At 63.4% G+C, this 56848-nt stretch carries 50 protein-coding genes, 2 tRNA genes and 1 pseudogene (1 of these 53 cut by a window edge); 21 read left to right on the forward strand and 32 right to left on the reverse strand.

Annotated elements, in window-relative coordinates; all coding sequences use genetic code 11:
* On the forward strand, positions 1 to 404 hold a 404-nt coding region (locus BMW76_RS18665; RefSeq protein ID WP_143062281.1), incomplete at its 5' end, for an ABC transporter ATP-binding protein.
* A complete protein-coding gene (locus tag BMW76_RS18670) occupies positions 404 to 1120 on the forward strand; it encodes an ABC transporter ATP-binding protein (RefSeq protein WP_090867686.1) in 717 nt (238 codons plus the stop codon). The genes BMW76_RS18665 and BMW76_RS18670, both read left to right, overlap by 1 nt.
* 118 nt (positions 1121 to 1238) lie before the next feature.
* Here BMW76_RS18670 and BMW76_RS18675 read toward each other — a convergent pair whose 3' ends face one another.
* The 3 genes from BMW76_RS18675 to BMW76_RS18685 all read right to left on the reverse strand — a co-directional run bounded on the left by BMW76_RS18675 (position 1239) and on the right by BMW76_RS18685 (position 4288).
* The gene (locus BMW76_RS18675; protein WP_090867689.1) at positions 1239 to 1691 is read right to left on the reverse strand and encodes a GNAT family acetyltransferase; all 453 of its coding nucleotides are present in this window, start codon (positions 1689 to 1691) and stop codon (positions 1239 to 1241) included.
* Positions 1688 to 2872 carry an acetylornithine transaminase gene (locus tag BMW76_RS18680; RefSeq protein ID WP_090867691.1) on the reverse strand — a complete coding sequence of 395 codons (1185 nt, stop codon included), beginning with the start codon at positions 2870 to 2872 and terminating at the stop codon, positions 1688 to 1690. The genes BMW76_RS18675 and BMW76_RS18680 overlap by 4 nt, the downstream gene beginning before the upstream one ends.
* A 384-nt stretch (positions 2873 to 3256) precedes the next feature.
* Positions 3257 to 4288: a CDP-6-deoxy-delta-3,4-glucoseen reductase gene (locus BMW76_RS18685; protein WP_090867693.1), complete on the reverse strand. Its 1032-nt coding sequence runs from the start codon at positions 4286 to 4288 to the stop codon at positions 3257 to 3259.
* A 74-nt stretch (positions 4289 to 4362) separates the two neighbouring features.
* Between BMW76_RS18685 and BMW76_RS18690 the strand changes: the two genes are divergently transcribed.
* Positions 4363 to 5397: an NAD-dependent epimerase/dehydratase family protein gene (locus BMW76_RS18690; protein WP_090867984.1), complete on the forward strand. Its 1035-nt coding sequence runs from the start codon at positions 4363 to 4365 to the stop codon at positions 5395 to 5397.
* A 74-nt stretch (positions 5398 to 5471) separates the two neighbouring features.
* Here BMW76_RS18690 and BMW76_RS18695 read toward each other — a convergent pair whose 3' ends face one another.
* Both BMW76_RS18695 and BMW76_RS18700 read right to left on the reverse strand, forming a co-directional pair.
* Positions 5472 to 5660: a hypothetical protein gene (locus BMW76_RS18695; protein ID WP_090867695.1), complete on the reverse strand. Its 189-nt coding sequence runs from the start codon at positions 5658 to 5660 to the stop codon at positions 5472 to 5474.
* Positions 5661 to 5823: 163 nt separating this feature from the next.
* Positions 5824 to 6528 (reverse strand): pseudouridine synthase, encoded by a 705-nt coding sequence (locus BMW76_RS18700; RefSeq protein WP_090867697.1) that lies wholly within the window; start codon positions 6526 to 6528, stop codon positions 5824 to 5826.
* A gap of 379 nt (positions 6529 to 6907) precedes the next feature.
* Between BMW76_RS18700 and BMW76_RS18705 the strand changes: the two genes are divergently transcribed.
* Complete coding sequence (locus tag BMW76_RS18705) at positions 6908 to 8176, forward strand: MFS transporter (RefSeq protein WP_090867699.1); 1269 nt, start codon at positions 6908 to 6910, stop codon at positions 8174 to 8176.
* A gap of 31 nt (positions 8177 to 8207) precedes the next feature.
* Here BMW76_RS18705 and BMW76_RS18710 read toward each other — a convergent pair whose 3' ends face one another.
* The gene (locus BMW76_RS18710; protein ID WP_090867701.1) at positions 8208 to 9170 is read right to left on the reverse strand and encodes an alpha/beta hydrolase; all 963 of its coding nucleotides are present in this window, start codon (positions 9168 to 9170) and stop codon (positions 8208 to 8210) included.
* 277 nt (positions 9171 to 9447) lie between these two features.
* Here BMW76_RS18710 and BMW76_RS18715 point away from each other — a divergent pair, with 277 nt between their 5' ends.
* Entirely contained in the window at positions 9448 to 10836 is a 1389-nt protein-coding gene (locus BMW76_RS18715; RefSeq protein ID WP_090867703.1) for an amino acid permease, read from the forward strand.
* 244 nt (positions 10837 to 11080) lie between these two features.
* Here the strand turns inward: BMW76_RS18715 and BMW76_RS18720 are convergent.
* A tRNA-Leu gene (locus tag BMW76_RS18720) sits at positions 11081 to 11165 on the reverse strand.
* Between the two features lie 139 nt (positions 11166 to 11304).
* Positions 11305 to 12699 carry an oxygen-independent coproporphyrinogen III oxidase gene (gene hemN / locus BMW76_RS18725; protein WP_090867986.1) on the reverse strand — a complete coding sequence of 465 codons (1395 nt, stop codon included), beginning with the start codon at positions 12697 to 12699 and terminating at the stop codon, positions 11305 to 11307.
* Between the two features lie 273 nt (positions 12700 to 12972).
* Here hemN and BMW76_RS18730 point away from each other — a divergent pair, with 273 nt between their 5' ends.
* The 3 genes from BMW76_RS18730 to BMW76_RS18740 all read left to right on the forward strand — a co-directional run bounded on the left by BMW76_RS18730 (position 12973) and on the right by BMW76_RS18740 (position 14919).
* Positions 12973 to 13269, forward strand: coding sequence for a YkgJ family cysteine cluster protein (locus tag BMW76_RS18730; RefSeq protein WP_090867705.1), 297 nt, complete (start codon positions 12973 to 12975; stop codon positions 13267 to 13269).
* Positions 13270 to 13409: 140 nt separating this feature from the next.
* Positions 13410 to 14003 carry a DUF1439 domain-containing protein gene (locus BMW76_RS18735; protein ID WP_090867707.1) on the forward strand — a complete coding sequence of 198 codons (594 nt, stop codon included), beginning with the start codon at positions 13410 to 13412 and terminating at the stop codon, positions 14001 to 14003.
* A gap of 79 nt (positions 14004 to 14082) precedes the next feature.
* A complete protein-coding gene (locus BMW76_RS18740; protein ID WP_090867709.1) occupies positions 14083 to 14919 on the forward strand; it encodes an undecaprenyl-diphosphate phosphatase in 837 nt (278 codons plus the stop codon).
* 90 nt (positions 14920 to 15009) lie between these two features.
* Here the strand turns inward: BMW76_RS18740 and trmB are convergent, their stop codons facing one another.
* From trmB to BMW76_RS18765, 5 genes and pseudogenes are all read right to left on the reverse strand, one after another.
* The gene (trmB, locus tag BMW76_RS18745) at positions 15010 to 15807 is read right to left on the reverse strand and encodes a tRNA (guanosine(46)-N7)-methyltransferase TrmB (protein ID WP_090867711.1); all 798 of its coding nucleotides are present in this window, start codon (positions 15805 to 15807) and stop codon (positions 15010 to 15012) included.
* A gap of 173 nt (positions 15808 to 15980) precedes the next feature.
* Positions 15981 to 16055, reverse strand: a tRNA-Gly gene (locus BMW76_RS18750).
* A gap of 82 nt (positions 16056 to 16137) precedes the next feature.
* Positions 16138 to 16701, reverse strand: coding sequence for a YggT family protein (locus BMW76_RS18755; RefSeq protein ID WP_090867713.1), 564 nt, complete (start codon positions 16699 to 16701; stop codon positions 16138 to 16140).
* Between the two features lie 159 nt (positions 16702 to 16860).
* On the reverse strand, positions 16861 to 17181 hold the full coding sequence (locus tag BMW76_RS18760) for an EthD family reductase (RefSeq protein ID WP_090867715.1): 321 nt from the start codon (positions 17179 to 17181) through the stop codon (positions 16861 to 16863).
* A gap of 180 nt (positions 17182 to 17361) precedes the next feature.
* Positions 17362 to 18299: pseudogene (locus BMW76_RS18765) on the reverse strand (DUF2520 domain-containing protein).
* An 819-nt stretch (positions 18300 to 19118) separates the two neighbouring features.
* Between BMW76_RS18765 and BMW76_RS18775 the strand changes: the two are divergent.
* Both BMW76_RS18775 and BMW76_RS18780 read left to right on the forward strand, forming a co-directional pair.
* Positions 19119 to 19400, forward strand: a complete 282-nt coding sequence (locus BMW76_RS18775; protein WP_090867988.1) for a hypothetical protein — start codon at positions 19119 to 19121, stop codon at positions 19398 to 19400.
* Between the two features lie 238 nt (positions 19401 to 19638).
* A complete protein-coding gene (locus BMW76_RS18780; RefSeq protein WP_090867716.1) occupies positions 19639 to 20604 on the forward strand; it encodes a threo-3-hydroxy-L-aspartate ammonia-lyase in 966 nt (321 codons plus the stop codon).
* Between the two features lie 72 nt (positions 20605 to 20676).
* Here the strand turns inward: BMW76_RS18780 and BMW76_RS18785 are convergent, their stop codons facing one another.
* Together BMW76_RS18785 and BMW76_RS18790 are read right to left on the reverse strand one after the other, a co-directional pair.
* Complete coding sequence (locus tag BMW76_RS18785; protein WP_090867717.1) at positions 20677 to 21354, reverse strand: LysE family translocator; 678 nt, start codon at positions 21352 to 21354, stop codon at positions 20677 to 20679.
* Positions 21355 to 21487: 133 nt separating this feature from the next.
* On the reverse strand, positions 21488 to 23065 hold the full coding sequence (locus BMW76_RS18790; protein ID WP_090867719.1) for a UbiD family decarboxylase: 1578 nt from the start codon (positions 23063 to 23065) through the stop codon (positions 21488 to 21490).
* A 605-nt stretch (positions 23066 to 23670) separates the two neighbouring features.
* On the opposite strand from BMW76_RS18790, the gene BMW76_RS18795 reads away from it, so the two are divergent.
* Positions 23671 to 24861 carry a transglycosylase SLT domain-containing protein gene (locus BMW76_RS18795; RefSeq protein ID WP_090867721.1) on the forward strand — a complete coding sequence of 397 codons (1191 nt, stop codon included), beginning with the start codon at positions 23671 to 23673 and terminating at the stop codon, positions 24859 to 24861.
* 170 nt (positions 24862 to 25031) lie between these two features.
* Here the strand turns inward: BMW76_RS18795 and BMW76_RS18800 are convergent, their stop codons facing one another.
* The 8 genes from BMW76_RS18800 to BMW76_RS18835 all read right to left on the reverse strand — a co-directional run bounded on the left by BMW76_RS18800 (position 25032) and on the right by BMW76_RS18835 (position 32599).
* Positions 25032 to 26225 (reverse strand): pyridoxal phosphate-dependent aminotransferase, encoded by a 1194-nt coding sequence (locus tag BMW76_RS18800; RefSeq protein ID WP_090867723.1) that lies wholly within the window; start codon positions 26223 to 26225, stop codon positions 25032 to 25034.
* Positions 26226 to 26334: 109 nt separating this feature from the next.
* The gene (nusB, locus tag BMW76_RS18805; protein ID WP_087733836.1) at positions 26335 to 26772 is read right to left on the reverse strand and encodes a transcription antitermination factor NusB; all 438 of its coding nucleotides are present in this window, start codon (positions 26770 to 26772) and stop codon (positions 26335 to 26337) included.
* Positions 26769 to 27287, reverse strand: coding sequence for a 6,7-dimethyl-8-ribityllumazine synthase (gene ribH / locus BMW76_RS18810; RefSeq protein WP_087733837.1), 519 nt, complete (start codon positions 27285 to 27287; stop codon positions 26769 to 26771). Before ribH ends, nusB begins: the two co-directional genes overlap by 4 nt.
* Positions 27288 to 27376: 89 nt before the next feature.
* Complete coding sequence (gene ribBA, locus BMW76_RS18815; protein ID WP_090867724.1) at positions 27377 to 28513, reverse strand: bifunctional 3,4-dihydroxy-2-butanone-4-phosphate synthase/GTP cyclohydrolase II; 1137 nt, start codon at positions 28511 to 28513, stop codon at positions 27377 to 27379.
* Between the two features lie 127 nt (positions 28514 to 28640).
* Positions 28641 to 29255: a riboflavin synthase gene (locus tag BMW76_RS18820; RefSeq protein WP_090867726.1), complete on the reverse strand. Its 615-nt coding sequence runs from the start codon at positions 29253 to 29255 to the stop codon at positions 28641 to 28643.
* A gap of 24 nt (positions 29256 to 29279) precedes the next feature.
* On the reverse strand, positions 29280 to 30401 hold the full coding sequence (ribD, locus tag BMW76_RS18825) for a bifunctional diaminohydroxyphosphoribosylaminopyrimidine deaminase/5-amino-6-(5-phosphoribosylamino)uracil reductase RibD (RefSeq protein ID WP_090867728.1): 1122 nt from the start codon (positions 30399 to 30401) through the stop codon (positions 29280 to 29282).
* 39 nt (positions 30402 to 30440) lie between these two features.
* Positions 30441 to 31721 (reverse strand): glutamate-1-semialdehyde 2,1-aminomutase, encoded by a 1281-nt coding sequence (gene hemL / locus BMW76_RS18830; RefSeq protein ID WP_090867730.1) that lies wholly within the window; start codon positions 31719 to 31721, stop codon positions 30441 to 30443.
* A 209-nt stretch (positions 31722 to 31930) separates the two neighbouring features.
* Positions 31931 to 32599 carry a hypothetical protein gene (locus BMW76_RS18835; RefSeq protein WP_090867731.1) on the reverse strand — a complete coding sequence of 223 codons (669 nt, stop codon included), beginning with the start codon at positions 32597 to 32599 and terminating at the stop codon, positions 31931 to 31933.
* Between the two features lie 217 nt (positions 32600 to 32816).
* On the opposite strand from BMW76_RS18835, the gene BMW76_RS18840 reads away from it, so the two are divergent.
* A complete protein-coding gene (locus BMW76_RS18840; protein WP_090867734.1) occupies positions 32817 to 34040 on the forward strand; it encodes a Bcr/CflA family multidrug efflux MFS transporter in 1224 nt (407 codons plus the stop codon).
* A 214-nt stretch (positions 34041 to 34254) separates the two neighbouring features.
* On the opposite strand, the gene BMW76_RS18845 is transcribed toward BMW76_RS18840, so the two are convergent.
* The 3 genes from BMW76_RS18845 to zwf all read right to left on the reverse strand — a co-directional run bounded on the left by BMW76_RS18845 (position 34255) and on the right by zwf (position 38563).
* Positions 34255 to 36171, reverse strand: coding sequence for a bifunctional transcriptional regulator/glucokinase (locus tag BMW76_RS18845; protein WP_090867736.1), 1917 nt, complete (start codon positions 36169 to 36171; stop codon positions 34255 to 34257).
* Entirely contained in the window at positions 36149 to 36856 is a 708-nt protein-coding gene (gene pgl / locus BMW76_RS18850) for a 6-phosphogluconolactonase (RefSeq protein ID WP_090867738.1), read from the reverse strand. Before pgl ends, BMW76_RS18845 begins: the two co-directional genes overlap by 23 nt.
* A gap of 249 nt (positions 36857 to 37105) precedes the next feature.
* Positions 37106 to 38563 carry a glucose-6-phosphate dehydrogenase gene (gene zwf, locus BMW76_RS18855; protein WP_090867740.1) on the reverse strand — a complete coding sequence of 486 codons (1458 nt, stop codon included), beginning with the start codon at positions 38561 to 38563 and terminating at the stop codon, positions 37106 to 37108.
* A gap of 529 nt (positions 38564 to 39092) precedes the next feature.
* Here zwf and BMW76_RS18860 point away from each other — a divergent pair.
* The 4 genes from BMW76_RS18860 to BMW76_RS18875 all read left to right on the forward strand — a co-directional run bounded on the left by BMW76_RS18860 (position 39093) and on the right by BMW76_RS18875 (position 43535).
* Positions 39093 to 40340, forward strand: coding sequence for an ABC transporter substrate-binding protein (locus tag BMW76_RS18860; RefSeq protein ID WP_090867742.1), 1248 nt, complete (start codon positions 39093 to 39095; stop codon positions 40338 to 40340).
* Positions 40341 to 40515: 175 nt separating this feature from the next.
* Positions 40516 to 41457 carry a carbohydrate ABC transporter permease gene (locus BMW76_RS18865; protein WP_090867744.1) on the forward strand — a complete coding sequence of 314 codons (942 nt, stop codon included), beginning with the start codon at positions 40516 to 40518 and terminating at the stop codon, positions 41455 to 41457.
* A complete protein-coding gene (locus tag BMW76_RS18870; protein ID WP_087733849.1) occupies positions 41447 to 42304 on the forward strand; it encodes a carbohydrate ABC transporter permease in 858 nt (285 codons plus the stop codon). Before BMW76_RS18865 ends, BMW76_RS18870 begins: the two co-directional genes overlap by 11 nt.
* Before the next feature lie 115 nt (positions 42305 to 42419).
* Positions 42420 to 43535, forward strand: coding sequence for an ABC transporter ATP-binding protein (locus BMW76_RS18875; protein WP_090867746.1), 1116 nt, complete (start codon positions 42420 to 42422; stop codon positions 43533 to 43535).
* On the opposite strand, the gene BMW76_RS18880 is transcribed toward BMW76_RS18875, so the two are convergent.
* The 4 genes from BMW76_RS18880 to trxB all read right to left on the reverse strand — a co-directional run bounded on the left by BMW76_RS18880 (position 43532) and on the right by trxB (position 46932).
* Positions 43532 to 44218: a hypothetical protein gene (locus BMW76_RS18880; protein WP_143062282.1), complete on the reverse strand. Its 687-nt coding sequence runs from the start codon at positions 44216 to 44218 to the stop codon at positions 43532 to 43534. The genes BMW76_RS18875 and BMW76_RS18880 overlap by 4 nt on opposite strands.
* Before the next feature lie 68 nt (positions 44219 to 44286).
* Positions 44287 to 44907 carry a trimeric intracellular cation channel family protein gene (locus BMW76_RS18885; RefSeq protein ID WP_090867750.1) on the reverse strand — a complete coding sequence of 207 codons (621 nt, stop codon included), beginning with the start codon at positions 44905 to 44907 and terminating at the stop codon, positions 44287 to 44289.
* Between the two features lie 15 nt (positions 44908 to 44922).
* Positions 44923 to 45765 (reverse strand): Smr/MutS family protein, encoded by an 843-nt coding sequence (locus tag BMW76_RS18890; RefSeq protein ID WP_090867990.1) that lies wholly within the window; start codon positions 45763 to 45765, stop codon positions 44923 to 44925.
* A gap of 159 nt (positions 45766 to 45924) precedes the next feature.
* Positions 45925 to 46932, reverse strand: a complete 1008-nt coding sequence (trxB, locus tag BMW76_RS18895) for a thioredoxin-disulfide reductase (RefSeq protein WP_090867753.1) — start codon at positions 46930 to 46932, stop codon at positions 45925 to 45927.
* Positions 46933 to 47381: 449 nt separating this feature from the next.
* On the opposite strand from trxB, the gene BMW76_RS18900 reads away from it, so the two are divergent.
* Positions 47382 to 49697, forward strand: a complete 2316-nt coding sequence (locus BMW76_RS18900; protein ID WP_090867755.1) for a DNA translocase FtsK — start codon at positions 47382 to 47384, stop codon at positions 49695 to 49697.
* A 137-nt stretch (positions 49698 to 49834) separates the two neighbouring features.
* The gene (lolA, locus tag BMW76_RS18905) at positions 49835 to 50530 is read left to right on the forward strand and encodes an outer membrane lipoprotein chaperone LolA (RefSeq protein ID WP_090867992.1); all 696 of its coding nucleotides are present in this window, start codon (positions 49835 to 49837) and stop codon (positions 50528 to 50530) included.
* A 19-nt stretch (positions 50531 to 50549) separates the two neighbouring features.
* Here lolA and BMW76_RS18910 read toward each other — a convergent pair whose 3' ends face one another.
* Entirely contained in the window at positions 50550 to 51464 is a 915-nt protein-coding gene (locus BMW76_RS18910) for a LysR family transcriptional regulator (RefSeq protein ID WP_090867757.1), read from the reverse strand.
* A 162-nt stretch (positions 51465 to 51626) separates the two neighbouring features.
* Between BMW76_RS18910 and speB the strand changes: the two genes are divergently transcribed.
* Entirely contained in the window at positions 51627 to 52619 is a 993-nt protein-coding gene (speB, locus tag BMW76_RS18915) for an agmatinase (protein ID WP_090867759.1), read from the forward strand.
* 116 nt (positions 52620 to 52735) lie between these two features.
* On the opposite strand, the gene cytX is transcribed toward speB, so the two are convergent.
* A complete protein-coding gene (gene cytX, locus BMW76_RS18920; protein ID WP_090867761.1) occupies positions 52736 to 54052 on the reverse strand; it encodes a putative hydroxymethylpyrimidine transporter CytX in 1317 nt (438 codons plus the stop codon).
* A 293-nt stretch (positions 54053 to 54345) separates the two neighbouring features.
* Between cytX and BMW76_RS18925 the strand changes: the two genes are divergently transcribed.
* Together BMW76_RS18925 and serS are read left to right on the forward strand one after the other, a co-directional pair.
* Positions 54346 to 55656, forward strand: coding sequence for a replication-associated recombination protein A (locus tag BMW76_RS18925; protein WP_090867763.1), 1311 nt, complete (start codon positions 54346 to 54348; stop codon positions 55654 to 55656).
* Between the two features lie 96 nt (positions 55657 to 55752).
* A protein-coding gene (gene serS, locus BMW76_RS18930; RefSeq protein WP_090867765.1) for a serine--tRNA ligase crosses the window boundary here: on the forward strand, positions 55753 to 56848 show its 5' portion. 203 nt of this gene lie beyond the right edge of the window; 1096 of the gene's 1299 nt are visible here — the first part of the coding sequence; the start codon lies at positions 55753 to 55755; its stop codon lies beyond the right edge, outside the window.

The following is a 56848-nucleotide window of genomic DNA, read 5'->3' on the forward strand; positions in this document are numbered from 1 at the left end:
AGCGTCAGGAAGAGCGCGAGATCAAGGAACGCGCGCTGGAACTGCTCGAGTACGTCGGTGTGCTGCAATACGCGGACTACACGTCACGTAACCTGTCGTACGGCCACCAGCGGCGTCTGGAAATTGCACGCGCGCTCGCGACCGATCCGAAGCTGCTCGCGCTCGACGAACCGGCTGCCGGCATGAACGCAACCGAAAAGGTCGAGCTGACGAAGCTGCTCGACAAGATCCGCAGCGACGGCAAGACGATCCTGCTGATCGAGCACGACGTGAAACTGGTGATGGGCCTGTGCAACCGGATGACAGTGCTCGACTATGGCAAGGTGATCGCCGAAGGTCTGCCGCATGACGTGCAGAAGGACCCGAAGGTGATCGAGGCTTATCTGGGTGCGGGGGTCCACTGATGGCTACGGCAATGTTGAAAATCAAGGGCCTGCAGGTCAACTACGGCGGCATTCAGGCCGTCAAGGGTGTCGACCTGGAGATCGCGCAGGGCGAACTCGTCACGCTGATCGGCGCGAACGGCGCGGGCAAGACGACGACGATGAAGGCAATCACGGGCCTCAAGCCGTACTCGGCCGGCGACATCGAGTACATGGGCCAGTCGATCAAGGGCGTGCCGCCGCACGAGTTGCTCAAGCGCGGTCTCGCGATGGTGCCGGAAGGCCGGGGCATCTTCGCGCGCATGTCGATCGTCGAGAACATGCAGATGGGCGCGTATCTGCGCAACGATACGGAAGGAATCAAGAAGGACGTCGAGCGCATGTTCGGCTTCTTCCCGCGCCTGAAGGAACGCGCGACACAGCTCGCGGGCACGCTCTCGGGCGGCGAACAGCAGATGCTCGCGATGGCGCGTGCCGTCATCTCGAAGCCGAAGCTGCTGCTGCTCGACGAGCCGTCGATGGGTCTGTCGCCGATCATGGTCGAGAAGATCTTCGAAGTGGTGCGCGAGATCTCGAAGGAAGGCATCACGGTGATGCTGGTCGAGCAGAACGCGCGTCTCGCGCTGCAGGCTGCGGATCGTGGCTACGTGATGGACTCGGGCACGGTCACGATGTCGGGCGACGCGAAGCAGATGCTCGATGATCCGAAGGTGCGGGCCGCGTATCTCGGCGAGTAAAGCTCTGCAAGATCACGTGCCGGTTCTCACGACTGGCAACGCGTAATGAAAAAGGCCGCATGCGTCAGGCATGCGGCCTTTGTGTTTTCAGCGATTCAACGCGCGGCGACGCAACCGCTCAAGCCAACGCGCCGAGCCGCTTGCCGAGGCTGATGACATCATCGGCGTGATAGCCGAGCGATTCGTAGAAAGCGCGCACATCGGCCTTTGCGCTCAGCACCTGAAGATTGACCTTCGGACAGCCGCGCGCTGTCAGTGCCGCTTCCGCGTGACGCACCAGCCGCGTGCCGATGCCCCGGCGACGTTGCGTCGGATCGACCGCGAGCGAGTACAGCCAGCCGCGATGCCCGTCGTAGCCGGCCATCACCGTGCCGACGATGGACGCATCCTTCACGGCGACAAAGAACAGCTCGGGCTGCGTCGCGAGCTTGTTCGCGATCGACAGATGCGGATTGCGCTGCGGCTTGCCCGCGTCCTTGTACTCCGGGAACGCGTCGAGCCACAGCGCGACGACGGCATCGGTGTCGGCCGCTTCGAAGCAGCGGATCGACAGTGATGAAGCAGCCGTCACAGCGTGTCCAGGATCGAGCGCAGCATCGACATCATCTGGTCGATCTCTTCCGTCGTCACGTTGAGCGCGGGCATGAAGCGCAGCAGATTCGGACGCGCGGCGTTGAGCAGCAGGCCGTCCGGCTGCATCAGGCGCGCCTTCTCGACGATCTGGTTGCCGATATCCTTGCCGAGCAGCAGCGCGCGCAACATGCCTTCGCCGCGCTCGCCCGCAAAGCCGCGCTCTTCCGACAGCTCGAGCAGCTTCGCGCGCAGATATTCGCCGCGTGCCTTCACGCCATCGAGGAAGCCGGGCGCCGTCAGTTGCGAGATCACCGAATAGCCGACCGCCGTCATCAGCGGATTGCCGTTGTACGTGCCGCCCTGTTCGCCCGCTTCGAACACCTCGACTTCCTTCTTGCACAGCAACGCGCCGAGCGGCACACCGCCGCCAACGCCCTTCGCAAGCGTCATCACGTCGGGCTCGATACCCGAGAGCTCATACGCGAACAGCGCCCCCGCGCGGCCACAGCCGCTTTGCACTTCATCGACGATGAGGAGCAGGTTGTGCTTCTTCGTCAGTTCGCGCAGTTGCTGCATGAATTCGCGCGTTGCGGGAATCACGCCGCCTTCACCCTGGATCGGTTCGAGCATCACGGCGACCGTCTTGTCGCCGATCAGCTTCTCGACGGACGCGATATCGTTCAGATCTGCTTTCGGGAAGCCCGGCACCTGCGGTGCGTAGATCGTGTCCCAGCCCGGCTTGCCGCTCGCCGACATCGTTGCCAGCGTGCGTCCGTGAAAGCTGTGATCGAACGTGATGATTTCATACGCGCCATTCTTGAACTTCTTGCCCCACTTGCGCGCGAGCTTGATCGCGCCTTCGTTCGCCTCGGCGCCGCTGTTCGTGAAGAACACCTTGTCGAAGCAGCTGTGCTGCGTGAGCAGGCTCGCGAGCTTCGCCATCGGCTCGTTGTAGAACGCGGGCGACGGATTGATCAGCGTGCGCGCCTGCTGCGTGAGCGCTTCGATCATGCCTTCGTTGCAGTGGCCAAGGGAGTTCACCGCCCAGCCCTGGATGAAGTCCAGATAGCGCTTGCCGTTGTTGTCGTAGAGCCACGAGCCTTTGCCGTGCGTGAAAACGATTTCGGGCCGGTTCGTGATGTACATCAGCGAATCGATCGGGTACTCATTGAAGTTCATGGCTACAGGCTCCAGGCAAACAGGGATAAGAAACCGCCTCGGACAAAATGGCCCAGCAACGGAAAGAAAACGCCGACAACTACATGTGTTTAACAGCACATCGTCGACAGCACGTCAAAGCAGCGACGGAAAACAAAAAAGCCACGGCATGCCGTGGCTTTCGCGATTTGAACTGCGTGCGCGTGATACTGAACACCGATACGCGCAAACCGTGACGAAGCCAGCGGCGCCCCTATGGGAGCGGCGAGCGGCGACGTCGAAGTTCGGACAGGATGCGGTTCATGCGCGAAAGAATACGACAATGCCGGCGCCCGTGTAAACCAGCAATTTGCATGTCTTCACGCATTGCCAGCCGATTCGTCATGCAGGATGACGACGCAACGATCACACTGGGTTCGCGAGATCGGCTGCGCTCGTGAACGAATCCGCGTAGAACTCGTCTTCCGGCAGGCGATGATGCTGCGTGAAATCGCGCTGCGCGGATTCGACCATCACAGGCGCGCCGCACGCATACACCTGATATGCCGACAAGTCTGGCAGATCTTCGATGACGGCGCGATGAACGAAGCCGGTGCGGCCCGTCCATGCATCGTCCGCGTCCGGCTCGGAGAGCACGGGCACGAACCTGAAGTTCGGCACTTCGCGCGCCCATTGCTCGGCGAGATCCATCATGTACAGGTCTTTCTTGCGGCGCGCGCCCCAGTACAGCGTCATCGGGCGCGTGATGTTCTTGAAGACGGCATGCTCGACGATCGCCTTCAGCGGCGCAAAGCCCGTACCCGATGCGAGCAGGATGATCGGCTTGTCCGATTCCTCGCGCAGGAAGAACGTGCCGAGCGGGGCCTCGAAGCGCAGGATGTCGCGCTCCTTCATCGTGTTGAATACGTGATCGGTGAATGCGCCGCCCGGCATGTGGCGGATATGCAGCTCGACGGGGCCCTCCGTATGCGGCGCGTTCGCCATCGAGTAGCTGCGGCGCTTGCCGTCCTTCAGGATGAACTCGAGGTACTGGCCGGCCATGTATTGCAGGCGCTCGTTCGCGGGCAGTTGCAGCTTCAGCACGACGACATCGTCGGCGTTGCGCTCGATCGAATTCACGCGGCACGGCAGCTTCTTGATCTGCACGTCGCCGATGCCCGTCACTTCGCGGATGTCGACCTCGAGGTCCGTGCAGGCCGTCGCGCAGCAGAAGAGGGCCATGCCGCGCGTCTTTTCGTCGTTCGACAGCGCCGACGACGAGTGCGCGCGCTGTTCGATTTCGCCGGCGACGACCGTGCCCTTGCACGAGCCGCATGCGCCGTTCTTGCAGCCGTACGGCAGGCCGATGCCCTGGCGAAGGGCGGCCGTCAGCACGGGCTCGTCGGGTTCCACCTGAAACTGCCGGCCGCTTTGCCGGAGCGTTACGTTAAATGCCATAGGTCGTTCGAAGTTTGAGTATAGGGAGTCGGTAACCAGTGCGTATCTTTGATCGCGGCTACAATGCGTCCACGATGAAAGCGACACGTACCTTGCGCAGACCGCGCGTGCTGATCGTCGGTTGCGGCGATGTCGGCATGCGCTGCGTGCGGCAACTGCAACGGCGCGCGCGCCTTTATGCGCTCACGCATCACGCAGAGCGCCGCGACGAACTGCGCGCGGCGGGCGTGACGCCGATCGTCGGCGATCTCGACGCGCGCAAGAGCCTCTGGCGTCTCGCGGGCCTTGCGCCAACCGTGCTGCATCTCGCGCCGCCGCAAAAGACGGGCGACATCGACATGCGCACGCGCTCGCTGATCGCCACGCTGACTGCACCGCGCATCAGGCATGCCCGCCATGTCGAGGCACAGCCGACGGGGCGGCTGAGGTCCGCGCGGCAAGGCATTCGTGCTCGCAAAACATCCGTTATTGTACCCGACGGGGGTATCGCGGCCGCTGCGGCGGGGCACTACGCCGGCGTGCGTCCGCGCATCGTCTACGCGAGCACGACGGGTGTCTATGGCGATTGCGGCGGCGCGTGGCTCGACGAAACGCGGCCCATCGCGCCCGCGAACGAGCGCGCGAAGCGCCGCGTGTCGGCGGAGACGCAGTTGCGGCGCGCAGCCGCGCGGCGTGCGATTGCGGCGAGCATCGCGCGCATTCCGGGCATCTATGCGGGCAACCGGCTGCCGCTTGCGCGGCTCGAGAGGCGCACGCCCGCGCTCGTCGATGCCGACGACGTCTACACGAATCATATCCACGCCGACGACCTCGCCGCGATCCTGCTGCGCATGGCGACGCATGGTCGTCCATCGCGCGTGATCCATGCATCCGATGACACGACGCTCAAGATGGGCGAGTACTTCGACCGGGTCGCGGACGCGTTCGGCGTCGAACGGCCGCCGCGCATCACGCGCGACGAAGCGGAGCGGCAACTCGAACCGATGATGCTGTCGTTCATGCGCGAGTCGCGGCGCCTTGTCAACGGCCGGCTCAAGCGGGAGTTGCGCGTGCAGTTGCGCTATCCGAGTGTCGATGATTTCTTGCGTACGGCAGCACGTCGCGCGTGAATGCTGTCACGCGCGGGGCTACACGCAGCGACGCTGCGAAGAAAAGCGAACGCGTTCGTGAGACCGCGACGCCGTCAGGTGAGGGCAGGCAGCGCTTCCAGCAGCACGAAACAGCAGATTGCGCCGATCAGCGCTGCGATCAGATTGGGCGCGTACTTGTGCCGGATGTGCATGACGGCCAGCAAGCCGCCGACAAGCAGTATCGCGAAGCAGATGATCGCGACCATCCCGTACGAAATCGCCAGGTTGCCGTAGATGACCATGGCGCCTCCTTGCCCGCTTTGTAATGTTTGTTAGGACGAGTATAGGACGGGCGTTCGTGGCAAGCATGCTGCGTCGCAGCGTTGCGAAAGGCTTTTATCGCCGCTTTGTTCGGAATCCAACGCAGTATGGGGGCGTCTGAAAAGCAGGCGGCGTGGAACGCGCTTATACGACACGCAGCGATTCGAGGTTGGCTTCATCGAGCCATTGCCACGCGCCTTCAGCAAGCGAAGCGGGCAGCGCGAGCCCGCCGATCCGTTCGCGATGCAGCGCTTCCACGCGATTGCCCGCTGCTGCAACCATCCGCTTGACCTGGTGGTACTTGCCTTCCAGCACGGTCAGTTCGAGTTCGTGCGCGCCGCGCGCATGCGCCGCGATGGCAGCAACTGGCTTCGCTTCGCCATGCAGCAGCACGCCTTCGCGCAGCGCGGCGAGCTGCGCGTCGTCGAGGGGATGACGGGTCGTTGCCAGATAGACCTTCGGCACCTTGCGTTTCGGCGACGTGTACGCATGGACGAACTGGCCATCGTCGGACAGCAGCAGAAGCCCCGTGGTGTCCTGATCGAGCCGTCCGACGCACTGCACGCCGCGCGTCGCGAACTGCGCGGGCAGCAGATTGAAGACGCTCAGATGATGTTGCGGATCGCGAGAGCATTCATAACCCGCCGGCTTGTTGAGTATGAGATACGCGCGTTCGCGATACGGCCACGGCGCGCCGTCGACTTCGAACGTGAGCGCGTCGGTTGCGACATCGGCGTCGGGATCGTCGATCGTCGAGCCGCCGATCGACACGCGGCCGTCCGCGATCAATGCGCGGCACTGGCGGCGCGAGCCGAAACCTTGGGAAAAGAGAACGCTTTCGAGATTCATTGGAACGGGCAGAGGGGCGGGCACGAGCCGCGATGCATCAGACGATGACCTTGCCCTTAAGCATCGAAGGACACCGTCATCGCGTGCATTCTACCCGCCGCCTTTGCTTGCCTTGCGCCGCTCGCTTCAACACACGCGACGCGTCACGCCTACGCCCACGATTCGCTCGCCCGCGGACTCTCGGCGATCCGCACGACGCTCGAGCATGGGGCTCGAAAGCGGGATGGCGTCGCCGTCTGCGCCTTGATCGCCTTGTGTGCTTCCCTCGCCGGCGAATCGCTGGATCGTCAGGAAGGAATCACACAGCAAGAACCGGAGCGCACGGACGGGCCGAAATCGCGACGATGGGCTTCTCGTCATCGCGTCATGGAGCCCTCCGATGCGTTCCCGCCTTCCCCGCTTTCGCTTTCCCGTTGCCGACGCCAGCCTGTCCGCGTCGTTCCAGCAGCTCGCGTGGTCGAACCTGATCGCGCAATCCGCCGAACAGATCAGTCTCGCCGCCGCGCCCCTCGTTGCCGTGTTCACGCTCGGCGCGACGGCCCGCGATACGGGGCTTCTGCAAACGGCGCAGACGCTGCCGTTCCTGTTGCTGTCGATACCCCTCGGCGTCGTCGCCGACCGCCGCTCGCGCCGCATGTTGATGGCCGTCTCGGAGAGCGTGCGCGCGCTGGCGATGGCGAGCGTGCTGCTGCTCGTGCTGTCGCATGGACTGACGCTGCCGCTGCTCGCCGTGCTCGGCTTTCTCGGCGCGACGGGCACGGTTGCGTATAGCGTCGCCGCGCCCGCATTGGTCCCCGCGCTCGTCACGCGCGACGCGCTGCCCGCCGCGAACGGACGCATCGAACTGGCGCGCAGCGTCGCGTATTCGGCGGGGCCGGCGATGGGAGGGCTGCTGGTCGGCTGGATCGGTGCGGGCTGGGCGTATGGCTGCGCGGCCGCGCTGTCGGCGCTCGCGGCCGCGTTGCTCGCGGGTTTGCGCGAGCCGCCGCGCGTCGTCGGCGCCGCGCGTCACTTCATGGCCGAGTTGCGCGAAGGCGCGCGTTTCGTGATCGGCGACGAGTTGCTGCGGCCGATGCTCGCGACAGCCGTGTTCTTCAACATCGGCTTCTTCACGCTGCAAGCGGTGTATGTGCCGTATGCGGTGCATCGGCTCGGGCTGAGCGCGTCGGCGATCGGCGTGACGCTCGGCGCGTATGGCGTTGGCATGGTGTGCGGCGCGCTGGCCGCGCCGTCTGTCGCGCGGCGGGTGGCGTTCGGGCGCACGCTGATCATCGGGCCGTTTTGCGGGCTGGCTGCTTCTCTGACGATGGTCGCGACGCTCGCCGTGCCGTCGTTCTGGCTCGCGGCAGCGAGCTTCTTCCTGCTCGGCGCGGGGCCGATCCTGTGGACGGTCGGCTCGACGACGCTGCGTCAGGCGATCACGCCGGCGAACATGATGGGCCGCGTGTCGGCGCTCAACAGCACGGCGACGTACGGCGCGCGGCCGCTCGGCGCGCTGCTGGGCGCGGCCGTCAGCGCGCGCTTCGGAATGGACGCGTGTCTCGTCGTCGCAGCACTCGGCTTCGTCGCGCAGGCGTGGATCATCGTGATGTCGCCGGTTGCGCGGCTCGCGCGGATTCCGGACGACGCGGCGGTGTTGTCATCGTGACCTGCGCCGTACGAATGCTTTCCGCGAGCCGTCACTCCTTGCCGAACTCCTTCGCCGCGCGGGCAATCGCATCGGCCGTCGCACCCGCGTGCGCGACGGACACGAGGTGGCTCGACGGCGTCTCGACGATGGTCGCGCCGATCCGGTGCGCCATCCAGCGTTGGATTTCCGGCGACACGGCGCGGTCGCGGGTCGTCACGATGTACCACGACGGCTTGTAGCGCCACGCGGCCTGCGTCACGCGCTCCTCGAACGCCTTGCCCGCGATCGGCTGCTGCGCGGCGACGAGCACGCGGGTGAGGCTTTCGGGCACGTCGGCGGCGAAATCGCTGTGGTACTTCGCCGGATCGAGCCACAGAAAGCCGGCGGCGTCCTTATTCATCGCCGAGCCGATCGGCATCTGCGGGCCGCGCTTGAGCACGTCACCCGTCGATTCGCCGACGTCCGGCGCGATCGCCGCCACATAGACGAGGCCGACCACCTTCGATGCGTCCGGTCCCGAACCCGCCTCCGTGATCACGACGCCGCCCCACGAATGACCGACCAGCACGGTCGGCCCGGATAGCCGGGCGAGCGCGCGTCGGGTTGCGGCGACATCGTCGGCGAGCGACGTCAGCGGAATCTGCACGGACACGACGCGATAGCCCTTCTTCTGCAGCCGCTCGATCACGCCGTTCCAGCTCGATCCGTCGACGAACGCGCCGTGCACGAGCACGATGTTCTGCACCGGGCCGGGCGGCGGCGCGGAATAGGCGGCGGCGGGTCGCGGCGCGGAAGCAGGGGCGGGGGCAGAAGCCTGGTCGGTGGAAGGCGCCGCGGCAGAAGGCGCGGCGGCGGGTGCCGGCGATGTATCGGCGTCCGGGGCGGCGGGGGCTGGCGCGGCCGACGTATCGGGTGCGGGCTGCGGCGCGGGTTGTCCGGTCTGGGCGTGTACGCCGGAGGCGACGACGCAGACGCTAAGGAGAACGGCATAGAGCAGACGTTTCGGCGACATGGCGACTCCATCATCGGCTGGACCGGATTCTCGGAACATACCGACCGGCAAGCGGGGTGACAACCGCTATCTAGAGGCAATTTCGGACACGTTGGACGGTGCTTTGGCGGCTGGGCGGCGCGTGGCTGCGGCGGCATAGGCCGCGCAATGCGAATTCCATGAAACGCGGTTGCTCGCGCCCGTTCTGTGGGCACTTCGCAGGAGGGTACAATTTACGGTTTTTCCGGACGCGTTCTGTGCGTACCGCGTGGATTTCAATGCAGTGGAGTGAGACATTTTGAGCAACGGACAGCAGCATGACGGCCTCCAGCGTGGGCTGAAGAACCGGCATATCCAGCTGATCGCGCTGGGCGGCGCGATCGGCACGGGCCTCTTTCTCGGATCGGCGGGCGTATTGAAGGCGGCGGGGCCGTCGATGATCCTCGGTTACGCGATCGGCGGTTTCATCGCCTTTCTCATCATGCGACAGCTCGGCGAAATGGTTGCGCAGGAGCCCGTCGCCGGCTCGTTCAGCCACTTCGCATTCAAGTACTGGGGCGACTTCCCGGGCTTCCTGTCGGGCTGGAACTACTGGGTGCTGTACGTGCTCGTCAGCATGGCCGAACTGACGGCCGTCGGCACCTACGTGCATTTCTGGTGGCCGGGCGTGCCGACATGGGTCTCGGCGCTCGTCTGCTTCGTCGTCATCAACGCAATCAACCTCGCGAACGTCAAGGCGTACGGCGAAACCGAGTTCTGGTTTGCGATCATCAAGGTCGTGGCCGTGATCGGCATGATTCTGTTCGGCGGCTATCTGCTGATCAGCGGCCATGGCGGTCCGCAGGCGTCGGTTACGAACCTGTGGGCCGACGGCGGCTTCTTCCCGCACGGCTTCAACGGCCTCTTCATGATGCTCGCCGTGATCATGTTCTCGTTCGGCGGACTGGAATTGATCGGCATCACGGCGGCAGAAGCCGACGAGCCGCAAAAGAGCATTCCGAAAGCCGTGAATCAGGTGATCTACCGGATTCTGATTTTCTACATCTGCTCGCTGGTCGTGCTGCTGTCGTTGTATCCGTGGAATCAGGTGGCGGAAGGTGGCAGCCCGTTCGTGATGATCTTCTCGCAGATCGGCGCGAGCCTGACCGCGAATGTTCTGAACGTGGTGGTGCTGACGGCGGCACTGTCCGTGTACAACAGCGGCGTCTATGCGAACAGTCGCATGCTGTACGGTCTTGCCGAGCAAGGCAATGCGCCGCGCGTGCTGCTGAAGGTCGACGGCCGTGGCGTGCCGTATATGGCGATCGGCCTGTCCGCGCTCGCGACGTTTGCTTGCGTGATCATCAACTATCTGATTCCTGCGAAGGCGCTCGACGTGCTGATGGCGCTCGTCGTGGCTGCGCTGGTACTGAACTGGTCGCTGATCAGCCTGACGCATCTGAAGTCGCGTCGCGCGATGATCGCGAAGGGTGGGAATCTCGTGTTCAAGTCGCTGTGGTTCCCGCTCGGCAACTGGATCTGTCTCGCGTTCATGGCAATGATTCTCGTGATCCTCGCGATGACGCCAGGACTCAACGTGTCGGTGCTGCTCGTGCCCGTATGGCTCGTCGTGATGTGGGTGGGCTATGTGCTCAAGCGTCGGCGCGCGGCCGCGCATGGGCTCGCGGGAGCGGCGAGCGGGCGCTGAGCCGGTGTGATGCTTTTAGCCGGCGCGTTGATGTCGAGCGCCTCAGATCGTTTGATCGGATACGAATCGAGCCGGATTTGCCGTGAGGCGATCCGGCTTTTTTGTGTTCGAGCGGATTCGAATGGGCTTGCGTGCGGGTGGTCCGCGCTGCCGACGCAGCGTGGCCCGCAGAAAACACAAAACCCGCGGCATCGGATCGATGAACGCGGGTTTGTCGGGGTGATGCTGAACTGAAGCTAAATTCTGGTGCCCAGGGCCGGACTCGAACCGGCACGCCTTGCGGCGGGGGATTTTGAGTCCCCTGCGTCTACCTGTTTCACCACCTGGGCTTGATCTTCGTCGCTTCTTGGTCTTTCGACCTACCTTGTCGCGAATTACACGCTGGCACCTCGCGAGACGAAGACGCAGATTATGGCCGAAAACGCGTCGGCGGGCAAGCCGATGCCCGATCTCGCCGCCTGGCGGACGCTAGACCGTGCGCGAAAACCGCTGCAACGGTTGCTGGCCCAGGTAACGGTCGAACACCATCGCGATGTTGCGCACGAGCATCCGTCCCGCCAGTTGCACATCGATCCGCCGTGCGCCGATTTTGACGAGCCCGTCGTCTTCGAACGGGCGCAGGCGCTTCAGTTCCGGGGCGAACGTGTCGTGAAAGTGGATGCCGTACGCAGCTTCGAACTCGTCGAAGCGCAATTCGAGGTTGCACATCAATTGCGTGATGACGTCGCGCCGCAGGCGGTCATCGAGGGAGAGGCGCACACCGCGACTGATCGCCAGCTGGCCTTTATCGATGGCTGCCGCGTAGCCCACCAGATCCTTCGCGTTTTGCGCGTAGACATCGCCGACCTTACCGATCGACGACGCCCCAAAGCCGATCAGATCGCAGTCCGCGCGCGTGCTATAGCCCTGGAAATTGCGATGCAGCGTGCGCTGGGCCTGGGCGCGCGCGAGCTCGTCAGTGGGCAGCGCGAAATGGTCCATGCCGATGTAGACGTAGCCCGCGTCCGTCAGCCGCTCGACCACGCGGCGCAGGATCGCGAGCCGTTCAGCGGGAGAAGGCATCGTGGACGGGTCCATCTGCCGCTGCATCTTGAAGAGCTGCGGCATGTGCGCGTAGCCGAACACCGAGAGCCTGTCGGGCGCGAGCGCGAGCATGGTGTCGAGCGTCCGGCTGAAGCTGTCGACGGTCTGATATGGCAGGCCATAGATCAGATCGACGCCGATCGAATGGAAGCCCGTCGCGCGCGCGGCGCGCATCACGCTCGCCGTCATCTCGAGCGGCTGGATGCGATTGATCGCCCGTTGCACGACAGGGTCGAAGTCCTGCACGCCCAGACTCACGCGATTGAAGCCGAGATTGCGCAAATGGACGATGGTTTTCGGGGACGCTTCACGCGGATCGACTTCGATCGAAAACTCGCCTTCCGAATCGCTGCACAACGTGAAGTGTTCACGCGTGGCGGCCATCAGCTCGGTCATTTCGTCGTGCGACAGAAACGTCGGCGTGCCGCCGCCCCAATGCAGTTGCGATACGGGCCGCGCGGTGTCGAAGAGCGGCGCCTGCAACGCGATTTCGCGCTTGAGCTGGTCGAGATACGGACGCGAACGCGCGCGGTTCTTCGTCACGACCTTGTTGCAGCCGCAATAGAAGCAGACGGTGTCGCAAAACGGAATATGGAAGTACAGCGAGAGATCCGTGTCGGACGCGCCCTTGTCGGCGGCGGCGCGGCGGTAGTCGTCGGGATCGAAGTCGTCGCGGAACTGGACGGCCGTCGGATAGGACGTATAGCGCGGGCCGTTCGAACTGTATTTCGCGAGCAGGTCGGGGCGGAATAGTGCGTCGGCGGAAGGAGCGGTAGTCATCGGATTCATATCCCGACGCCTGCCGGATGATGCGCGAACCGCCTGGTCGTTGCGTGCGGGAGCGGCTCGATCGTGTGCTCGATGGAAATGGGCAGGCGCCTTGCGAGCGTGATATCTGTTGCCAAAGTATGCAAATGAGTTTACGGGAGCAGGGCGCGCGAAACCTTGTGTAAAAAGGTCGCATGCGTCAAATGGCACAATGTGGGCTGAGCGGCGGCCACTTCGATCCGGGTGGGCCGGCCTCGTCGAGTGTTTGTCGTTCAGGAAAGCGGAGTGTCTGTCGAATTGTCCCAACCGTCGTCCGCGACAGCGGATCACGCGTGCCGTCCCAACTGCGGCGCGTGCTGCATCGCGCCATCGATTTCGAGTCCCATTCCCGGCATGCCGGACGGCAAGCCGGCAGGCGTGCGCTGCGTGCAACTCGGCGACGATCTGCGCTGTGCGATCTTCGGCAAGCCGGAACGTCCTGCCTGCTGCTCGGGTCTACAACCGCAGGCCGACATGTGCGGCAACTCGCGCGACGAAGCGTTGATCTGGCTCACGCGTCTCGAAGCCGATACGCGGCCATGACATGATGACGTGATGGCTGCGCGCCGATAGTCGAAGCACTCGCGCGGCAAGACCATCACGAGAACCTGAAAAAACACCCTTTGGCAGCAACACAAGCAACACCGATGCGGCGCGTCCGCTGCGTCACGAGGAGAATCTGCATGACCCATCCCGCAGCGCCCGCACGGCGCCGCTTTCTGATTTCGGCGCTGTCCGCGTGTGCAGTCGGTGGCTTGACGACGTCGCTCACCGCGTGCGCGACGTCGACGTTCCCGTTTATTCCGGATTACTACACGTTTTCGCAGAAGCAGGTACAGGAAGCCGTGCAGCGCAAGTTCCCGTATCAGCGTACGGTATCGCAGGTGTTCGAGGTCGCGTTGATGCATCCTGTCGTCGGCTTGCTGCCGGATACGAACCGCGTGTCGGTGCGGCTCGACGCGCGGCTCGCAAGTCCGTTTCTGCAGCAGCCGGTCAACGGCGTGTTCACGCTATCGAGCCAGCTCGAATACGATCCGCAGAGCCGCTCGGTCGTGCTGCGCGCGCCGAATGTGGAGAACGTGAGCGTCGACGGCGACGCGCAGGCCTACACGCAGCAGATCAACGCAGCCGCAGCCGTGCTCGCGACGCAGCTGCTCACCAACTATCCCGTCTACACGTTTAAACCCGACCAGCTGCAATTTGCCGGGGTGACTTACGAACCAGGTACAATCACGGTCCTTACAAACGGCATACGCGTTCAGATCGTCGAAAAGTGACGGCGCGCGGCCGGGCGGACCGCGCCGTCATTGCTGATGCGGTCGCGCGTCGTCAACCCCCAAACGAAGAGGGCCACGGATGGACTGGATACTCACACTGAAGGCGCTGATTCTCGGCATCGTCGAAGGCTTGACGGAATTCTTGCCCGTGTCGAGCACAGGCCATCTGATCGTCGCCGGCAGTCTGCTGAATTTCGACACGCCGCAGGAAAAGACTTTCGACGTCGTGATCCAGCTCGGCGCGATTCTCGCCGTGTGCTGGGAGTACCGTCAGCGAATCGGCAATGTCGTCGCAGGGCTCGCGACGCGGCCCGACGCGCGCCGCTTCACGCTGAACGTGATCATCGCGACGATTCCCGCCATCGTGCTCGGCCTGCTGTTCGAGAAAGCGATCAAGGCCGTACTGTTTTCGCCCGTGCCCGTCGCGTTTGCGCTCGTCGTCGGCGGCGTGCTGATTCTGTGGGTCGAGTCGCGCCAGCGCGGCCGGCAAGACCTTCAGCCGCGCGTGCATTCGATGGACGACCTGAGTCCGCTCGATGCGCTCAAGGTCGGTTTCGCGCAATGCTTCGCGCTGGTTCCGGGCATGTCGCGCTCGGGTTCGACGATCATCGGCGGCATGCTGTTCGGGCTCGACCGGCGCGTCGCGACCGAGTTCTCATTCTTCCTCGCGATACCCATCATCTTCGGCGCGACCGTTTATGAGATGCACAAGGACTGGCAGGCGCTGTCGTCCGACGCGCTTGGGCTCTTTTCGATCGGTTTTCTCGCGGCGTTTGTCAGCGCGTTCGCGTGCGTGCGCTGGCTGCTGCGCTATATCGCGGCGCACGATTTCAGCGCGTTCGCGTGGTATCGGATCGGCTTCGGCTTGCTGATCCTTTTGATCGGCTACAGCGGTGGATTGAGCTGGGCAGATTGACGCCGCGCTCGGGACGGGCACATTGCAAATGAAAACGGCCTGCCGTTCGTGAACGGCGGGCCGTTTCTGTTTGTGCTTCGCCAGCGTCGCTCAGGCGTCCGGACGGCGCCGGTAAATCAGGTCCCACACGCCGTGTCCGAGTCGTAGGCCGCGCTTTTCGAACTTCGTCACGGGACGATAGTCTGGACGCGGCGCGTAATCGTCGGCGGTGTTCTGGAGCGCAGGTTCGGCACCGAGCACTTCGAGCATCTGCTCCGCGTAGTTCTGCCAGTCGGTCGCGCAGTGGATGTACGCGCCCGGCTTCATGCGCGACACCAGCCGCGCGACGAACTTCGGCTGGATCAGGCGCCGCTTGTGATGGCGCGCCTTGTGCCAGGGATCGGGGAAGAAGATGTGCACACCGTCCAGGCTTTGCGGCGCGATCATGTTCTCCAGCACTTCGACCGCGTCGTGCTGGATGATGCGGATATTCGACAGGTTCTGCTCGCCCATCAGTTTCAGCAGCGCGCCGACGCCCGGCTCGTGCACTTCGACGCCGAGGAAATCGTCGTCGGGACGATGCGACGCGATTTCTGCCGTCGTCGCGCCCATGCCGAAACCGATCTCCAGAATGCGCGGCGCGCGCCGGCCGAAGACGGTGTCCCAGTCGGGCTGCTCGGGCGCGTACGGCACGACGAAGCGCGGGCCGAGTTCCTCCATTGCGCGGCGCTGGCCCGTCGATACGCGGCCTGCGCGTGTCACGAAGCTGCGGATGCGGCGCAGATGCAGCGCTTCTTGCGGCGCAGCGGCGTCGGAGGTTTCCGGGGTTTCGGCGGGCGCCGATGCGTCGTCGCTGGAAATCTGGGAGGTGTCGCGCGGCAGACCGGCTTCGTTCGGATCGTGAATCATCGTGGATGAAGGCTAGCGTGTGGCGGCGGGAACGGCTGGGCGTGAGGGCGGGCGCGTTTCATCGACGGATAGCGCACCACAAAAAAGCCGCCTTCATGGAGGCGGCTCTCACGCTGGATTCTCCGCCTCGTCTCTCCGCCTGTTCGTTGCGCGGCAGAGGGAGCGGCTGAAAGTGGAGCGGGCGATGGGAATCGAACCCACGTCTCTAGCTTGGGAAGCTAGGGTAATAGCCATTATACGACGCCCGCAGAGCGCGCCATTTTACGCGGTTTCGGCGGATTTGGGCAAATCGCCGGGCACGCACGCGCCCGGCACGGAAACATGAACCGGTCAGATGCCGAACAGCGTCAGCGACACGGCAGCTCGCGTCACGACCATCAGCAACACCTGCACGATCACGAACAGCAGGATCGGCGAAAGATCGATGCCGCCGAGGCGCGGCATGATCTTGCGCAGCGGGTTGAGAAACGGCGCCGTCAGCTCATACAGGATCGGCATTGCGGGCGAGCGGGGATTGAGCCACGACAGCAGCGCCATCAGGATCGTCAGCCAGATCAGCAGGTTCAACGCCCACTTGACGACGGTCAGTAGCGCGACGATCAGCAGCGACGGCATCAGCCCGAGCGGATCGACGCCGACGATCACCACCATCAGCACCACGTAGACAATCGACGTGATGAGCGCAGCGACAATGCTCGCCCAGTCGATGCCCCGCACGCCCGGAATGATCTTGCGCAGCGGCAACACGAGCCAGTTGGTCACTTGCAGCACGGCGCTCGACACCGGGTTGTACGGCTGCATGCGCACGAACTGGAGCCATGCGCGCAGCAGCAGAGCCGCGCCGAACAGCGTAAAGATGGTATTGAGCAGAAAACGGGCGATATCGCCGAACATCGTGGGTCCTTTCCTTCAGAAGACGTCTCGCGCGAAGCGGGACGCATGGCGCCGGCAAGCCGGCGGACGGCTGGAAACACCGAGCGCGCGCCCTACGCCGCGCAGCTCACCAGAATGCTTGCGCGTGCCGCTTGCGGCGGCGCTGCGCGGACGGCCGCGTCAGACGGCGACCTTGACTTCGCTGATCAGGATTGTGCCGTTGCCGCCGTCCGTATAGTTGGGAATGTCGGCGAGCAATGTGTCGCTGGCGGGTTTGAAGACCTCGTAAAACGCCTCGACGGTATCGAACAGAAAATGCCCCGCGGCGACGAACGGCGGCGGCGAGCCCGGCGGCCCGCCGTTGATGCCGGCATCGACCGACCAGCCCTTCAGCGATGCGCCGAACAGCCTGGCGGCGAGCGGCATATGCGTGCCGCAGTAATAGTCGATGTCGAAACGTCCGCCTTCCCGATACGGATAGAGGATGCTGACCTTGATCATTGTGCGTTCTCGTCGGTTGTTCACGAAGCGCGAGTGAGGCGTCGTGCGCCCTGATCGCGTCGTTGCGCGCGTGTTGGTCCTGGTCGTGCTGGGGAGACGGGTGGCGCACAGTCCGCGACTCCGATAGAGGCGCGCAAGCCGCCGTAGTCCCGTCGATGCCGGTCGTCACATTATCACGGCTTACTCGGCGCTTGCACCTGTCGCCGCGCCTTTCAGCGTACGGCTGAGGGACCGCTCGACGGTCGCGCCGACCGCGTCGATGCCGGCGATGGCGACGGGCGGCGGCGTTCGGGCGCGCGCGATCGCCAAGCGGTCACGACATCAGCCCGAAAAGCGCCGCATGATCGCCGCCGAGCTGTTCCATCATCGACAGTTGCTTTTCCGCCACGCCCACGTCGCCGCTTGAAACCGGTCCCGCTAATGCGTTGGCGAGGCTCGCTCGCGCGCCGTTTCGAGCGTGCCAGCCATCATCGGCAGCAGCGCGCGCAGCGCGTCATTTTCGTCGAAGCCCAGCTTGCGCCACAGGTTCACATTCTCAGCCAGACTGCATAAGGCAAGGCGTAATGCGCCGCCGCGTGAGATAGCAGACGGCCGCCCGGCGGAATCGACGGCGGACGGCGGCGTAGCGCGGCGGCAAGTGATATCAACGCGTCCTTGAGCGCGCTCCCGGCTTCGATCGTCGCGGAGCACCCGGCGATGCGATCGACATCTGTCAAATCGCCGCTGAACAGGTAAAGTGGATGAAAACCGCCGATCGACGCGCCCTGGTCCCGAGCCGGGCAAGCAGTTCGACGGGCGACACACCGCTGCAAATGCACGACGGCCCACGCTCCTCTCGCCGGTGCCGCGTGACAAGGGAACCTGGGTGTGTTCGCTGTCGTACCGATGCTGTCATCGGGGACGGTTAAAAAGAGTATGTCCGCCGACTCGACGACCCGGTGGGATCGTCATACGCGGCGCAGAATCCGATCTGACTGGCGGGCCGCCGTGCTGATTTCCGGCGTACAGCTCGCGATGGCCGTGACGGGATACCCGGCGCGTGCGAAGCCGGGCGCAAGACAACGCGCAATCCGGCGCGCGCCGACGAAACCAAGGCGCGGCAAAGAGGGCTGGGACACGTTTCCTCCTCCTGACGGGACTGAAGAAGGAAGCTGAAGTATCGCGCTCCAGTAATGGCGGGCGAGAACTGGCGGCTTCCACAGGTGGTTTGGGCGCATGCGGACGTCCGTTTCGCGGTCAACTGGCACTCCCGGTGCCGTGGCGTGGCGCACGAAGCAGAGTACGAGCAACGAGGCGCGAAAACTGCCTAGCGATTTCCGTAGGAGTGGATTGGCAGTCACCGTGGTTTTTAATGTCTCGCAGTCAGATTCGGGAGGTCACGATGAGTATCTTTTCTTACCGAAAGCACTTACGGTTCCTCACGCATTCCCAACGCCGCTGCTGGTGGGATCAGAGGAAGCGGCTCAGTCCTCGGGTCAAAATCAGTGGTGCGTACGTGCCGCCTAACGTCACCCGCGAGTTCACTTATGTGAAAGTCGGCTGACGTCGCACTCGTCTCGGATCATGCAAAACGCCTGGCTCGCCGCCAGGCGTTTTTCGTTTGGGGCCGCGACGCGTCGAACGTTGTGTGACGCGCGCCAGCAACGGCGCGGCGCGAATTTGTAATCAAAGATTACCGAAGCGCGCGAGATGCGATTGGTGGACACGGTCAAGTTGCCCGATCGACAGCGGATTGCCGGCAAAATCCTTGATTTTCGATGCCCCGAACGCTATTTGACAGACATATGGAAAGCCTCGACTGACGAACCGCTTTCCCGCAATTGCAATTTGCAACAAATGCAGACTACGGCGTGTGGGCTTTTTCGATACATTGGAATCACAGCATGTCCGTCATGCGACCCGGTCACGAACTGGCCGCGCCGCCAGGAGAAATACAAGTGAAGAAGATCGTTCCGTTTATCGCTGCTGCCGTACTCGGGGTTGGATTGACTACTGCGGCTCAGGCTCACGTGTCGGTGGGTATCGGCATTGGCGTGCCCGTCGCTCCCGCCTATCCCGTCTATTCGGCGCCCCCGCCCGTGTATTACGCACCGCCGCCAGTGGTCTATGCGCCGCCGCCGCCCGTCGTGGTCGCGCCGGCGGTCGTAGTAGGCGGTGGGTATTATCACCGTCCGTACTATCGCCACGGGTACTGGGGTCGTCCGTATTACCGGTACTAACGCGGTACTGATTTTCGCGCCGCGCAGCGTAGCCGCTGCGCGCGTCAACGTGTAGAACGGCGCAACGCCGGCTCGATGCCGCGTTGCGCCGTTTGCATTTCGCCCTGCGGCTTTGCTGCTTCCGACTTGAGTGGCTTGTCACTTTGGCCTATCTCCTTCGGGAGATCCGTCCCACACGCACACACATCGCAGAAGCTGGGAAAATAAGCGCTTTCTAAAGCCCTGGAGTCATCCGCCCATGCATGCGTTGTCTGCTCCCACCTATGAAGATGTCGTCGACGCCGCTCAGCGCATCGAAGGCATCGCGCATCGCACGCCCGTGCTCACGTCGACCATGGCGAACGAGCGCACGGGCGCATCGCTCTTCTTCAAGTGCGAAAACTTCCAGCGCATGGGCGCGTTCAAGTTTCGCGGTGCGTACAACGCCATTTCCCACTTCGATGCCGAGCAACGCGCAGCGGGCGTGCTGACGTATTCATCGGGCAATCATGCGCAAGCCATCGCGCTGTCGGCGCGGCTCGCGGGAATTCACGCGACGATCGTGATGCCGCACGACGCGCCCGCCGCCAAGGTCGCCGCGACGAAGGGCTATGGCGGCGAAGTCATCACCTATGACCGCTACAAGGAAAACCGCGAAGAGATCGGCCGGCGTCTCGCGCAGGAGCGCGGGATGACACTGATTCCGCCGTACGACCATCCGCACGTGATCGCGGGTCAGGGCACGGCGGTGAAGGAACTGATCGCCGAAACCGGGCCGCTGGACTTCCTGTTCGTCTGTCTGGGCGGCGGCGGGCTGCTCGCGGGCAGCGCACTGTCGGCGGCGGCGCTGAGTCCGCAGTGCCGGGTGATCGGCGTCGAGCCGGAAGCGGGCAATGACGGCCAGCAGTCGCTCGCAAAAGGCGAGATCGTGCATATCGACGTGCCGCATACGATCGCCGACGGCGCGGCATCGACGCATCTCGGCAACTACAACTTTCCGATCATCAAGCGCAACGTCGAGCAGATCGTGACGGTGAGCGATGCGCAACTCGTCGACACGATGAAGTTCTTCGCGCAGCGCATGAAGATCGTCGTCGAGCCGACCGGCTGTCTCGCAGCAGCGGCCGTGCTGGAGAAGGTCGTGCCCGTCGAAGGCAAGCGCGTCGGCGTGTTGATCAGCGGCGGGAATGTGGATCTGCAGCGGCTCGGCGAGTTCTTGCGCTGAGGTTCGGAAGCAACGCTGACGGTATCGTTCGAATGCCGTCAGCGCATCGATGCATGGCGCGCGAGCGGCGGGTCAGCTGGCCGCGAGCGCCGTCTGCACGATCAGATCGCGGTATCCGTCGACGATCACGCTGTACGAGAAGTACGCGAACAGCAACGCCGACAGCACGTGACAGACCCGCAGAAGGCCCGTGCCCGCGCGCTTGCGTCCGTGGCTCGCGAGTCCGCATATGAAGAGCGTCCAGCACAGGCCGCCCAGGAAAAAACCGCCGAGAAATACGGGTGCCGTCGTCACCGACGTCGCGCCCGCTTTGGCGATCAGCGCGCCGCCCACGGCCGCGAACCACAGGATCGCGCTAGGGGAAGAGATAGCGAGCAACACGCCGCGCAGGAAGCCGCGCGTCGGGTCGAGATGCGGGGTCGACGCATCGGCTTCGCCTTCGACGGGCGGCGCGGATGCAGGGAACAGCGCTTCGCGCGCCATCTTCCAGGTGAGGAACAGCAGAATTGCTGCGCCGCCGATCCAGACCACCCAGCGCACTGACTGGAATTGCAGCAGCGCCGCCATGCCCGCGAGGGCGAGCGCTGCGTAGATCAGATCGCCGAAACAGGAGCCAAGCCCGAGCCAGAAGCCGGGCCTGAAGCCATGCGACAACGTCAGCGAAATGATCGCGACGTTGACGAGACCGATATCGAGGCACAACGACAACGACAGAAAAAAACCATCCGACAGCATCGACAAGCTATGCATCCAACCGACCGCTCAGAATGAATTATTGTTGTTCAAGGCAACGCGGATGCGAACGACGCTTTGGCGTCGCGATTCCGCGAACCTGAATGCTACAAAGTCGAGCCATTGAATTCATGTTCGCGAACCGTGCAATTCACAGGCCAAGCTCGTTCCACAGACCGTCGATACGCGCCCTCACGGCGTCGTCCATCACGATCGGCCGGCCCCATTCGCGGTCGGTTTCGCCTGGCCATTTGTTGGTCGCGTCGAGGCCCATCTTCGACCCGAGACCCGCGACGGGCGACGCGAAATCCAGATAGTCGATCGGCGTGCTGCCGACGAGCACCGTATCGCGCGACGGGTCGATGCGCGTCGTGATCGCCCAGATCACTTCCTTCCAGTCGCGGATATTCACGTCCTCATCCACGACGACGATGAACTTCGTATACATGAACTGCCGCAAGAAGCTCCACACGCCGAACATCACGCGCTTTGCGTGGCCCGGATAGCTCTTCTTCATCTGCACGATCGCCATCCGATAGCTGCAGCCCTCGGGCGGGAGATAGAAGTCGGTGATCTCCGGGAACTGCTTCTGCAGCAGCGGAACGAACACTTCGTTCAGCGCGACACCGAGCACGGCGGGTTCGTCGGGCGGCTTGCCCGTGTAAGTGGAGTGATAAATCGCGTCGCGGCGCATCGTGATGCGCTCGATCGTGAAGACGGGGAACCACTCCTGTTCGTTGTAGTAGCCGGTGTGATCGCCATACGGGCCTTCGAGCGCGTGCTCGTAACCGGCGCTCGCGCCCTTCGACGGACGCGGCGGCGCGCCATCGGGCGCGGGCGCCGGCTCGCCTTCCTGCGGATAGATGAAGCCTTCGAGCACGATCTCTGCGCGCGCGGGCACCTGAAGCGTGTCGACGCCCGGCGTGATGCACTTCGCGAGCTCCGTGCGGCCGCCGCGCAGCAGGCCGGCGAACTGGTATTCGGACAGCGTGTCGGGCACGGGCGTGACAGCGCCGAGTATGGTCGCGGGATCGGCGCCGAGCACGACGGCGACGGGATACGGCTTGCCGGGATTCTTCAGCGCGAACTCGCGAAAATCGAGTGCGCCGCCGCGATGCGCGAGCCACCGCATGATGACCTTGTTCCGGCCGATCACTTGCTGGCGGTAGATGCCCAGGTTCTGACGCGTCTTGTTCGGGCCGCGCGTGACGGTGAGGCCCCACGTGATCAGCGGACCGGCGTCGCCGGGCCAGCAGGTCTGAACGGGCAGTTTCGCGAGATCGACGTCGCTGCCTTCCCAGACGATTTCCTGGCAGGGCGGGGCGCTGACGGTCTTCGGCGCCATATCCCAGACCGCCTTTGCCAGCGACAGCAGCTTGCCCGCGTCCTTGAGGCCTTTGGGCGGCTCCGGTTCCTTCAACGCCGAGAGCAGACGCCCGACGTCGCGCAGCGACTCCAGCGACGCCTGATCGCCGCCGGCATCGCCCTGCGTGGCGGCATCGATGCCCATGCCCAGCGCGACACGCCGCGGCGTGCCGAACAGATTGCCGAGCACCGGGAACGCGTGGCGTTGCTTCGACTCGAAGAGGAGCGCCGGGCCGCCGGCGCGTAGCGCGCGGTCGCATAGCTCGGTCATTTCCAGGACAGGCGACACGTTTTGCGAGATACGGCGCAACTCGCCGAGCGATTCGAGGCGGCTCGCGAAGTCGCGGAGGTCTTTGTATTTCATCGGTCCGTTGGCGGCCGCGAAGCGGCGGATGCAAGAGCTGAAAACCGTGGCGAGAGCAGGCGGTGCGGGCGACGCACCGCTATGCCGAACGGATTGTCGATTTTACATGCGTTAGGAAGCGCACGCTGAATAGCGAAAATGCAGATCGGCTGGAAAAGCCCTTCGGTAGAGGGATTGCGCTTGCTGAACAGTGTTCATAATTACAATTGGTTATAAATTCGCGGTTTTATAGTGTTGACGATCTATAAAACCCTGCTAGAATCCGGTCACATTGGTTGCAGGGAATTGATAGTTTTTACCACCGTCCCCCGGTCCTCAGACGCAACGCGTCACCCTTACCGCCCCCTGCACGGTATTGACAGTCACAAGTAGTCTCCACCAGCGCACTTCGACGCTGGTTTTTCGCGTGGGAGCCAAACGAATGCGTGCTTTTTGGCATGCAGGCGGCCCTTTTTCAAGTTTTTGGCTCCCCAACGGTACTTTTTGCCGTTTTCCCGACGTCGTCGTGCCTTAACCAGAGCATGCGGCGTCTTGGTTTTGCGAACAGCAGTCCCAAGCCGGTCGTTTTTACGGCGTTCGCAGGGCCAGCAACATGGGAGATCTGAATGAACGCCTGGTTATCGTGGCGTCCCAACGAGCGGATCGCGCTGGTCATGCGCGGTGCGCTGCGTCAGGGGACGCGGTTGAGTCATCATTTATTCAGCGTAGTTGGCGGGTTTGCTGTTCTGTTTGCACTCTCGCTGTGGCTGATGCCCGGCTGGCGCCTGATGCTGGCCACGCGGCTGATGCCCTTCGTCTCGGCCGCCGTGCAGGCTGGCCCCGCTCGTCTGCTGCAGGGCAACCCGCTGCCGTCGTTCGCCCCGCAACAGCGCGGCCATGCGGCGCCTCAAGACGATACCCTTTCGACGTCGTCGAATACGGGAGACAACGCCAACGGCCCGACTAAGGCCGCTGACGCCGGCTTCAGCATTGCAGGCGACAACTCCGGCTTCTCGTCTCCGGCCAGTACCGGTCTCTCGTCGGCCGCGCTGAACGGGCTCGATCCGCGCACGCTCCCGAGCGTGAGCACGATCGCCTCGATGATTCCGTCGCAACGCGTGTCGCCGGATGCCCGCGACGACCGCGTGCTCATTTCCACGCGCGAACAGGATCTCGTCGCGTCGTTTCTCTCGCGTCGGTATCGTGTCGCCCAGGAGCCGGTCAGCGAGCTCGTGAAGGCCGCGTTCGACACGGGCCGCGAAGTCGGCCTCGATCCGCTGCTGCTGCTCGCCGTGATGGCGATCGAATCGGGCTTCAATCCGTACGCCGAAAGCGGTGTTGGCGCGAAGGGCCTGATGCAGGTCATGTCGACGGTTCACTCGGACAAATTCCGCTACTTCGGCGGCCAGTCGGCGGCGCTCGAGCCGCTCGCGAACATCAAGGTCGGCGCGATCGTGCTGAAGGATTGCATCGCGCGCGGCGGCTCGCTGCCGGGCGGTCTGCGTCTGTACGTCGGTTCGACGTCACCCGACGACGGCGGCTACGGCGCGAAGGTGATGGCCGAGCGTACGCGTCTGCGTGACGTCGCGCGTGGTCGCAAGGTGCCGATCAACTCGCCGCAGGCGCCCGCCACCGTGCAGGCCTCGAACTCGACGTCGGCAGCGACTTCGAACAAGCGCGCGCAGGCGACGCTCGACGGCCATCCGCTCGCCTCGGCGAAGACGGGGCAGACGCCCGCGACCAAGGATTCGGAACAGGACGACGCGAGCGCGAACGCCGCGAAGCATGCGACGCAGCAGCCGGAGCTGGGCGCTTGATCGCGTAACACATGCAGCAAGAAGCGCGTTGGCCAGACCGGTCCAGCAAAAAGAAAGGGCACCTTCGGGTGCCGTTTGTCGTCATTGTCTTACTGGTTTCTGAAGCATCCGCGTCCGCTTCTTCCGCTCGACGAGAGCCGCCTCACGTACGGCTCCCGCCCCGCTCGGGATCAACCGCGGAACAGCTTCCGCAAACGCTCGACAGCCTCTTCGAGCTTCGAATACGCGGTCGCATACGACAGCCGGATGTACTCGCGCGGCTGGTACGAGCCGAAGTCCATGCCCGGCACGAGAACGACGCCCGCATCGTGCAGCATCGCCTTGGTCAGCGCGGCGCTGTCGCCCGCAGCCGGATGCGCGACGCTGCGGCAGTCGGCGTAGACGTAGAAGGCGCCGTCCGGCATGACGGGCACGGTGAAGCCCAGCGATTCGAGCGCGGGCGCGATGAAATCACGGCGGCGCTTGAACTCCATCCGGCGCGATTCGTAGATTGCGAGCGTTTCTGGCTCGAAGCAGGCAAGCGCCGCGTGCTGCGCGAGCGCCGATGCGCAGATGAACAGATTCTGCGCGAGCTTCTCGAACGCGCCGACGAGCGCCGGTGGCACCACGAGCCAGCCGAGCCGCCAGCCCGTCATGTTGAAGTACTTCGAAAAACTGTTGACGGTGACGACATCGTCGCCGAACGAAAGCGCCGACACGGGCGGTGCGTCATAGCTCAAGCCCTGATAGATCTCATCGACGATCGTGAAGCCGCCGCGCGCGCGGACGGTCTCGACGATCCGCTTCAGTTCGGCAGGCTCGATCGACGTGCCCGTCGGATTCGACGGCGAAGCGAGCAGCACGCCGCGCGTGCGCTCGTTCCACAGACGCTCGACGTCGCTTGCCGTCAACTGGAACCGTTCGGCAGGGCCGCTCGGCACGAGCACCGGCTTGCCCTCGGCAGCGGCGACGAAATGGCGGTTGCACGGATAGCTCGGATCGGGCATCAGCACTTCGTCGTCGCGATCGACGAGCGCCGCGCACGCCAGCAGCAACGCCGCCGACGCGCCCGCCGTCACGACGATCCGCGCCGGATCGACGTCGAGTCCATACGCATGCTTGTAGTGCCCGGCGATCGCGTCGCGCAGCGCATGAACGCCAAGCGCGCTCGTGTATTGGGTGACGCCGCGCCGCAACGCTTCCGTCGCGGCCTCGATGACGGGCTCCGGCGCCGTGAAGTCCGGCTCGCCGATACCCATATGGATGATGTCGCGCCCCGCGCGCTCCAGCAGCGCCGCTTCCTTGGCCAGTTCCATCACGTAGAACGGCTGGATCGCGTCGACGCGCGCGGCCAGTTTCACGAGGGGTTCGGTGATGCTGTTCATTCGATGAGTCCAGTTCAAACAGGAACGCAAAGTCAGCTGCGCAAAAACAAAAGCGGGCCCGCGTTATGCCGGGCCCGCCTGCATCAGCGATGACAGAAGCCAGCCACGCTTACTGCTTGCGAGCGGCCGCCTGCGTCTCGGCGACGCGCAGTTTTGCCGAAAGCTTGTCCAGCACGCCGTTCACGTACTTGTAGCCGTCTGCGCCGCCGAAGGTCTTCGCCAGTTCCACGGCCTCGTTGATGACGACGCGATACGGAATGTCGACCTGATTCTTCAGCTCGTAGGCCGCGACCAGTAGCACTGCGCGTTCGACAGGCGACAGCTGGTCGATCGGGCGGTCGAGGCACGGTGTGAGATCGGCGGTCAGTGCTTCCGAATCGCGGATCACGCCATGCAGGATAGCGTCCAGATGCTCGTGGTCGGCCTTGTCGAAACCCTGGGCACCACGCAGCTGCGCGTCGATTTCACCTGCCGGCGAACCCGACAGCAGCCACTGATAAAGCCCCTGCGTGGCCAGTTCGCGGGAGCGTCGGCGTGCGCTCTTCATGCCCGTTCCTCTTCGTCGTCCTCGTCTTCGCCTTCTTCGTCCTCGTCGCCGTCCAGCTGTTCGAGCGCGACCGCGAGGTTCGCCATTTCGACAGCGGTGCGCGCCGCGTCACGGCCTTTCTCGGTCATGCGCGCGACGGCCTGTTCGTCCGTTTCGGTCGTCAGCACGGCGTTCGCGACGGGAATGCCGAAGTCGAGCGCGATGCGCGAGATGCCCGCGCCGCTTTCGTTCGACACGAGTTCGAAGTGATACGTCTCGCCGCGGATGACCGCGCCGAGCGCGATCAGCGCGTCGAACTGACCGCTTTCCGCGAGCTTCTGAAGCGCAAGGGGGATTTCCAGCGCGCCCGGCACGGTGACGAGCAGCACGTCTTCGCCCGTCACGCCGAGGCGTTCGAGTTCTTCGATGCATGCGTCAGCGAGGCCGTTGCAGACGGGCTCGTTAAAGCGCGATTGGACGATGCCGATGCGCAGACCGTCGCCGTCGAGATTCGGTTGGTATTGTCCGATTTCCATATGAGGTCCGTAATGTGTTGGTTAAGCGCAGGTTAGCGAAAACTGAGCGGTAACTGAGCGGTAACTGAGCGTGAAAGCGGTTGAAGCGTTCAGCAGTTTTGCGGCTTTTCGGCCGCGCTGCCCGGCATCGGTACGAAGCCGGTCACTTCGAGCCCGTAGCCGGACATGCTGCCCAGCTTTCGCGGGGTCGACAACACCTGCATCTTGCCGACACCGAGTTCGCGCAGAATCTGCGCGCCGATGCCATACGTCTTGAAGTCCACCGGGCGGCGCTTGAGCGCCTCGGCCCGGCTCTTTTCGTCGAATGCCTTGAATACGTCGATCAGATGATCTTTCGAGTCGCCGCAATTGAGCAGCACGATCACGCCGTGATCGCGCTCGGCGATTTCCTTCATTGCTGCGTCGAGCGTCCACGAGTGCGTGGAGCGGCCCACTTCGAGCAGGTCCAGCACCGACAGCGGCTCGTGCACCCGCACGAGCGTTTCGCGGTCGGGCGTGGGCGTGCCGCGCACCAGCGCCATATGCGGCTGGCCGCTCGGCTGGTCCAGATACATGACCGCGCGGAACGGGCCGTGCACGGTCTGCATCGTGCGTTCACACACGCGCTCGACGATCGATTCCGTGCGGCTGCGATAGTGGATCAGGTCGGCGATCGTACCGATCTTCAGGCCGTGTTCTTGCGCGAACGTCATCAGGTCGGGCAGGCGGGCCATCGTGCCGTCGTCCTTGATGATTTCGCAGATCACCGCGGCGGGCGTGAGCCCCGCCAGCGCCGTGAAATCGCAGCCGGCTTCCGTGTGACCGGCGCGCACCAGCACGCCGCCCGGCTGCGCCATGATCGGAAACACGTGGCCCGGCTGGACGATGTCCTCGGTGCGCGCGTTCGCCGCGACAGCCGTGGCGATGGTATGCGCGCGGTCCGCCGCCGAAATACCCGTCGTGACGCCTTCGGCTGCTTCGATGCTGACCGTAAATGCGGTGCCGTACTGCGTGCCGTTGCGGTGCGTCATCAGCGGCAGGTTCAACAGCTTGCAGCGTTCCTGCGTGAGCGTCAGACAGATCAGGCCACGGCCGTAACGAGCCATGAAGTTGATCGCTTCCGGCGTGATGAATTCTGCTGCGATGACGAGGTCGCCCTCGTTTTCGCGGTCTTCTTCGTCGACAAGAATCACCATCCGGCCAGCTTTGAGCTCGGCGATGATTTCAAGGGTGGAGGCGAGGGTCATGTTGGCGAGAAGTTTGGGAAAGCGCGTATTTTACGCCACGCCGCCCCACAAGTCGCCCGTCCGAACGGCATATGCCGTCCGGACGAATGTCCAGCCGCGTTCCCGTACGCGAGACTGGAAGGCGAAATTACTTCGGTGCGTTGAGCATCCGCTCGACGTAGCGCGCGATCAGGTCGATCTCCAGATTCACCTGCGTGCCTTCCTTCAACGCCTTCAGCGTGGTCACTTCAACCGTATGCGGAATCAGATTGATCGAAAACTCGCAGCCGTCGTCGCGGTCCGTCACCGAGTTCACGGTGAGGCTCACGCCGTTCACGGTGATCGAGCCCTTGTACGCCAGATACCTGCCGATCTCGCGCGGCGCGAGCACGCGCAGCTCGTGCGATTCGCCGACGCGCGCAAAGCGCGTCACCGTGCCGAGGCCGTCCACATGGCCCGATACGATATGGCCGCCCAGCCGGTCGTGCGAGCGCAGCGCCTTTTCCAGGTTCACTTCGCCCGTATCGGCCAGGCCCGCCGTGCGGTTCAGGCTTTCTCGCGAGACGTCCACGTCGAACGAGGTCGACGTCTTTTCGATCACGGTCATGCAGGCGCCCTGGATCGCGATGCTGTCGCCCAATTGCACGTCCTCCAGATCGAGGCCGCCCGCGTCGACGGCCAGGCGTACGCCCGCGTCCGGTTCGCTGCCGAGCGGCTTTATCGATGCGATGCGGCCGACAGCCGCGACAATTCCCGTAAACATCGTGTCGTTTCCTATATCTATCGGTCAGTGTCCGGGCGGCTTTGGCATCAGGCGCGCGAGAATTCGCACGTCGCTGCCGATCCGGTCCACGGCATGAAATTCGAGTTGCGTGCGTGCGTCGAGCGAACCCGGCGCGGCAAGATTGAACATGCTCATCGAGTCGTTGCCGAGCAGGCTCGGCGCGAGATAGACGAGCAGCTCGTCGACGCAGCCTTCGCGCAACAGCGATCCGTTCAGCTTGTAGCCCGCTTCCACGTGCAGCTCATTGACTTCGCGCTTGCCGAGCTCTTCCAGCATCTTCGGCAGGTCGACTTTTCCGTTTTCGTTCGCAAGTGGCACGATTTCGGCGCCGCGATCGTGCAGCGCGGCGGCGCGCTCTTCGAGAAGCGGCGTGAGCCGGCTGCAGAAGATCAGTGTCGGCGCGCCAGCGAGAATCTGCGCGTCGGGCGGCACCTCGAGCTGGCTGTCGATCAGCACGCGGTGCGGCTGTCGCGGCGTATCGACGGCGCGCACGGTCATGCGCGGATTGTCTTCCTTCACGGTACCGATGCCTGTCAGGATCGCCGACGCGCGGGCGCGCCATGCGTGGCCGTCGTTGCGCGCCGCCTCTCCCGTGATCCATTGGCTCTCGCCCGACGGCAAGCCTGTGCGCCCATCGAGCGATGCCGCCACCTTCATCCGCACCCACGGGCGGCCGCGCGTCATCCGCGACACGAAGCCGATGTTCAGTTCGCGCGCTTCCGCTTCGAGCAGCCCGCAGCGCACTTCGATGCCCACGTCGCGCAGCATCGACAGGCCGCGTCCCGACACGCGCGGATTCGGGTCTTCCATCGCGGCGACCACGCGCGCAACTTTCGCTTCAATCAGCGCGTTCGCGCACGGCGGCGTGCGGCCGAAGTGGCTGCACGGTTCGAGCGTCACATAAGCAGTCGCGCCGCGCGGATCGTTGCCGCGCTTGCGTGCGTCCTTCAGCGCCTGGATTTCCGCATGATCGTGACCGGCGGGCTGCGTGTAGCCTTCGCCGATCACCTCGCCGTTCTTCACCAGCACGCAGCCGACACGCGGATTCGGGTCGGTCGTGTACAGGCCGCGCCAGGCGAGGGCCAACGCGCGCTCCATGTGGACGAAATCGGTCTGCGAGAACATCGGTTTGGCGTTATCCGTTCAAGGTTTCGTCAACGCGGTTCACGCGAGCGACTTGAATGCGCCGCGCGCGGCATCGATGGTCGCGTCGATGATCGCGTCGTCGTGCGCGCTCGACACGAAGCCTGCCTCGTACGCGGAAGGCGCGAAGTACACGCCCGCATCCAGCATCTTGTGGAAGAACGCGTTGAAGCGCGGTACGTCGCAGCGCGAGATTTCCGCGAAGCTGCCCGGCACGTTCGCCGAAAAGTACAGGCCGAACATGCCGCCGACGGAATCCGCCGTGAACGGTACGTTCGCTTCGCGCGCGGTTTCAATGAGGCCGTGCACGAGACGCGTCGTTTGACGCGAGAGCGTGTCGTAGAAGCCCGGCGCCTGGATCAGTTGCAGCGTCTTGAGACCCGCCGCGACCGCGATGGGGTTGCCCGACAGCGTGCCCGCCTGGTAGACGCCGCCGAGCGGCGCGAGATGGGCCATGATGTCGCGCCGTCCGCCGAACGCCGCTGCCGGCATGCCGCCGCCGATCACCTTGCCGAGACACGTGAGGTCCGGCGTGATGCCATACAGTTGCTGTGCGCCGCCCAGCGCGACGCGGAACCCGCACATCACTTCGTCGAAGATCAGCACCGAGCCGTATTCGGTGCAGAGGCGGCGCAGCGCGCCCAGGAACTCCGGCGTCGCGCGCACGAGGTTCATGTTGCCCGCCACCGGCTCGACGATCACGGAAGCGATCTCGTTGCCGAACGCCTTGAATGCCTCTTCGAGCGCCGCGACGTTGTTGTATTCGAGCACAGTGGTGTGCTTCGCGATATCGACGGGCACGCCCGCCGACGTCGGATTGCCGAACGTCAGCAGGCCCGAGCCTGCCTTCACGAGCAGGCTGTCCGCGTGGCCGTGGTAGCAGCCCTCGAACTTGACGATGCGGCTGCGGTTCGTGAAGCCGCGCGCGAGGCGCAGCGCGCTCATCGTCGCTTCCGTGCCGCTCGACACCATCCGCACCTGTTCCATCGAAGGCACGAGCTTGCAGATTTCCTCGGCGATCTCGACCTCGGCTTGCGTCGGTGCGCCGAACGAGAAGCCGTTAACCAGCACTCGTTGCACGGCCTCCAGCACCTCAGGATGCACATGGCCGACGATCATCGGCCCCCACGAGCCGATGTAGTCGATATAGCGCTTGCCCTCAACGTCCCAGAAATACGCGCCTTGCGAGCGTTCGATGAAGCGCGGCGTGCCGCCGACCGAACGGAAGGCGCGCACGGGCGAGTTGACGCCGCCCGGAATGGTTTTCTGGGCGCGGTCGAAGAGTTCTTGATTGCTGGACATGAGCGTTGGACCTGCTTGGGTTGGGCTCGCGCGCCGAATGGCTGCAACACGCGCGAGTGCGGTACAAGGGCGGTATCGATGCGCTGCGAACGGGCACGCGTAAGCATGCAACGAACGCACGACCGTAAGAATGACCTCACGAAATTGTACCGGAGTCGTGTGGAATCGGCCGTGAGCGGGAAGGCGTGGCGGGGCGCTGCCTTATGCGTTCAGGTGTCGCCGCCGCGCTTGCCGCCCGGGTTGCGACCCGAGTTGCCGCCGTTATTGCCTTCGCCGTCGCCGGGCGCGCTGCCTGGGCGCTTTGCCTTGTTGAAGTACATCGCGACCCGCGCCGCCCGTTTGCCGGCAGCGGCCTTGTTCGCTTCGCTCCACGCTTGCGTCGCTTGCTCTTTCGTCGATTTCGCCGGTTCGTCCGCACGCTGTGCGACGGCAGGCCGCGCACGCTTGCCCGTCCGTTCGAGCCAGCGCTTTTCGAGCGCGCCCTCGGCGATCGGCTTGATCGAGATGCCTGAGGTTTGTGCGTCCCACGTCTGGACGGAGAAAGGGTGATGGCGCAGTTCGTCGCGGGAGATCACGACTTCACGATGCGCATCGACGAGATAGTCGTACACGAAGTCGATGCACAGCCGGTAGCCGCGCTTCCTGGTTGCGTCGGGCACTTCGTATGGCGCGCGCGTCACGTAGCCCGACGCGAACACGCCCTTGGGCTCCAGCGTCACTCGATGAATGAATACGCGGTCGCCCGGCACGATGCTGCGCGAAAAGCCGCAGCCCCAGACGTCGGTGACGGCTTCGCCCGCCGCGACGCGCTTTGCCACGTCCGGCAGTTCGGGCCACGGCCACTTCCTGGGGCTCCAGATCAGCAGAAAGGCGGTCATCTGCGTGGAATGTCTGAGTGGAAGAAACTGGAAGGAACGGATGGCCAGCTTAACCGATAAGGCGGAGAAGGCGTGTTTCCAGCGCGAGCAAGGACCGCGTCAAACGTGGCGATATTTAACGTCGGTTACAATCTCAGGCCGTATCCGCGACCCCGCACGGTCCGCTGGATCGCCGCCCATCGGCCGGTCTTTGCGTGTCGCTTCTCACTGGAATCCCATGTCTCATGCTGTCAGATCCGGGCCGGATGCCCGGCTGATTCTGCTGCTCGGCGCGCTCGCCGCGTGCGGGCCGATTTCGATCGATATGTACCTGCCCAGCCTGCCGTCGATCACGCAGGCGTTCAACGTCAGCGCGGGCGCGGCGCAGGGCACGCTGACCAGCTTCATGCTCGGCTTCTCGGTCGGGATGCTGCTGTACGGGCCGATGTCGGATGCGTACGGGCGGCGCCCCGTGCTGCTCGGCGGCATCATCATGTACACGCTCGCAACGATCGCCTGCGCAGTGTCGCTGTCGATCGGCGCGCTCGTCACGTTCCGCTTCGTGCAGGCGCTCGGCGCGGGCGCGGCGTCCGTGCTCGCGCGCGCGATCGCCCGCGATGCGCACGGCCCGACCGACGCAGCCCGCGTGCTGTCGATGCTCGCCATCGTCACGTCGATCGGGCCGTTGCTTGCGCCGCTGATCGGCGGACAGTTGCTGCTGCTCGGCGGCTGGCGCGTCGTGTTCGTTGCGCTGACGCTCTTCGGCGCTCTGTGCGCCGCGACCGCGTTCCTGCGCGTGCCGGAAACCTGGCCGCGTGAAAAGCGCGCGCACGGCGCGGTGCTCCAGTCGTTCGCTGCGTACGGCACGCTGCTGAAGGACCCCGTCACGTGGGGGCACATGCTGTGCGGCGGCATGGCGTTCGCGTCGATGTTCGCGTATATCACCGCGACGCCGTTCGTCTATATCGAGTACTTCCATGTATCGCCGCAGCACTATGGCTTTCTGTTCGGGCTGAACATCGTCGGCATTATGCTCGGCAACTTCGTGAACACGCGCGTCGTCGGACGCACGGGGCCGCTGCCTGTGATCTCGGTTGCTGCGACGATCAGCTTCGTCGCGTCGCTGTACGTCGCGCTGATGTGTCTGACGGGGTGGGGCGGGCTGTGGTCGATCGTCGCCGGGCTGTTCTTCGTGGTGGGCGTGGTCGGCGTGCTATCGGCCAATTGCACGACTGATCTGATGCATCGCTATCCGCAGAACGCGGGCGCGGCGGCGGCCGTATTCGGCGCGATGCAACTGGCGTTCGGTGCGCTGTCGAGTTTCGCCGTCGGGCTGTGGCATGACGGCTCGCCGCAAGGGATGGGCGTGACGATTGCCGTCGCGGGATCGCTGTGCTTCGTCGGACGGTTTCTGGTGAGGCGTTGGCATGGGCGGCCCGTGTCGCGGACTTCGGTGGCCTGACGCCCACGCGCGAGACGGCGTACGAGGCAACGGGCGAGACGACGCGCGAAGAGCGACACACGAGAGAACGTGCGAAGCGACACACGAGACAACACAAGAAGCGAACTGGCGGACAACAAAAAGCCGGACCTGTTGCTGAATGACAAAAGGTCCGGCTTTTTTACTGCTGAAACGCACTGCCCGAACAAGAGCGCAGACTAGTCGAGAGCGCAGACTAGTCCTTCGGCGAGGCCGCTGCTCCGTGACTAAGCCAATCGAGCACGGCCGTCGTATCGTCGTCGGCGTCCTTGCGTGCCTTCGCCACGGCAGCGCTGACGTCCGCCGCCGGCGCCGCCCGACGGATCGCCACGCCGACAGCCAGGATGTCGATCATCAACAGATGCAGGATGCGCGAGATCATCGACAGTTGCGACTCGCGAATCTCGATGTGATCGGTTTCCAGCGCGACCGTCGCACGCTTGGCCAAAGGCGTGTTGCTCGACGTGATCGCGATCACCTTCGCGCCCGCCTGCATCGCCACTTCGAGCACGCGCAGCAGTTCGGGCGCGCGGCCCGACTTCGACACCGCGACGATCACATCGCCCTTGGCGAGCAGCGCCGCCGACGCCGCCTGCATGTACAGATCGCCATAAGCGATCGTCGGAATGCCGAAGCGGAAGAACTTGTAGTGCGCGTCCTGAGCGACGATGTTCGAATTGCCGAGGCCATAGAACTCGATGCGCCGCGCGCCGTTCAGCAGATCGATGGCCGTTTCGACATGCTCGAAGTTAAGATGCTCGCGCAACTGCAGGATCGCGGAGACGGTGTTGTCCAGCACCTTCGCGCCGAAGTCCGTCGCCGTGTCGCCGAGATGCACCTGGCTGTGCGACACGGGAATCGTGCCCGTCAGACCCGTCGCCAGCTTCAGCTTGAAATCGGACAGGCCCTGGCAGCCGAGCGAACGGCAGAAGCGGATCACGGTCGGCTGGCTCACGTCGGCCTTGCGCGCGATGTCGACGATGGGATCGTTGATGATCGAGCGCGGGTGATTGAGCGCGAGATCCGCGACGCGGCGCTCCGCGGGCGTCAGTGCATCGCGCATCTGCCGGATGCGCTCGAACACGGCGGACGAACTGCCGCCCGCGCGATTCGACAGCTGCTCCGCGAGAATCGCCGACACGCCGAGAAACGCTGGATATTCCGCGGTGATCACGTACGTCGGCACGTTCTTCAGGTACGCCTCGAAGCGACCCTTCGCCTCGAAGCGCTGACGGAACGACGAGCGCGCGAACACGTCGCCCAGACGCGGCACGACACCGCCGCCGATATAGATGCCGCCCAGCGCGCCGAGCGTCACCGCGATGTTGCCCGCGAACGTGCCGAGAATGCCGCAGAACACGTCGATCGTTTCGGCCGCGAGCGGATCGCCGTCGAGGCCTTTCTTGACGATATCCGACACTTCAAGCGTCGCGGGCACGCGCTTCTTGTCGCGAGCCGCGAGCGCGCGATAGATCACTTCGATGCCCGGCCCGGCGGCAACGCGCTCGAACGACACATGCGGCCACTTCTTGCGCGCGTACTGCAGCACGAGGTCTTCGCGCTCGTCCATCGGCGCGAACGTCGCGTGGCCACCTTCGCTGCCGAGCGCGATCCAGCGGTCGTCGGCGGGAATCAGGCCCGACACGCCCATGCCCGTGCCCGGGCCGAGCAGGCCGATCACACTGTTCTGCCGCCGCGTGCCGCCGCCGATCTGCACGCGCTGCGAATCGGTGAGGCCCGGCAGCGCCATCGCGAGCGCGGTGAAGTCGTTCACGACGAGCAGTGTGTCGAAGCCGAGCTGACGGCGCGTCGCTTCGATCGAGAACGTCCAGTCGTGATTGGTCATGCTGACCTGATCGCCATCGACGGGATTCGCAATCGCAATCGCCGCATGATTCACGCGACCGATCTTGCTGTCCTTCAGATACTTCTTGATGACCTCTGCGACACCCGGATAGTCCGCGCATGGATAGACGAGAACCTGCGTGATTTCGCCGGGACCGGTTTCAAGCGCGAAGCGCGCATTGGTGCCGCCGATGTCGGCAAGCAGCCTCGGTCCGTCGGCGTGCTGGCCCGCGCCAGGGGCAGCCTTAGTTTGCACACCAGTAGACATCGAGTCTTACTCCCTTGTCGTTCGCCAACGTCGAGATGGCATTTTTTTGTGGGGCGGCTGCGGCGGCTTTGAGCACGTCGAGCTTTTTCTGACCGGCGATCAGCAGGAACAGCCGGTCGACTTTCTTCAACGCGGACATCGACCAGCTCACGCGCGCATGCGGCGCGGCGCCGGGATGCACGGCGACGAACGCATCGGCCGTCGAGACCGCGTGCTCCCATTCGGGCGCGTCCGCGAAAATCGACGCCGTGTGGCCGTCTTCGCCCATGCCGAGCACGGCCACATCGGGCAGGTGTCGATCGCCGCGCGCGACATCGCGATTCAACGCGGCGATATGAGCGTCGAGCGATTGCGCCGTGTCGACGAGCGGCAGGAAGATCGCCTCACGCGCGGCGTTCTGCAACAGCGTCTCGCGGGCGAGGCGCGCGTTGCTTGCGTCATCCGTTTCGGGCACCCAGCGGTCGTCGACGAGCGTGACGGCGATGCGCTTCCAGTCGAACGGCTGCGTGGATAGCGTTTGCAGAAACGGACGCGGACTCGTGCCACCGGACACGGCAAGGGTCGTCGGGCGCGCGCCGGTTGCGCTCGCACGGGCGGCGAGCGACGCATGTAGCGCGTCGCCGACCGCCTTCGCCAGCGCGTCGGATTGGGCGCGCGGGTCGTCGAAAGCGTGAAGCTCGATCACTTCTCCTCCATGCTGCTTTCTTTGTTAGATCTGAAGTGCTGCGGGGCGGCATCGGCGATCACACGAGCCGATGCTGCCCGATGTTGCCCGATGGTGCCTTATCCGCTGCTGCCGCGACCGGTCCTGTGTCACGTGTGTCACCGGGTTCCCGTGCAGCTGTTCATGCCGTACTGCAAGCGGCGCGTCGGGTGGAACGTCGATGCAAAGACATCGATCATCGCAAACCAAAACTCAACGCGCCGCACTTCCTTAATTCTCTTCTTCGAGCCAGCAGGTGTCGTGCTGTGCAAGCATCGCGCTCGCGGCCGCCGGCCCCCACGTGCCCGCCGCATACGGCTTCGGCTTACCCGACGCGGCCCACTCGTTGAGGATCGGCTCGACCCACTTCCATGCCGCTTCCTGTTCGTCGCGCCGCACGAAGAGCGCGAGACGCCCGTGGATCACGTCGAGCAGCAGACGCTGATACGCCTCCATCTGACCTTCCTTGAAGAACTGGTCGAAGGCGAGGTCGAGGTGCACGCTCGACAGGTTCATTCCTTCGCCAGGCTTCTTCGCGAGGCAATAGAGGCGGATCGTTTCGTTCGGCTGCAGGCGGATCACGAGGCGATTCGCGCCCGGCCGCAGCGACGACGAACCCAGCGCCGAATGCGGCACGGCGCGGAAGTTCACGACGATCTCCGCAACGCGATCGGCCAGCCGTTTGCCCGTGCGCAGGAAGAACGGCACGCCCGCCCAGCGCCAGTTCTCGATCTCGACTTTCAGCGCGACAAAGGTTTCCGTCGCGCTGTCCGTCTTCACGCCGGGTTCGGTCGCATAAGCGGGCACCGACGTGCCGCGAATGACGCCCGCGTGATACTGGCCACGCACGGCGACCTTGCTGATATCGCGCGGATCGATCGGCTTCAGCGCGCGCAGCACGCGCAGTTTTTCATCGCGGACGGAATCCGAATCCATCGAATGCGGCGGCTCCATCGCGACGATCGAAAGCAGTTGCAGCAAATGGTTCTGCACCATGTCGCGCAGCGCGCCCGTATTGTCGTAGAAGTCGCCGCGCGCTTCCACGCCGAGTTCTTCGGCGATCGTGATCTGGATGCTCTCGACCCACTCGCGGCGCCACAGCGGCTCGAAGAGCGCATTGCCGAAGCGCAGCGCCAACAGGTTCTGCACGGGCTCTTTGCCGAGGTAGTGATCGATACGGTAGATCTGTCCTTCGGCGAAGATTTCGCCGACGGCATCGTTGATCGCATTCGAAGAACGCAGGTCGTAGCCGAGCGGCTTTTCGAGCACGATGCGCGCGTTTTCGTTGAGACCCACCGACGCGAGCGCGCGGCAGATGGGCACGAAGAGTGACGGGCCCGTCGCCAGATAGAACACGCGCGTGCCGGGCAGTTCCTGCATCGCGTCGCGCAGCTTGACGAAGTCCTCGGCCTTGCCGAGATCGAGTTTCACGTACTCGATGCGTTCGAGAAAGCTTGACCACGCGTTTTCGTCAATGCCGCTCTTCGACACGTGCGCCTTCACGTGTTCATTGACCCACTGCAGATAGCCGCCACGGTCTTCCTCATGCCGTGCGACGGCAATGATCTTGCCGCTCGCCTCGAGCATGCCCGCGCGGTGTGCTTCATACAAAGCGGGGAGGATCTTGCGCATCGACAGATCGCCGGTTCCGCCGAAGAGAACGAAGGTGAAGTTGGAGTCGGTTTGCATGAGTCTCCGTGGATGTCTGATGGGCCTGCAAGGCGCCCGTAGTCCGATAAAATTTTTTTTGACACTGAATTGTAGTTTAACTACAATCCAAATCAAGAGGTAACGTGAATTCGGCGAAAAAAGCGTGCGGGGCTTGTGAACAAGCGCCTTTTCGCGAGCGAACGTAGCTTCCCTGCATGTTAACGGACAACGCGTTACGGCATGCGCCAGAGTGCCTTTCGCGGGCGGCGCACGACGGCCGGAACATGCGTTTCAGCGAATGACGTGCGCGGACCACCTCGAGTCTGCAACGCGCCGCAGTCAGAAGGCGGAAGCAGGCAAAAATCAGAAGAGGAGACAGTTCTTGCATCGCAAACCACTCATCTCTTGAGCGTCACGCGGCCGAATCTCGGCACGCCGGCACATCCACTTCACCTTGTGCCTGTCCGACGCTCGACCGTCCAGCGCATTGCCTGTTTGACCAACCATCACACCCTGGTGACATCAGGGGCCACTCGTTTTTAGTTCAGGTGTCTGGAGGAGATAAGCAATGAAATTCCGCGCGATCATGGGCGCCCTGTGCGCCGCAGGTCTGATGTGTGGCGTCGCCACGGCACAGGCGGCCGAATCTGTCGAAGTGCTGCACTGGTGGACGTCGGGCGGCGAGTCGAAGGCCGTCGGCGTGCTGAAGGACGACATGACGAAACAGGGCTACACGTGGAAGGACTTCGCGGTGGCAGGCGGTGCAGGCGCGGCGGCCATGACGGCGCTGAAGACCCAGGTGATCTCGGGCAACGCGCCGAGCGCGGCTCAGATCAAGGGCCCGCTGATCCAGGAATGGGCATCGCAAGGCGTGCTCGTGAACATCGACTCCGTCGCCGGCGACTGGAAGAAGAACCTGCCGCCGGAAATCGACAAGATCATGCACGCGGAAGGCCACTACGTCGCGGCGCCGTTCTCGGTGCACCGCGTCAACTGGCTGTACATCAACAAGGCGGCACTCGACAAGGCAGGCGGCAAGGTGCCGACCTCGTGGCCTGAGTTCTTCGCCGTCGCCGACAAGATGAAGGCGGCCGGCATCATGCCGATCGCGATGGGCGGCCAGCCGTGGCAAGACCTGACGCTGTGGGAGGACGTCGTGCTGTCGCAAGGCGCGGACTTCTACAAGAAGGCGCTCGTCGACCTCGACCAGAAGACGCTGACCTCGGACAAGATGGTTCAGGTGTTCGACACGGTCCGCAAGATCCAGGGCTACTTCGACAGCGGCCGTACCGGTCGCGACTGGAACCTGGCGACGGCGATGGTCATCAACGGCAAGGCCGGCATGCAGTTCATGGGCGACTGGGCGAAGGGCGAGTTCGCGAACGCGAGCAAAAAGGCCGGCTCGGACTACATCTGCGCGGCGGTTCCGGGTACGGAGAAGTCGTACACGTTCAACGTCGACTCGTTCGTGTTCTTCCAGCAGAAGGGCCAGAAGGCTGCAACGCCGGGTCAGCTGGCGCTCGCGAAGACCATCATGAGCCCGGAATTCCAGGAACAGTTCAGCCTGTACAAGGGCTCGATCCCGGTTCGTCTGGGCGTGTCGATGGATAAATTCGACGACTGCGCGAAGAAGTCCTACGCTGATGAACAGACGGCCATCAAGTCGGGCGGCTATGTGCCGTCGCTGGCTCACGGCATGGCTCAGCCGGACGCAGCAGCAGGCGCGATCTCGGACGTCGTGACGAAGTTCATGAACTCGTCGCAAGACTCGAAGAGCGCGGTTGCCGCACTCGCGAAGGCTGCGAAGACCAAGTAAGCAGTCGTAGCACAAAGTTGTAGCAGAATGCCCGGCGCGCCGGGCCTTGCATGAACACATGCAGGGATTCCATGCGCGCCGGACGACGATGGTGCGATGCATCACCCGCGCCTCTGCTGTTCCGGTATCGCCTGATGATGGCGATGCCTGACGGTACAGTTCCAGGAGTCGAGTTGTGACTGCTTCTATTAGCGGAAACGCAAAAGGCACGGCGCCCGTCGCGCGCCGCTCGTCGCCGATGGCGGCGCTCGCCGACCGCTGGATTCCGAAGCTGGTGTTGTCGCCCAGCATCGTGATCAGCCTTGTCTTCGTCTACGGTTTTATTCTGGTTACCGGCTATCTGTCGCTGTCGAGTTCGCGACTGATGCCGCGCTACGATTTCGCCGGCTTCGACCGGTACGCCGAGCTGTTCGATAACGATGTCTGGTGGACGTCGGCGGCGAACCTCGGGTGGTTCGGCATTCCGTTTATCGCGATCTGCGTGGGCCTGGGTCTGTTTCTCGCGATCCTGCTCGACCAGAAGATTCGCAACGAAGGCGCGTTGCGCGCCGTGTTCCTGTATCCGATGGCGCTGTCGTTCATCGTGACGGGCACCGCGTGGCAGTGGGTTCTGAATCCGGGCCTCGGCATCGAGAAGGTGTTGCACGACTGGGGCTGGACGAGTTTTTCGTTCGGCTGGCTGGGCGATCCCGACAAGGCGATTTTCTGCGTCGTGATCGCGGCCGTGTGGCAATCGACGGGCTTCGTGATGGCGCTCTTCCTTGCCGGCCTGCGCGGCGTCGATAGCGAAATTTTCAAGGCTGCGCAAGTGGACGGCGCGACGCTGCCGACCATCTACCGCAAGATCGTGATTCCGAGCATGCGCCCCGTGTTCTTCTCGGTGCTGCTGATTCTCTGCCACATCACGATCAAGACCTTCGACCTCGTCGTCGCGTTGACGGCGGGCGGTCCGGGCACGTCGTCGTCGCTGCCTGCGATGTTCATGTACACGTTTTCGTTCAACCGCGGGCAACTGGGCGTCGGCGCGGCTTCGTCGATGATGATGCTCGCAACCGTCGTGGCCGTGCTCGTGCCGCTGATGTATCTGGAATCGAGGAGCACGCGCAATGCAGCCTAAGATGAACATCAGCCGTGCTGTCATCTATGCGGCACTGATTCTGTTTGCGTTGTACTTCCTGTTCCCGCTGTACGTGATGCTGTCGACGTCGTTCAAGGACATCGACCAGCTGCGCTCGGGCAACCTGCTCACGCCGCCGTCGCACTGGACGGTCGCGCCGTGGGTGAAGGCGTGGAGCGAAGCGTGTACAGGCGTGCGCTGCGAGGGGATGCAGCCGTTCTTCATGAACTCGGTGAAGATGGTGATTCCAGCCGTGCTTATCTCGTCGATCATCGGCGCGTTCAACGGCTATGTGCTCACGCACTGGCGTTTTCGCGGCGCGGATGCGCTGTTCACGATGCTGCTGGTGGGCTGCTTCATTCCGTTCCAGGCGATCCTGCTGCCGATGGCTCGACTGCAAGGCTTCTTCGGCCTGTCGAACACGATCGGCGGGCTGGTGCTCGTGCACGTCGTGTATGGCATCGCGTTCACGACGATGTTCTTCCGCAACTTCTACGTGAGCGTCCCCGCTGAACTCGTGAAGGCGGCGCGTATCGACGGTGCCGGGTTCTTCATGATCTTCTCGAAGATCATGCTGCCCATTTCGCTGCCGATTTTCATGGTGTGCCTGATCTGGCAATTCACGCAGATCTGGAATGACTTCCTGTTCGGTATCGTGTTCTCCGGTGTCGATTCGATGCCGATCACCGTGGCGCTGAACAACCTTGTGAATACGTCGACGGGCGTGAAGGAATACAACGTCGACATGGCGGGCGCGATCATCGCGGCACTACCGACGCTGCTCGTCTACGTGATCGCCGGCCGCTACTTCGTGCGCGGCCTGACGGCGGGCGCAGTGAAGGGCTAATTTTTCTTGTTGGCGTGTCGCTCGCACGATGACGCGAGCGACGGCCTGAACGGCATTCGGCCTGCGTCGCCAGCTAGCGGCGCATCAGCAGTACAGAGACTAGAGGATTCACAGCATGGCAAGCCTTTCCATCCGTGACGTGTACAAGACCTACCCGAACGGGGTGCCTGTCCTGAAGGGTGTCAACATCGACATCGAAGACGGCCAGTTCCTGATTCTCGTCGGCGGCTCGGGCTGCGGTAAGTCGACGCTGCTCAACATGATCGCCGGTCTCGAGACCGTGACGAAGGGTGACATTCAGATCGGCGGCAAGACGGTGAACAACCTGTCGCCGAAGGATCGCGATATCGCGATGGTGTTCCAGTCGTATGCGCTGTATCCGTCGATGACGGTGCGCGACAACATCTCCTTTGGTTTGAATATCCGCAAGGTGCCGAAGGGGGAGCAGGATCAGATCGTTTCGCGCGTGTCCAAACTGCTTCAAATCGAACATCTTTTGGATCGGAAGCCTGGGCAACTGTCTGGCGGTCAGCGGCAACGGGTTGCCATGGGACGTGCGTTGGCTCGCGATCCGGCGATGTTCCTGTTCGATGAGCCTCTGTCGAATCTGGATGCCAAGCTGCGGATCGAGATGCGTTCGGAGATCAAGCTGCTGCATCAGCGCCTCGGGACTACGATCGTTTATGTGACGCACGATCAGATCGAAGCGATGACGCTGGGCGATCGTATCGCGGTGATGAAGGACGGTATCGTTCAGCAGTTCGGCGCGCCGCAAGAGATTTATGACTCGCCTTCGAATCTCTTCGTTGCCGGATTTATCGGTGCGCCGCCGATGAACTTCATTCAGGGTAAAGTCGTCGAGCAAGGTTCTGGCGTTGGGCTTGAACTCGATACGGGTGTGAAGCGCGGTGTGCTGAATCTGCCTTTCGATGGCGCTGTGAAGTCGCACATCGGCAAGGAAGTGATTCTTGGGCTGCGCCCCGAGCGGATTACCGATACGCGGAATGCTCACAATGTCGATGATGGCAAGCATCAGCCGATCGACGTCAAGGTCGATGTGATCGAGCCTACGGGGCCGGATACTTTGGTATTTGCTCAAGTGAACGGCAAGCGCATTGTTAGCCGTGTTCACCCGGGGGCTAATCCACAACCCGATCAGAATATGTCGCTGATGTTTGATGTTTCTAAAGCCGTGCTGTTCGATCCGCAGACGGAGCAGCGGATTGCTTAGCGATACGATCTGGCAATTTTGAGCCGCGCAAAGGAAAGTCCCGGCATCACGTGCCGGGACTTTTCATTAGACATGAGGCGTCCGTAGGTCCGTGCAATCAGATCACTGGGCAGCATGTCAACGCGCTCAGGCCAAGGGCGTTCGACGGCGCCAGTGTTCGCGTCGATTACTCGCGTCATCAAAACCTCGCGCCAGTGTTTTTCCGGACTTGAATCGGAGATGATGAGATGAGCTAGCGCAGTGTATGGCAATCCATATTCGACTAGCGCGCTGGCTTGAGAGAACCCAAAATCGTTTGGTGACTTGCCTTGTTTTGCGAATGTGGCTCTTACCACTTTGAGTTCTATTGCCAGTGTTTCGGAAATGATTAATTGGTCTTCACAATACGGAATTACAAGAAGATCAATGTCGCCGGGAAAGGTCAGGTCTGGGAAGATATCGATCGATGAAACGAAGCCGGCGATCATTACACCACTCTTGTCGCACATTCGATCAAAAAATTGAGGGGCGAGTTTGTAGTAGCAGTCGCCGAAAAGGCGACGATTGCAAATGAGCCGTGCGCCTAACGCCCTTTCGTCGTTTTTCTCGACGAGATTTTTCTGAAGATGGACTGCAGGTTCTCCGTTCCGAATTTGCTTCGGGCGAACGCTGAGTGGAATACGATATTCGATCATAAGGGACACGTAACGTTTCCGAAAGCCCTGTGACCACTTCGCCGTATTGCGGAACAGCCTTCGTTCAGTTCTCGATATCAATGCGGCAACCTAACATCCAGCTTAAACGTCACCAGCCTTGCCACAAGAATAAACCCCGTAGCAATCAACACGCTATAGACGGTATCGAAGTTGATGTAATCCAAAAGCAGATAAACCCAGCACCCAACCAGCGCACAAGTCGCATAAGGCCTTGAATCCCGCAGAATCAGCGGAACCTCATTGCAGATCACATCCCGGATAATCCCGCCGAACACGCCGGTAGCAACACCCATCATCGAAGCCACGAACCACGGCATCCGAGCATCGAGCGCGAGCGAAGTCCCCGAAATGCTGAACAGCCCAAGCCCAACCGCATCAGCCACCAGCAACACACGCTCATTAAAAACCCGCGTATAAGCCTTAAGCACAAACGGCGCGAAGAAGCTCAAAACGAAAATCAGAACCGCATACCACTGATGCTCGACCCAATAGAATGGTCTCCGATCGAGCAACACGTCCCTAACCGTCCCACCACCAAACGCCGTAGCCATCGCGACGAGAAACGTCCCAACAGCATCGAGCCGTTTCGTACGAGCTTCGATAAACCCCGAGATTGCGTAGGCGAGAATAGCCAGCGCTTCCATGATGGCAAGCGCGAGAGTGAGTCGAGGATGCATCGTTGAAAAGCCTTCTCAGACTTTACCGGATGAAGACGACGAAGAAGTCCCCGTGCCGGAGCCAGCACCAGATCCCACTGATCCAGGCTGCAACAAAACAAGCACAGCACCCGCGCCGCCATCATGCGGACGAGCCTGCGAAAACGCGATCACTTCTTCCTTCTGCACGAGCCACGCGCGAACCTTGCCTTTCAGCACAGGTTCTTTCCCGACAGATCCAAGCCCTTTCCCATGAATCACGCGCAGACACCGTAGGCCCTTCTTGCTCGCCTCACGGATGAACTCAGACAAAGCCTCACGCGCTTCCTCACGACGCATTCCATGCAGATCAAGCTGCGCCTGCACGATCCACGCACCGCGTCGGAGCTTCTTAACGATTTCCTGGCTCACACCCGGCCGACAGTAGGAAAGCGACTCATCGGTATCGAGCAGTACTTCGGGATCGAACTCATCGGAGATCGCTTCATGCAGCACGGCTTCTTCGTCGAGCTTCGTCTGCATCGGAACAGGCGCGGGCGGCGTTCGCGTCACCGACGCGCGAGGCTTTGCGCTGAGCGGCGCGACTTCGCCGATTTCACGCCGAAACAGTTCGGCATCGGCAGCCGCTTCACGCGACGCTTGCGCCGCCGCAGCCTTCTCACGCTGAGCGCGTTGCGCAGCGCCTTTTAACGCATCGCGCAAACCACCCAGCCCGGCCAACCCCGCGCCTGCCTCGACCAAAGGCTTCTTCGACGAAGACGAAGGCGAAGACGAAGGACCCGAAGCGCCAGCGTCAGACGACGCCGAAGCATCAGCAGGACTGGACGCCGCAGGACGCGGCCGTTTCGGTTCGCTCGGATGGGGCAGATTCTTAGGCATGGCGATCAAAGCAAAAAACAAAAGGGCCGCCGGCATCACGCCGCGGCCCCTACGACATCGAATCTCAACAAGCGCGGCAAGCTTGCTACATGCCGCTATTTTACCGATCCGCGTTCGCCGTTCTACCTCAACGCCACAAACGGCGATGCGCTCAAACCGTCAAATCGAACGCTCGGCCTCTGCACTCATCGCGCGCTCGCCGATCGACTCGTGGATGCTTTCCAGGTAACGCTGCGCATCCAGCGCAGCCATACAGCCCGTGCCCGCGCTCGTGATGGCCTGACGGTACACGTGATCCTGCACGTCGCCGGCTGCGAACACGCCCGGCACGCTCGTGCCCGTCGCGTTGCCGCTCAGGCCGCCGTTCGTGATGATGTAGCCGTTCTTCATCTCCAACTGGCCTTCGAAGATATCCGTGTTCGGCTTATGGCCGATCGCAACGAACAGACCTTGCAGGTCGATATCCGTGGTCGCGCCCGTCTTCACGTTCTTGACGCGCAGGCCGTTGACGCCGCCGTCATCGCCCTTCACCTCATCGAGCACGTGATCCCACTTGATCTCGACGACGCCTTCCTTTTCCTTCTCCAGCAGACGGTCGATCAGGATCGGCTCGGCGCGGAACTTGTCGCGGCGGTGGATCACCGTGACCTTCTTCGCAATGCCCGCGAGGTACAGCGCTTCTTCGACGGCCGTGTTACCGCCGCCGACCACGGCGACATGCTGGTTCTTGTAGAAGAAGCCGTCGCAAGTCGCGCATGCCGACACGCCGCGGCCCATATACAACTCTTCCGACGGCAGGCCGAGATATTGCGCCGACGCGCCCGTCGCGATGATCAGCGAATCGCACGTGTATTCGCCCGAATCGCCGATCAGGCGAATCGGCTTTTCGTTCAGCTTGGCCGTGTGGATGTGGTCGAACACGATTTCGGTGTTGAAGCGCTCGGCGTGCTCGAGGAAGCGCGTCATTAGCTCCGGACCTTGCACGCCCTTGGCATCGGCGGGCCAGTTTTCGACGTCCGTCGTGGTCATCAGCTGGCCGCCTTGCGCGAGGCCCGTGACGAGCACCGGCGACAGGTTGGCGCGCGCCGCATAGACGGCCGCCGTGTAACCGGCAGGGCCGGAACCGAGAATCAGAACCTTCGCGTGTTTGGTCGGGGAAGCTGGCATGATCGAAATCCGTTAAAAGCGTCGGTCAGCGGCGCAACATCGGCTGCAATGACCGGCGGTACTGGCGTCGAGCCGGGAAACCTGCTTGACACGTTAGATGGGTATCAGCCCCGTATTATAAAGGGCAGGCCAAGCGGCTGCTTCATGAAGCTTTGCGATCGAGGCGATAGCCGATGCCGACGGTATCGGCGCGAAAGTCGGCCGAAAACACGTCGATTTCGCCCGAAAGCGTATGGGAATTACGACATTCCTGGCCGTTCGGCCGAGGTTACCGTCATTTACAGCCTTGCGCGCAACAGTGCGTTTACAATAGTCGCCGATGAACGACAGGCGGCTTGCCGGCAGGATGTGAGTGACTCCGTTGGCGCCTGGATCGGCCCCGACGATGAATCGAAGGGCAACTGAACCGGCACCTGAAACCGCTGCAGGCCGCACACGCAACAGGCTCAATGGCAAAAGCTCCCTATTCCGCGAACGCGCAGGCATTGCCTCACCGCATGTCGCGCCTTTTCACCGAAATCCGCTGGATTCTCCAGCTGGCGCTCGGCGTTTTCCTCGTGATGGCGCTGATCAGCTACAGCCGCCGTGACCCGAGCTGGACACACGCGGCGCAGGTCGATCACATCTCGAACTGGGCCGGCCGCGTCGGCGCCTGGACCTCCGACATCCTCCTTCTGCTCTTCGGCCTTTCCGCCTGGTGGTGGATCGTGCTGCTCGCGCGCCGCATCTCGGCGAACTACAAGCGCATCACGCGTCACGAAGAACCCGACGAAAACGCGCCGCGCGACAACAGCTGGCTCGCGGACGTATTCGCGTTCGCGCTCGTGCTGCTCGCGTGCGACGGCATCGAGGCGTTGCGCATGTGGTCGCTGAAAGTGCAGTTGCCGCGCGCGCCGGGCGGCGTGATCGGCGAGGCGGTCGCGAAGGGCGTGTCGCATGCGCTCGGCTTCACGGGCGGCACGCTGGCGCTTTTGATCGCGCTCGCCATCGGCTTGTCGCTCTACTTCCGCTTTTCGTGGCTGTCTGTGTGCGAGAAGGTCGGCGATTCGATCCTCTCCGGCGTGACGCTTGCGAAGCTGCGCCGCGAAGCGGGCCGCGACCGCAAGCTTGGCGAGGCGGCTGCCGTGAAGCGCGAAGGCAAGGTCGAACAGAGCCGCGTGAAGATCGACGAGCACGAGCCCGTTGTGATCGTGCCGCCCGTGACAAAGCCGGAGAAATCGGAGCGCGTCGAGAGAGAACGCCAGGTGCCGCTCTTCGAGAGCCTGCCCGGCGATTCGACGTTGCCTGCTATCTCGCTGCTCGATCCCGCGCCTGCGACGCAGGAAACCATTTCTGCCGATACGCTCGAATTCACCTCGCGTCTCATTGAGAAGAAGCTGAAGGACTTCGGCGTCGATGTGAGCGTGGTCGCGGCTTATCCTGGTCCAGTGGTGACGCGTTACGAAATCGAACCGGCCGTCGGCGTGAAGGGCAGCCAGATCGTGAACCTCGCGAAGGATCTGGCGCGCTCGCTGTCGCTTACGTCGATCCGCGTCGTCGAGACGATTCCTGGCAAGAACTACATGGCGCTCGAATTGCCGAACCAGCGTCGTCAGACGGTGCGGCTGTCGGAGATTCTCGGCTCGACGGTCTATGCCGACGCCGGCTCGCCGCTGACGATGGGCCTCGGCAAGGACATCGGTGGCAAGCCGGTCTGTGCGGACCTCGCGAAGATGCCGCACCTGCTGGTCGCCGGTACGACGGGTTCGGGCAAGTCGGTCGGTATCAACGCGATGATTCTCTCGCTGCTCTACAAGGCGAGCGCGGAACAGGTGCGAATGATCCTGATCGATCCGAAGATGCTCGAAATGAGCGTCTACGAAGGCATTCCGCATCTGCTGTGTCCCGTCGTCACGGACATGCGCCAGGCCGGCAACGCGCTGAACTGGACCGTCGCCGAAATGGAGCGCCGCTACAAGCTGATGAGCAAGCTCGGCGTGCGCAATCTCGCGGGCTTCAACAACAAGATCGACGAAGCGGCGAAGCGCGAAGAGAAGCTTCCGAATCCGTTCAGCCTGACACCGGACGATCCTGAACCGCTGTCGCGTCTGCCGAATATCGTCGTCGTGATCGATGAACTGGCTGACCTGATGATGGTGGTCGGCAAGAAGGTCGAAGAACTGATCGCGCGCATCGCACAGAAGGCGCGCGCGGCGGGTATCCATCTGATTCTCGCGACACAGCGTCCGTCCGTCGACGTCATCACCGGTCTCATCAAGGCCAACGTGCCGACGCGGATGGCGTTCCAGGTGTCGTCGAAGATCGACTCGCGCACGATTCTCGATCAGCAGGGCGCGGAATCGCTGCTCGGCATGGGCGACATGCTGTATCTGCCGCCGGGCACGGGTCTGCCGATTCGCGTGCACGGCGCGTTCGTGTCCGATGAAGAAGTGCATCGCGTCGTCGATAAGCTCAAGGAGCAGGGCGAGCCGAACTACATCGAAGGGCTGCTGGAAGGCGGCGTGTCGGGCGAAGGCGACGAAGGTTCCGCGGATGCCGCGGGAACCGCAGCGGGCGGCGGCGAGTCCGATCCTCTGTACGATCAGGCGGTCGAAATCGTCATCAAGAACCGCCGCGCGTCGATCTCGCTCGTGCAGCGTCATCTGCGCATCGGTTACAACCGCGCCGCGCGTCTGCTCGAACAGATGGAGCAGTCGGGGCTGGTGTCGGCGATGTCGTCGAACGGCAACCGCGAAATTCTGGTGCCCGCGCGCGAGACGGATTGACACTCGGCGCTTCATTCATGCGACTGATGACGGACAGCGGCACGCGTTGAAGCGTGGCCGCTGTTTTGGTTTTACATTCCGTGCGCATCGAGTCGGATATAAGCGACCAGCTTGCACGATACAAGGGAGAAAACAACATGCTGCAAATCGTTGGGTCTAAGACCCGTCTTGGCAGTCTGATGCGCACGCTGGCTTTCGGCGCATCGATGCTTGTCGCGTCGCATGCATTCGCGAGCGGCACTGAGCAACTGAAGCAGTTCGTGTCGCAAGTGCGTTCGGCCCGCGGCGAATTCGTGCAAACGGAAGTGCGCGCACCCAGCAACGCGCAGCAACAGGCGAGCGGCGTGCTGTCGACGCAAGGCACGACGCAGAACAAGGTGTCGAGCGGCACGTTCACGTTCGCGCGGCCGGGCAAGTTCATCTGGGCGTATGAGAAGCCGTACGCGCAGCTGCTGCAGGCCGACGGCGACAAGCTCTACGTCTACGACAAGGACCTGAACCAGGTGACGGTGCGCAAGCTGGGCGGCGCGCTCGGCGCGAGCCCGGCGGCGATCCTGTTCGGCAGCAACGATCTCGAGAAGAACTTCACGTTGAAGGACGCGGGGGTGAAGGCGGGCATCGACTGGCTAGAACTGATTCCGAAGTCGAAGGACACGCAGTTTCAGCGCGTCGGCATTGGCTTTCGTGACGGCAACCTCGAAGCAATGGAATTGCACGACGTCTTCGGCAACGTGACGCTGCTGAAATTCTCGAACATCCAGAAGAACCCATCGCTGCCCGCTGATGCGTTCAAGTTCACGGTGCCGAAGGGCGCCGACGTGATCAACGGCTAAACGCTGCGCTTCCCCGCAATCACATTTGAAGGCCGGGCGCCGGATGCGCGGCCTTCATATCGTCGATAAACGCATCGACGATATCCGTCCGATGCTGCCGCGCGCGCGTGACCATGTGAAACGCGACGCGGTAGCGCATCTGCTGCGCGTTCAGCGCGGCGAGCAAACCCTCCTTCACATACGGCGCGGCGAAATGCCCCGGCAGATAGCCGAGGTGATGGCCCGACAGCACGAGCATCGCGACGGCTTCCATGTTGTCGGCGAGAGCGGTGACGTTGCGCGGCGTCGTCGATGCCTCGGCCTCGGGCAGCGGATAGCTGCGCCACGCCCATTCGTGCTGCGCGGCTTGCGTCGGCGTCACGCTGCCCGCTTGAGCGAACAGCGGATGCCTCTTCGCGCAGTACGCGAACTGTTCCTCGGAAAAGATCTCCGTGTACTCAAGCGACGGCACGCGATGCCAGAAATACCCGATACCGATCTGAATTCGTCCGCTTAACAGCAACTCTTCGAGTTCGCCGGGCGAGCGCACGAGAATTGAAAATCGCACGGATTCGTCGCGCGCGCGGAAACGCGCAATTGCATCGCTGATTCGCGCACTTTCCGACACCGGTGTATGACCGATCATCCCGATTCCGAGCGTGCCCACGAGCTTCCGGCCGACGTTGCGCGCTTGCGCGCCGAACGCATCGACGGCGGAAAGCAGCGTGCGCGCCGCGTCGACGAACTGCTCTCCTCTCGCGGTCAGGCTAAATCCGCTGCGGCCGCGTTCGCACAACCGGTAGCCGAGTCGCGTTTCCAGTGTCGATAGCTGGGTGCTGATGGTCGATTGGCCTACGTTCAATGTAGCCTGAGCAGGCGAAATTCCACCTGCGTCCGCGATGGCGAGGAAGACGCGGATCAGGCGCAAATCGAGATCGGTGAGTTGGGAGAACATGCGGCAGGATACATCGATGCGGATCGATGTGAAGTTTATTTCATCGGCATTTTATGTCCGCCGGAACCGCACAAAAATGAGAAACGTCCCAGTGCCGCGCGCTTTGCGGCGTCTGGATTCCTCGCTTTATTGAGACGTTGTGATTGCCATTGGCGAACTACGATGAATACTTCCTCGAATTTCGTTTCCCCGGACCTCACGGAGCGCCCGCAGCCGTTGTCGGGCAACGCGATGACGCGCGCGGGCGGCATTGCCACGATGATGCGGCTGCCGAACGTCGGATCGCCGCAAGGGCTCGATGTCTGTTTCGTCGGCGTGCCGTTCGATCTGGGCACGTCGAACCGCACGGGCGCGCGCTTCGGCCCGCGCCAGATCCGCGTCGAATCGGTGTTGCTGCGCCCGTACAACATGGCGACGCGCGCCGCGCCGTTCGACTCGCTGCGCGTCGCGGACGTCGGCGACGTTGCGATCAATCCGTACAACCTCCTGGATTCGATCGGCCGGATTGAGCGCGCTTACGACGAAATCCTCCAACACGGGACGAAGCCGATCACGCTCGGCGGCGATCACACGATCGCGCTGCCGATCCTGCGATCAATTCACCGTAAATATGGCAAGGTCGGTCTGATTCACGTCGACGCGCACGCGGACGTCAACGACACGATGATGGGCGAGAAGATCGCGCACGGCACGCCGTTTCGCCGTGCGGTCGAAGAGGGGCTGCTGGATTGCGAGCGCGTCGTGCAGATCGGCCTGCGCGGCACGGGCTACGCGGCCGAAGACTTCGACTGGTGCCGCGATCAGGGCTTCGAGGTCGTGCAGGCGGAAGCGTGCTGGAATCAGTCGCTGGCGCCGCTGATGTCACGCGTGCGCGAGAAGATGGGCGACGGCCCGGTGTACATCACGTTCGATATCGACGGCATCGATCCCGCTTTTGCGCCGGGCACGGGCACGCCCGAGATCGCCGGGCTGACCGTGCCGCAGGCGCTCGAGATCATTCGGGGCGCGCATGGGCTGAATATCGTGGGCTGCGATCTGGTGGAAGTCGCGCCGCCATACGATCCGTTCGGCACGACGGCGCTGCTCGGCGCCAATCTCGCGTTCGAAATGCTGTGTGTGCTGCCGGGTGTCGAGTATCGCCCAGCGACGCGATAAGCCGTAGTACATGACGGCGGCTGAAAAGCGCCGTCGGCGACGAGACGGTTCCGAAGATCGTCGAAACAACGCCCATGACGTCCGTCATGGGCGTTGTCGTTTCTGATGGATACAGCCTACGCGTAAGCCTGCTTGCGCGTCGACACGAACGCCAGATAGCACAGCCCGCCGATCGCCAGCGCGGGCAGCGTCGCGCCGAGATTCGGCAGCCACTGATTGATCGCCTGATACGCGGCAATGCCGATCGCCCACGCGACGAACGCGCTCACGTGCCAGCCGCCCGAGAAGCCATAGCGGCCTTGCGTATCGGCGAGCGAGCCTGCGTCGATGCGGCGCCGGCGCACGATGAAGTGATCGGCCAGCACCACGCCGAACAGCGGCGCGAACACCGAGCCGATCAGCAGCAGGAAGTTCTGATACTTCGCCATCGGCACGAGCAGCGCGATTAGCGTGCACAGCCCGCCAAACGCGGCCGACAGCATCGGCACGCTTGCGCGCGTCCAGAAAGTACCCGTCGATACAGCTGCCGAGTGCACGTCGGCGAACGCATTGTCGATTTCGTCGATCAGCACCAGCAGCAGCGCGAGGCCGCCGCCTGCTTGTGCGAGCGCCGTCGTCAGCAGCGCGTCGCCGCCGCCCGCGGCAAGCCCGTACACCGCGCCAAGCACATAGAACCAGATATTCGCAATGCCATAGCCGAACAGCGTGCCGCGGAACGTCTCGCCCGCTTTTCGGCCGAAACGCGTGTAGTCGGCGATCAGCGGCAGCCACGACAGCGGCATCGCGACGACGAGATCGACGGCGCCGCCGAACGACATCTCGCCATTGCCCGGACGATGCATCAGCGTGCCCACGTCGTGCTGCGCCAGCACGGCCCAGGTCAGCCACGCGGCGCCCGCGAGCAGCAGCCAGATGCCCCACGTCCGCAGAAATCGCCGCACGAACGACAGCGGACCGCTGATCGCGAGCAGCGTCGCGAGCACGCCGAAGATCAGCGTCCAGATCAGCGGCGCGGAAAAGCCGAAGGCCTGCTTCGAGAGCGCGTCGGCGGAATCGCGCATCACGATCACTTCGAACGCGCCCCAGCCGACCAGCTGGATCATGTTCAGCACGGCGGGAATCGACGCGCCCCGCACGCCGAGCGTCGGACGCAGCGACGACATCGCCGCGAGCCCCGTGTCGGTGCCGATCACGCCCGCGAGCGCGAGCAGCACGACGCCGATCACACTGCCGATCGCGATCGCCAGCAGCGCGTGTGGCAGCGACAGGCCCGGCACGAGCAGCGCGCCGGCCTGCGCGACCAGCAGGCCGATGCCGAGCGAAAACCACAGCGCGAATGCGTCGCCCGTCCTGAACGCGCGGCGCGAATCCGGCACCGGCTTGAGCGGAGCGTAAGTCGAACCGGCCTCGCCGGTCATGGAATCTTGAGTCATCGAATCTCTTTCCTGTCTGTCGTTATCGGGTCGTCGCCGTTGCGGCCGTCGATGCGTCCATGTTTCGTCACGGTACGCGCATTGCCTCTCAGAAAGCGCCTATGACGTTTGCCGCCGGCTTTGCTGTGCCGCGGCTGTCATAATGCACAACTCTGCATGCGCCGCCGTTCGCCCGCTGGTGGTTTGACGCGGTTGCATGCCGTTCAGGGGCAGATCGTCGCGTGTCCCATCAAGTGCATGTGATGCATCGTGACGGTCTATACCCGAAAAGCCGAGATTATCCCCAAAACGCCATGTTTGAAGAAACCCGCGCCAACGTTCCCCTCGCCGAGCGCCTGCGGCCGCGCAGCATCGACGAAGTCATCGGACAAAAGCATCTGCTGGGCCCGAACAAGCCGCTGCGCGTCGCGTTCGAGTCCGGCGAAGCGCACTCGATGATCCTCTGGGGCCCGCCGGGCGTCGGCAAGACGACGCTCGCGCGCCTGATGGCCGACGCGTTCAACGCGGAGTTCATCGCGCTGTCGGCGGTGCTCTCGGGTGTGAAAGACATCCGCGAAGCCGTCGAGACGGCGCAGATCCATCGCGCGAACGGCCACCAGACGCTCGTGTTCGTCGACGAAGTGCATCGCTTCAACAAGAGCCAGCAAGACGCATTCTTGCCGCATGTCGAGTCCGGGCTGTTCGTGTTCGTCGGCGCGACGACGGAGAACCCGTCGTTCGAGGTCAACAGCGCGTTGCTGTCGCGGGCGGCCGTCTACGTGCTCAAGAGCCTCGATGCCGACGAGCAGCGCGAACTGCTGGACCGCGCGCAACAGGAACTGGGCGGCTTCACGTTTACCGACGAGGCGCGCGACGCGCTGATCGGTTCCGCCGACGGCGACGGCCGCAAGCTGCTGAACAACATGGAAATCGTCGCGCGCGCGGCGGCGCGGCAGAACAAGACTGAGATCGACGGCGAACTACTCGCGAGCGCGCTCGCCGAAAACCTGCGCCGCTTCGACAAGGGCGGCGACGCGTTCTACGACCAGATCAGCGCGCTTCACAAGTCGGTGCGCGGCAGCAATCCCGACGGCGCGCTGTACTGGTTCTGCCGCATGCTCGACGGCGGCGCGGACCCGCGCTATCTGTCGCGGCGCATCGTGCGCATGGCGTGGGAGGACATCGGCCTCGCCGATCCACGCGCCGCGCGCATCGCGCTCGACGCTGCCGAAACCTACGAGCGCCTCGGCACGCCCGAAGGCGAGCTCGCGCTTGCGCAGGCCGTGATCTATCTGGCCGTCGCGCCGAAATCGAACGCGGGCTACAACGCGTACAACGCGGCGCGCGGTTTCATCGGCAAGGACCAGTCGCGCGCGGTGCCGATCCACCTGCGCAACGCGCCGACGAAGCTGATGAAGGAGCTCGGCTACGGTCATGAATACCGCTACGCGCACGACGAACCAGACGCGTACGCGGCAGGCGAAACCTATCTGCCCGACGGCATGCGCGAGCCACGCTGGTATCAGCCGACGCCGCGCGGGCTCGAAGGCAAGATCGGCGAGAAGCTCACGCGCCTTGCCGAACTCGATGCGCAATGGCGCAGCGGGAACAGGAAGAAGAGCTGATCGACCGCGCTTTGCGCCAGACCCGACAATGCCGCCGGCGACCCGCGCCGGTGCGCTAAAATCGCCCATTCACACAACGAACTGTTGCCCCATCCCATGCTTGACATCCAGCTGCTGCGCAAAGATATCGACGGCGTCGCGAAACGCCTCGCCGATCGCGGCTTTAACCTCGACGTCGCGGCTTTCTCCGCGCTCGAAGCCGAACGCCGCGCGATCCAGACCCGTACCGAAGAGCTCCAGGCGAAGCGCAACAGTCTGTCGAAGCAGATCGGCGCGATGAAAGGGCGCGGCGAGGATACTTCGGCGGTGATGGCCGAAGTGGGCGGCATCGGCGACGAGATGAAGGCGTCGGCGCTCCAGCTGGAAGTGATCCAGAAGCGTTTGTCCGATCTGCTGCTCGGCGTGCCGAATCTGCCGCATGAGAGCGTTCCCGTCGGCAACGACGAAACGCAAAATGTCGAAGTGCGCCGCTGGGGTGCGCCGCGCCAGTTCGACTTCCAGGTGAAGGATCATGTCGACGTCGGCACGCCGCTCGGTCTGGACTTCGAGATGGGCGCGAAGCTCTCCGGCGCGCGCTTCACGATGCTGCGCGGACAGATCGCGCGCCTGCATCGCGCGCTCGCGCAGTTCATGATCGACACGCATACGCAGCAGCACGGCTACACGGAAATCTATACGCCGTACATCGTCAATCCCGAAATCCTGCTCGGCACGGGCCAGCTGCCGAAATTCGCAGACGACATGTTCCGCGTCGAAAAGGGCGGCGGCGAAAACACGGTCACGCAGTATCTGATCTCGACCTCTGAGATCTCGCTGACGAACACGGTGCGCGAGAGCATCGTCGACGCAAGCGAGTTGCCCATCAAGCTGACGGCGCATTCGCCGTGCTTCCGCTCGGAAGCGGGCTCATATGGCCGCGACACGCGCGGCATGATCCGCCAGCATCAGTTCGACAAGGTCGAGATGGTGCAGATCGTGTCGCCGGAAACGTCGTACGACGCGCTCGAGCAGATGGTCACGCACGCGGAGACGATTCTGCAGAAGCTTGAACTGCCGTATCGCGTGATCACGCTGTGCACGGGCGACATGGGCTTCTCGGCTTCGAAAACGTACGACCTCGAAGTGTGGCTGCCCGCGCAGAACACGTATCGCGAGATTTCGAGCTGCTCGAATACCGAGTCGTTCCAGGCGC

The organism is Paraburkholderia diazotrophica, assembly GCF_900108945.1.
Taxonomy (GTDB): Bacteria; Pseudomonadota; Gammaproteobacteria; order Burkholderiales; family Burkholderiaceae; genus Paraburkholderia; species Paraburkholderia diazotrophica.

Excerpts from the sequence above, each read along its gene's own strand:
- BMW76_RS18670 (WP_090867686.1), top strand. The coding sequence starts at position 404 with ATGGCTACGGCAATGTTGAAAATCAAGGGCCTGCAGGTCAACTACGGC.
- BMW76_RS18680 (WP_090867691.1), bottom strand. The coding sequence starts at position 2,872 with ATGAACTTCAATGAGTACCCGATCGATTCGCTGATGTACATCACGAAC.
- BMW76_RS18685 (WP_090867693.1), bottom strand. The coding sequence starts at position 4,288 with ATGGCATTTAACGTAACGCTCCGGCAAAGCGGCCGGCAGTTTCAGGTG.
- BMW76_RS18690 (WP_090867984.1), top strand. The coding sequence starts at position 4,363 with ATGAAAGCGACACGTACCTTGCGCAGACCGCGCGTGCTGATCGTCGGT.
- BMW76_RS18695 (WP_090867695.1), bottom strand. The coding sequence starts at position 5,660 with ATGGTCATCTACGGCAACCTGGCGATTTCGTACGGGATGGTCGCGATC.
- BMW76_RS18700 (WP_090867697.1), bottom strand. The coding sequence starts at position 6,528 with ATGAATCTCGAAAGCGTTCTCTTTTCCCAAGGTTTCGGCTCGCGCCGC.
- BMW76_RS18705 (WP_090867699.1), top strand. The coding sequence starts at position 6,908 with ATGCGTTCCCGCCTTCCCCGCTTTCGCTTTCCCGTTGCCGACGCCAGC.
- BMW76_RS18710 (WP_090867701.1), bottom strand. The coding sequence starts at position 9,170 with ATGTCGCCGAAACGTCTGCTCTATGCCGTTCTCCTTAGCGTCTGCGTC.
- hemN (WP_090867986.1), bottom strand. The coding sequence starts at position 12,699 with ATGACTACCGCTCCTTCCGCCGACGCACTATTCCGCCCCGACCTGCTC.
- BMW76_RS18735 (WP_090867707.1), top strand. The coding sequence starts at position 13,410 with ATGACCCATCCCGCAGCGCCCGCACGGCGCCGCTTTCTGATTTCGGCG.
- BMW76_RS18740 (WP_090867709.1), top strand. The coding sequence starts at position 14,083 with ATGGACTGGATACTCACACTGAAGGCGCTGATTCTCGGCATCGTCGAA.
- trmB (WP_090867711.1), bottom strand. The coding sequence starts at position 15,807 with ATGATTCACGATCCGAACGAAGCCGGTCTGCCGCGCGACACCTCCCAG.
- BMW76_RS18755 (WP_090867713.1), bottom strand. The coding sequence starts at position 16,701 with ATGTTCGGCGATATCGCCCGTTTTCTGCTCAATACCATCTTTACGCTG.
- BMW76_RS18760 (WP_090867715.1), bottom strand. The coding sequence starts at position 17,181 with ATGATCAAGGTCAGCATCCTCTATCCGTATCGGGAAGGCGGACGTTTC.
- BMW76_RS18780 (WP_090867716.1), top strand. The coding sequence starts at position 19,639 with ATGCATGCGTTGTCTGCTCCCACCTATGAAGATGTCGTCGACGCCGCT.
- BMW76_RS18785 (WP_090867717.1), bottom strand. The coding sequence starts at position 21,354 with ATGCATAGCTTGTCGATGCTGTCGGATGGTTTTTTTCTGTCGTTGTCG.
- BMW76_RS18790 (WP_090867719.1), bottom strand. The coding sequence starts at position 23,065 with ATGAAATACAAAGACCTCCGCGACTTCGCGAGCCGCCTCGAATCGCTC.
- BMW76_RS18795 (WP_090867721.1), top strand. The coding sequence starts at position 23,671 with ATGAACGCCTGGTTATCGTGGCGTCCCAACGAGCGGATCGCGCTGGTC.
- BMW76_RS18800 (WP_090867723.1), bottom strand. The coding sequence starts at position 26,225 with ATGAACAGCATCACCGAACCCCTCGTGAAACTGGCCGCGCGCGTCGAC.
- nusB (WP_087733836.1), bottom strand. The coding sequence starts at position 26,772 with ATGAAGAGCGCACGCCGACGCTCCCGCGAACTGGCCACGCAGGGGCTT.
- ribH (WP_087733837.1), bottom strand. The coding sequence starts at position 27,287 with ATGGAAATCGGACAATACCAACCGAATCTCGACGGCGACGGTCTGCGC.
- ribBA (WP_090867724.1), bottom strand. The coding sequence starts at position 28,513 with ATGACCCTCGCCTCCACCCTTGAAATCATCGCCGAGCTCAAAGCTGGC.
- BMW76_RS18820 (WP_090867726.1), bottom strand. The coding sequence starts at position 29,255 with ATGTTTACGGGAATTGTCGCGGCTGTCGGCCGCATCGCATCGATAAAG.
- ribD (WP_090867728.1), bottom strand. The coding sequence starts at position 30,401 with ATGTTCTCGCAGACCGATTTCGTCCACATGGAGCGCGCGTTGGCCCTC.
- hemL (WP_090867730.1), bottom strand. The coding sequence starts at position 31,721 with ATGTCCAGCAATCAAGAACTCTTCGACCGCGCCCAGAAAACCATTCCG.
- BMW76_RS18835 (WP_090867731.1), bottom strand. The coding sequence starts at position 32,599 with ATGACCGCCTTTCTGCTGATCTGGAGCCCCAGGAAGTGGCCGTGGCCC.
- BMW76_RS18840 (WP_090867734.1), top strand. The coding sequence starts at position 32,817 with ATGTCTCATGCTGTCAGATCCGGGCCGGATGCCCGGCTGATTCTGCTG.
- BMW76_RS18845 (WP_090867736.1), bottom strand. The coding sequence starts at position 36,171 with ATGTCTACTGGTGTGCAAACTAAGGCTGCCCCTGGCGCGGGCCAGCAC.
- zwf (WP_090867740.1), bottom strand. The coding sequence starts at position 38,563 with ATGCAAACCGACTCCAACTTCACCTTCGTTCTCTTCGGCGGAACCGGC.
- BMW76_RS18860 (WP_090867742.1), top strand. The coding sequence starts at position 39,093 with ATGAAATTCCGCGCGATCATGGGCGCCCTGTGCGCCGCAGGTCTGATG.
- BMW76_RS18870 (WP_087733849.1), top strand. The coding sequence starts at position 41,447 with ATGCAGCCTAAGATGAACATCAGCCGTGCTGTCATCTATGCGGCACTG.
- BMW76_RS18875 (WP_090867746.1), top strand. The coding sequence starts at position 42,420 with ATGGCAAGCCTTTCCATCCGTGACGTGTACAAGACCTACCCGAACGGG.
- BMW76_RS18885 (WP_090867750.1), bottom strand. The coding sequence starts at position 44,907 with ATGCATCCTCGACTCACTCTCGCGCTTGCCATCATGGAAGCGCTGGCT.
- BMW76_RS18890 (WP_090867990.1), bottom strand. The coding sequence starts at position 45,765 with ATGCCTAAGAATCTGCCCCATCCGAGCGAACCGAAACGGCCGCGTCCT.
- trxB (WP_090867753.1), bottom strand. The coding sequence starts at position 46,932 with ATGCCAGCTTCCCCGACCAAACACGCGAAGGTTCTGATTCTCGGTTCC.
- BMW76_RS18900 (WP_090867755.1), top strand. The coding sequence starts at position 47,382 with ATGGCAAAAGCTCCCTATTCCGCGAACGCGCAGGCATTGCCTCACCGC.
- lolA (WP_090867992.1), top strand. The coding sequence starts at position 49,835 with ATGCTGCAAATCGTTGGGTCTAAGACCCGTCTTGGCAGTCTGATGCGC.
- BMW76_RS18910 (WP_090867757.1), bottom strand. The coding sequence starts at position 51,464 with ATGTTCTCCCAACTCACCGATCTCGATTTGCGCCTGATCCGCGTCTTC.
- speB (WP_090867759.1), top strand. The coding sequence starts at position 51,627 with ATGAATACTTCCTCGAATTTCGTTTCCCCGGACCTCACGGAGCGCCCG.
- cytX (WP_090867761.1), bottom strand. The coding sequence starts at position 54,052 with ATGACTCAAGATTCCATGACCGGCGAGGCCGGTTCGACTTACGCTCCG.
- BMW76_RS18925 (WP_090867763.1), top strand. The coding sequence starts at position 54,346 with ATGTTTGAAGAAACCCGCGCCAACGTTCCCCTCGCCGAGCGCCTGCGG.